Genomic DNA, 57,671 nt, shown 5'->3' with positions numbered 1-57,671 from the left:
CCCAGTGCCAAAGTTGCTGTGATCGATGGCATCAAACTATCCCCTAGCCAGCCACAACAACATGGCACAGGAAACGAGAAACTTGTTGTGAATACCTTATGGGGCGAACTCGCATGGCAATTGTTAGGTGAAGAAGGTTACGCCATGGTTGCGCAAAGCGATGCTGATGGCACATCTCCCGGTAAAGAGGTGTTGCGCCAGCTGATTGAAAAAGCCGCGCCTTGCGTTATTTTAATTGACGAGTTAGTTGCCTTCATTCGTCAGCTAGAATTGGGTAAACAATTTAAAGCCGGTACCTTTGATAGCAATATTTCATTTATTCAGGCGCTCACTGAAGCGATGAAAGCTGTTCCTAACGCCATTCTTTTGGCTTCTTTACCAGAATCCGAGTTGGAGGTAGGAGGTATAATGGGTCAGCGTGCGCTGGAATCTTTAGAAAAATACTTTGCACGTGTTGAGTCAATTTGGAAACCTGTTGCCAGCACTGAGGCCTTTGAGATTGTACGTAGACGGTTATTTGAATCAGCCGGTGAGAGAGCAGAAGTCGAAGGCATTAGCCGTCAGTTTTCAGATTTTTATCGCGCCCACAGTGATAAATTTCCCCTAGAAACTCAATCAAATGTTTACTTTGAACGTCTTTGTCAATCTTATCCGATTCATCCTGAGGTATTTGATCGTTTATATGAAGATTGGTCGACACTTGATAAATTCCAACGCACCCGTGGTGTCTTACAGTACATGGCGATTGTCATTCATCGCCTTTGGAATTCAGACAATAAAGATGCATTGATTATGCCTGGATCTATCCCTCTAGATGATAGCAATGTGCGTAACAAGAGCATTCACTACCTGCCTCAAGGATGGGAACCCGTGTTGGAAAAAGAAGTGGATGGGCCGCGATCCGAGCCTGCTGACATTGATGGCCATGATACGCGATTTGGTAGTGTGCAAGCGGCACGTCGTGCAATGCGAACCGTTTTTTTGGGTAGTGCTCCGTCAAATGCAGCACAAGGTGTTAAAGGAATTAACCAAGAACACATCTTATTGGGTTGTGTCCAGCCTCGGCAAACAATCGGCGTGTTTGAGGATGTGCTAAAACGCTTACGCGACCGATTGCACTATTTGTACTCAGAGCAAGAGCGTTACTACTTGGATACACGGCCAAACCTGCGTCGTGAGATGGAAAGTCGCAAACAAAATATAAATCAGCAACAAGAACTACACCCTTTATTAAAGGAGAGTGTCGCTCGTATATTTGGCCGGAATCACTGTTTTGGCGGGATTCATGTCTTCACGCCATCCATTGATATACCTGACGACTATGCCCTTGGCCCACGTTTAGTTGTGTTGCCACCCAGTGCAGCCTATAGCCGTGGTGATGCAAGACTGACTTACGAAGCCGCCGAAGAAATACTCCGCAATCGTGGTGATCAGCCTCGACAAAAACAAAACCGCCTTATTTTCTTTGCCGCAGATTATGATGTTGTCAGCCGTTTAAATGATGCGGGAAAAACTTACCTTGCTTGGAAAAGCATCGTATCAGATGTAACAGACGGAAAACTAGACTTAACGGTATCGTTGTCTAAACAAGCTATTCGCAATGCGGAAGTCGCTGAACAAAGCTTACAGCAAATTGTACGCGAAACATATAAGTGGATTATCTGCCCGGTTGAAGACTTCGCACGCGGTAAACCAGAATTAACATGGGAGGCAGTTTCTGTATCGCCTGCGACACAAAATCTGATCGCTGAGATTGAAAATACCCTACGCGAAGAAGAGTGGTTGACTTCAGAGTGGAGTCCTATTCACCTGCGTAACACTCTACAGAAATGGTATTTTAAAGATGGCGTCAAAGATGTGAGCGCATTAAAAGTATGGCAAGACAGCTGCCATTACCTTTACTTACCTCGCCTGGTCAATGATCAAGTATTCAAAAATGCCATCACCTCAGGCTTGGATAGTGAAGATTACTTTGGCTTTGCCTCAGGTAAAGATGGCGACCGTTATTTAGGTTTTGTTTTTGGTTGTGACTCCATGCCAACATTGGACGAATCTTCATTGCTGATTGAGCGTGAAGCCGCCGTTGAATATCGCGAGCATATTAAACCCACGCCTATATCTTCTACCGGCGGCGATCCGACGATACCTTTGATTCCATGTGCGTCCGGAACCACCAATGGTGTTCAGTCACAACCGATACCAGTTGGTTTTACACCCACTCCACCGACTATTCAAACTGCAATAAAAAAACAATTTTACGGCAATATAGAGCTAGACCCTGTGAAAGCAAAAATGGAATTCGCCACTATCGTTGACGAGGTGGTGCAGCAATTCACTGCCAAGCTTGGTGTTGAAGTTTCAATATCTGTAGAAATTCAAGCTAAGTCTAAAGATGGTTTCGATGAAGCACTTCAGCGCACGATAAAAGAAAATTGTAATGTACTGCGATTTAGTAGTTCTGAGTTTGATGAGGAATAGTGATGAATCAAGAGATTAAGCAATTCATAAAACAATACCTCAAGGAAATTGAGGAAGACAATGCAGCAATATTTGCAGGTGCCGGATTGTCAGCACCTGCAGGTTTTGTTAACTGGAAAGAGTTGCTGAGACCGTTAGTAGATGAGCTCGGATTAGATATTGATAAAGAACAAGATTTAGTGAGCCTTGCACAATTTCATAATAATGAACATGGTCGCCACCGGATCAATCAACAACTGATTAATGAACTATCCTCTAACAAAGAACCTTCTGATAGCCATCGCATCTTGGCCAAACTACCGATAAGCACATATTGGACAACCAACTACGACCGTTTGATTGAAGATGCCTTAAAAGAAAATGGAAAGATTGTAGACTCTAAATACACAAACAATCACCTAGCCACAACAAAGCCAAGACGAGATGTTGTAGTCTACAAAATGCATGGTGACATAGAACATCCAGATCAAACAGTACTAACGAAAGATGACTACGAAAAATACACCATTGATTATGAGCCTTTCGTAAATGCACTGTCAGGCGACTTGGTATCTAAAACATTTTTGTTTCTAGGTTTCAGTTTTACTGATCCAAACTTAGACTACATCCTCAGCCGGATTAGGATTTACTTTAAAAAAAATCAACGTCAGCACTATTGTATTTTTAAATCCTGCAATGCAAAAGAATACGATTCTGACGCCGAATTCCAGTATGCTAATACTAAACAGCAGTTAGTTATTAGTGACTTACGTCGATTCAATATAAGGGCTTTGCTTGTAGACGAATACTCAGAAATACCTAAGATACTCAACGCCATTGAGCGTGCATTTAGCAGAAAAACGGTCTTCATTTCTGGTAGTGCAAGTGACTTTGGTCAGTGGTCGCAAGTGGATACAGAATTAGCTCTAAGTTCATTGAGTGTTGCAATGATTGGTCAAGGCTATAAAATTGCAACTGGAGTCGGTCTTGGTATCGGCAATGCCATTATTTCAGGAGCAATTTCTAAAATATATCGTAATGGCATTGGGCACATTGAAGACTTTCTTATCATGCGCCCCTTTCCTCAGTTCATTGATGATAAAGATGAACGCGAAGCAACTTGGAAGCAATATCGCAAAGACCTCATTGGTCATGCAGGTATAGCATTGTTCATCATGGGAAATAAGATTATTAACGGGAAAGTAACAAATGCTGATGGTGTAAGAAAAGAATTTGAAATAGCAAAAAATTTAGGCTTAGTGCTTGTACCTGTTGGCGGAAGTGAATTCATGTCCCGAGAACTCTGGGAAGAGATAAATACTAGTTTCAACGACTATTTTCCAAATTCATCTGATGACATTAAGAAAGCATTCGAAGCTTTAGGTCAGCCCATAGAAAAACCAAACGAGCTGATATCTATCGTAATAGATTTTCTTAATTTATTAATCAAGGAGTAAATATGGCAAGGAAAGTATTTTTTAGCTTCCACTATGAAAATGATATTCGGCGTGTTGTCCAAGTCCGAAATTCTTGGCGCATTAGAAATGGAAACGACACTCAGCCTTTTATGGATAAAGCCGATTGGGAAACACTAAAAAGAAGCAATGATAAGGCGATCGAAAACTGGATTGAAAAGCAACTCAAAGGGACATCAGTTACTGTTGTGCTTATTGGCTCAGATACATTTAACCGACCATGGGTAAGGCATGAAATAAACAGAAGCCACTTACTTGGAAAAGGAATGATCGGTGTCTATATTCATAATGTGAAGGACCCTCAGAATGGTACCAGCTTAAAAGGCAAAAATCCTTTTGATTACTGGTATATAGAGGAAAGCAACAGACGAAAGTACTTTTCGGAAATATATCCAACTTATGACTGGGTCACCGATAGTGGATATAACAATATTGAGAACTGGATTGAAACTGCAGTAAGAAATGCTGGCCGCTAATTAAACTGGCAGCTTTCACTTTAGTATAAATATACTCATTCATACTACCTCAAAATTGACGATCAAATTACACTTTTGTTTTCATAGGGTTGATCATTAACATTTCAACCCTCTAATCAAACAAATCCCACAGCCAATAATCTGCGCTGAGTTTTCATTGGCGCCAACTCTTATATCAGCCCAATCATCGTTAAGAGCAATCAATTCATATTGTTGATCTTCTTTAGATGCAGATAGTTGCTTATACTTGCGAACAATCACTTCATGCTCACCCTCAATCATAGCCACAACGAAATCCCCAGGCTTTGGTCCTATATTTGGATCTATGATAAGGACATCATTTACTCGAAACTCTGGAGTCATACTGTCATCCTGTATCTTCAGAGCAAAAGCATTTTTTCCAATGCTATCACTAACAGCTGTGCTAACAGGAATAAACTCTACTTTGGTATCAACATCCTCTTTGATTTTCTGGATGAAAACAGCTGAGTCAATTGCCTGTTTGTAATCTAAGACAGGAATCAATGCCCCCATGCCAAGGGATTTTGTCATCTTACCTTCACGGCTATCAGTTAAGCACATCAAATAAGATGCTGATACTTCCAGCGCATCAGCAAGCAATTTAATTTCTGTCGGACCAGGGGTACGATCCCCTCTTTCATAATTATTAATACGTGAGATTTTCAACTCACTGGTCAATTCAGCCAATGCTTTTCTCGTCAATCCTTTGGCCTTGCGTTCATTCATGATTCTTTGGCCGATTTTCTCTTTGATGTTCATACCTATTCCACGGTTTTAGGTTAATAAATTAATCCATTTATATATTGACTATAACTCAATTTGTGTTATTTTGAGATTTAATAACTACTCGATTCGAGTAATTTGACTCATTAAGAGCTGTTTTTTGTCTTAAGTTCTCAAAATGTTATCACAAGTTTCATTGAGCGCTAAGACTTTTAGTTAAGGAATAACGGACTATTTATGTACTTTACAGTGAATGACAATGAATTGGATGCGCTCTGTGGACTTTCATATATCCAACAAATTACCTACTTAAGAGGTATTCGACCCTATATGGATCGCAATACTTTCGTAGTAGGGATAAAGCGACGGATTAGTTACCAATCGCTAGCTGAGGCACTTTATATTGAACCCCATCAAGGTATTACTGAGTCAGGAAGTCCTAGTCGTCAGCAAATTCGTCGAGTCATTAAAGGGCTAGAACGAGCAGGACTTATTGTCATTCAATCTTTCGATAAACATCTTATTTTAAAATGCCTTTTAGCGGATATCAGTTATTGCGTCCAAAATAAACCCGGCACAAACCCGACACAGCAAGCCGACACAAAGCCGCATGCTGTAATCCCTGTAAATACAATGAGTTCGGGAGCTACTGAAGTAAAAGCCGACATAGATAAATTACTAAAAGCCGACACACCTCAAATAAAAGAAAATAATTATATTTATTTATTACAACGCTTCGACCATTTCTGGCGTATGTACCCCGAGAAAAAGTCACGTGATCGTGCCTTTGAAATTTTTCAACAAATCAATCCAGATGAACCTTTGCTGCAATGCATGTTGCAAGCACTTTATCAACAAATCACAGCGCGTGAAGCAAAAGAAGCCCATGGTGAATGGGTTCCAGCATGGAAATTTCCAGCTAACTGGCTATCTCAAAAATGTTGGGAAGATGAAGTCAAAATCGAATTAACGCAGGAGAAAAGGAATGAGAAGCGCGGCACAAATACTAAGAGCGGAGCCATTGATCCATTCTGGAACCCAGAAACAGGAGAGACAGCAGGCACCGATGAAGACGAATACAAGCAGTCAAACGTCATCAACCTGCAATGCTACCGACAGTAGAAAAAAATGTATTGAAAACCTGTTTACTCGCTTTGCAGTTTACTACGGGCATTTGTGGCGCAGTCAGTTCAAGAATGATGGTTTTTTGGAATTTGCCAAGAAAGAGTGGTTGGAGGGGTTAAGTCAGTTCAGTGATGAGATTTTGGATCAGGTCATCATTGATTGCCGAGATCATTGCGAAATGCCTCCTACCCTGCCGCAAATGATTGGCTTTTGTCGTGATATCAAAAGGCGAAATTCTTTTGACATCGCACCAGAGAAACACCAACCAGCCAGCAAAGAAGTGGTTGAAGAGAATATCAGGCAGTGCAAAGCCTATTTATTTAAATAATAGAAGGAGAAGCAATATGTTGGTTTTAACAAGAAAAGTTGGGGAGTCTGTTGTTATCAGTGAGGAAGTTTACTGCACTGTAGTGGGTTATCGTGATGGTGAAGTTCGCCTTGCTTTCGATGCCCCTCAATCGATCCCTGTTCACCGTGATGAAATCCAAAGACGTATTTATCGAGAACGCCAAAAAGATCAATGGTTCAGCGACTCTCCTTCCAATAAGGAAAGCATTGTTGACAGTTTAATTAGCAAATTCAAACACGGCTTGAAGTCAGCTTAAAAACATCGAGGATTATTCGTATGAAAGCACAAGAAGAACAAGGGATAACGGTTAAAGACCGCGCCCGTGAAAAGCTAAGGCGTGATTTGGGTGGCATGATTGAACAGGCGCTAAGTGATCCTAAAACCGTTGAAATCATGCTCAATGCAGATGGCAAACTTTGGCAGGAACGTCTTGGTGAAACAATGCGTTGTATAGGTAGTATCAATGACGCTCGTGCTGAATCCATCATTAAAACTGTTGCAGGCTTTCATGGTAAGGAAATAACCCGTTTTAATCCGATACTGGAAGGTGAGCTGCCACTGGATGGATCACGTTTTGCAGGGCAGCTGCCACCAGTGGTCTCAAAGCCAATATTTGCAATTCGTAAAAAAGCCATTTCGGTTTTTACACTGAACGACTACGTAAAATCAGAAATTATGACAGAAGCACAATGTGCAGTGATTAAAAAAGCTGTTATTGCACATCGAAACATTCTAGTTATTGGTGGCACGGGTTCTGGGAAAACTACATTAGTGAACGCCATTATCAATGAAATGGTTCGTAGTTCACCATCCGAGCGCGTCTTCATAATTGAAGATACTGGTGAAATTCAATGCACTGCTGAGAACTGCGTTCAATATCACACCACTCTTGATGTCAATATGACCCAGCTTTTAAAAACCACTCTTAGGATGCGGCCAGACCGAATCCTTGTTGGTGAAGTTAGAGGAAGTGAAGCACTGGATTTACTCGATGCCTGGAATACTGGTCATGAGGGTGGTGCTGCCACTTTGCATGCCAATAACTGTCTTGCAGGACTTCATCGTTTGAAATCACTAATTACCCGTAACCCCTATGCCCCAACTGAAATTGAACCTTTAATTGGTGAAACGGTTCATTGTGTGGTGCATATCACAAGAACACCGCAAGGACGCAGAGTTGAAGAAATCATATCGGTTAAAGGGTATGAAAACGGTCATTACAACATCGAACAACTTATTTAAGGAGATTAGGTATGAACCAAGCAGTTAATATAAATTATCGAAGTCTATGGATGATGGGAGTGATTGTTTTATTGCTTCTGTTAATAACACACCCTGCATGTGCATCTAGCGCAGGTGGAGGATTACCTTTTGACTCGTATCTGACCAAAATACAAAAATCCATTACCGGCCCATTTGCCTTTACTGCTGCAATTATTGGTTTGGTTGGTGCGGGAGCTACTCTGATTTTTGGTGGTGAAATGAATGGTTTTTTGCGAACTCTTCTCTTTATCGTACTGGTGCTTTCATTTTTAGTTGCAGCACAAAATACCATGACAGCAATTACAGGCAAAGGAGCTGAAATTGCTAAACCTACAATAGCTATGGAGACACAACCATGAGTCTTCGTACCATTCCTATACGCAGATGTGGTAACCGCCCAAGTCTTTTTATGGGTGGTGACCGCGAGCTGGTGATGTTTTCAGGATTACTTTCAGCAATCTTAATATTCGCCGCACAGGATTGGCTTGCCGCCATTTTTGGCTTTGCCCTTTGGTTTTTATCTTTAAAAGGTCTAAGGCTTATGGCAAAGGCTGATCCTAAAATGCGCGCTGTTTATCTAAGGCAAAGAGACTATCAGGCCTATTATCCAGCACGTTCAACCCCTTTTCGTAATAATAAAGGGAGTTATTTATGATCCAGTTCATTACCTTTTTAATCAGTATTACGGGGCTATTGCTATTAGGTATTTTGTTTCACACCACTCAAATGAAAAGTCGTAATCACCATGTCAAAAAACATCGAAGTAATACTGCAGGATTGGTTGATTTACTGAATTATGCTGCAGTTGTCGATGATGGCGTGATTATCGGTAAAAATGGATCGTTTATGGCAGCTTGGCTTTATCAAGGTGAAGATATAGCCAATTCTACCGATGAAGCGCGTGAAATGATGGCTTTTCGAATCAATCAAGCAATGTCCTCTATGGGTAATGGCTGGATGATTCATGTAGATGCCATTAGACGTGCTGCTCCAAGTTACAGTGAGTGCAGTGCTTCATACTTTCCCGATCATGTGTCGAAAGCTGTTGATGAAGAAAGAAGACAATACTTTGAAAGTATTGGTGCTTTGTATGAAGGTTATTTTGTTATCACCCTAACCTGGTATCCACCTGTATTGGCCCAAAAGCGTTTTGTCGAATTGATGTTTGATGATTCAGGGGAGAAATTAAACCACAAAGAAAAAACCCATCAATTGATTGAAACATTCAAGCAATCATGCAGAAACTTTGAGTCTCGTATGAGTGCTGCACTTCACCTGGAAAGGCTAGGCTCAGAAATACTCATCAATGAAAACCATAAAGTTACTCAAGATAACTTTTTGAGACACATCCAATATTGTGTCACGGGAATTAACCATCCCGTTAATCTGCCTAAAAATCCAATTTATCTGGATGCACTCATAGGCGGTCAGGAATTAATTCCAGGTATAACACCCAAAATTGGCCGAAAGTTCATTCAGTGTGTTGCTATTGAAGGATTCCCCATGGAGTCTTACCCAGGTATTTTAACGCTGTTGACTCAATTACCCGTGGAATATCGCTGGAACTCTCGCTTCATATTCATGGATCCTCATGAAGCTGTAGCTCATTTCACGAAATTCCGTAAAAAGTGGAAACAAAAGGTCAGAGGATTTTTTGACCAAATGTTTAATACCAGCTCCGGTATCGTTGATGAAGATGCACTCAGCATGGTTAATGACGCGCAGGCAGCTATTGCCGAAACCAATTCAGGAATGGTGGGTCAGGGCTATTATACCTCGGTTGTGGTGTTAATGGACGAGGATAGAGCGAACGTTGAGAAAGCAGTCCTATTTATCGAAAAGAATATCAATGCCTTAGGCTTTAGCGCACGAACAGAAACCATTAATACCATGGATGCCTTTATGGGTAGCCTGCCTGGTCATGGTGTTGAAAATATCAGACGACCTCTGATGAATACCATGAATCTGGCTGATTTGTTGCCAACATCCAGCATTTGGACAGGTGAAAATAAAGCTCCTTGCCCACTGTTTCCTCCTCAATCACCGCCTTTGCTGCACTGTGTCACTAGCGGTAATGCTCCATTTCGCTTGAATCTTCATGTCAGAGATTTAGGTCACGGCATTATGTTTGGTCCAACACGCTCTGGTAAATCAACCCATTTGGGTTTATTGGCATTGTCCTGGCGTCGTTATAAAGATGCCCGTATTTATTCTTTTGATAAAGGCATGTCTATGTATCCAACCTGTAAAGCAACAGGTGGGGAGCATTTCACTATTGCAGGTAAAGATTCACATCTTGCCTTTGCGCCCTTGCAGTTTTTAGAAACTAAAGCAGATCGGGCTTGGGCTATGGAGTGGATTGATACCATTTTAGCTTTGAATGGTTTGAATACTACACCAGCTCAACGCAATGAAATCGGCCATGCCATTCTAAGCATGCACCAAAGTGGCTCTAAAACCATATCTGAATTTGTCATGACGATTCAGGATGAACCCATTAGAGAAACATTAAAGCAGTACACTATTGATGGTTTGATGGGGCATTTACTGGATGCAGAAAGTGATGGGCTTGGTTTGTCTTCCTTTATGACTTTTGAAATCGAGCATTTAATGGGCTTAGGTGAAAAATTTGCATTGCCTGTGTTGCTTTATCTCTTTAGGCGTATTGAAACATCATTAGATGGTCGCCCCACCTTAATTTTGCTTGATGAAGCATGGTTGATGCTGGCGCATCCTGTGTTTAAAAACAAGATTGCTGAATGGCTTGATTCCATGGCTAAGAAAAACTGTGTGGTGTTTATGGCAACCCAACATTTATCACACGCAGCCAACTCTGGAATCTTAGATATTATTGTTGAATCAACTGCCACCAAAATCTTTTTACCCAATCTTTATGCAAGAGATCCTGAAACCCGCCTCATTTATGAGCGCATGGGCTTAAATCCACGCCAGATAGACATCATAGCATCTGCTCAACCCAAACGTGATTACTACTACGTCAGTGAAAAAGGCCAAAGACTTTATCAATTGGCGTTAGGACCTTATGCCTTGGCGTTTGTTGGTGCAACAGATCCCGATTCGATTGCGCGTATGAAGCAATTAGAGTCGAAGTATGAAAGTGAGTGGGTCTCTCAATGGCTTTCAGAAAAAGGTATTCATTTGGCTCAGTACGGAGAAGCAGCATGAAAAAAAGTATAACGAATAACCCCTACCTCAACGCCAGACGCGCCTGGAATGTTCATACGGCAGGACTTATGAAATCACTACAAGTTTGGCAATTGGTGGGATTAGGTAGCCTGTTAATCGCATTGGCAGCAGTTGGTGGGCTCATTGCGATAGGTAGCCAATCCAAATTTATCCCTTTAGTGTTTCAACAAGATGCCAATGGCAATACCTTGTCAGTTACTCGTGCTGATAAGGTTGGTGACGCAAGCATTGACGATTATCGTGCTGCAGCTGCCCATTTTATTGAAAACGTTCGCATGGTAAGCCTTGATACGGAACTGCAAAAGAAAGCAGTTTTTCAAGTGTATTCCTATTTAAATGCCAATGATGCAGCTTTAGCCAAGATTCAAGAGTTCTACAGTGACAAGCTGCAATCCAATCCCTTTGAAAGAGCTGCCTTTGAGATTGTGAGCATAGACATTCGCTCAGTACTTCAAGAGTCGGATGAGACCTGGCAAGTTGACTGGATTGAAACGGTGAGAAATCGTGATGGATCGCTTAAGGAAAAGCCTCGCATGATGAAAGCAATGGTTACGATGTATCAGGAGAATGAAATCAATGATGTTACCAGCGAGTCCATTTTAAAAAATCCGCATCTGATTTATGTGCGTGATTTTAACTGGTCCTACGAATTAAAGCATGGAGAACAACAATGAAAAGAATAATGCAGCTATTTTGTTTATTAACACCGCTCACCAGTTTTGCATTGGATAACACTATTCTGGCCGAACATTATTTTTCCGAAACTGTACCCAAGCTATCGAGTCAGGAAAAACAAGGTTTAGATATCGCAGAACGCACACAAAAAGGAGAAAAAACAAGTAAACCCTTCGCATCAAGCGATGGTTCAGTCAGTTTTATTTATGGATCAGGACAAATCAGGGTGGTTTGTGCGCCTTTACAAGTGTGTGATATTGCCCTCCAACCAGGTGAGCAGTTTAACGACATGAATGTCGGTGACCCACGTTTTGTTGTTGAACCATCCATCACAGGATCTGGAGCTATGCAACAAATCCATCTGCTCATAAAACCTAAAGATGTAGGACTTGATTCTTCTTTGGTAGTCACCACAGACAGAAGAACCTATCACTTTAGATTAAAGTCAGATAGAACCGAATTTATGCCTTACATTTCATTTACTTATCCTGATGAGGCAAAAGCCAAATGGCAGTTACTACAACGTATCCAGGCTGAAAGACGAAAAGTAGATACCTTACCAGAAACCAATGAATATCTAGGCGACCTTAACTTCAATTATCGAATTCAAGGCAATGCCCGATTTAAGCCAGTGAGAGTTTATAACAATGGCGTCAAAACGATTATTGAGATGCCAAGAACCATGGCTCAAAGTGAAGCACCTGCACTTCTGATTTTAAGAGGTCGAGGGCTATTTAAAAAATCAGAGTCTGTCATGGTCAATTATCGCCTCCAGGGTTGTCGTTACATCGTGGATGGTGTTTTTGATAAAGCCATATTGGTTATCGGTAGCGGTTCCTCTCAAGAAAAAATTACGATTACAAGGTGCTGAAGATGAAAGAACTAAGTGTTTTATTGGCTGCCGTCTTGTTATCAAGCTGTGCCAGCATGCGTTATGGCAATTTCACCCAAATGCCTCAGGGTAAAGATGCTTATTTGGCGACAGATGCAGCCACTCAATTAACCCGAGTCTATCCCCCTGCTCAAAATACATTTTGTATTGGTCAGGCAGTCAACGATGGCTTTGGCTTAAGTCTTATTCAAAATTTGAGAAAAAAGGGCTATGGCATCAATGAAAATCAATGCCCTAAGAATAAAGCTAATTTTTTCTACGTGCTTGATGAGCTTAAACCTCAAAGTTATCGAGTAAGCCTTTTTGTAGGAATACAAACATTGAGCCGTCTGTATGCAAAAAACAATGAAAATATCATTCCTGTCAGCGCATGGACTCATAAGGAGTAAGAACAATGAATCGAAATAATGATTATTTGTCACCAGACAATTCACCGCAAAAGCTTGAAACCACAGGTGTAAAACGAGTAAATAATGTGCCACTCATGATTGCAATTGGTATTTTAACTCTTTTTGTGGTTCTCATCGCATTGGTTGCCAATAAACGGGCTAATGCGCAAAACCAGCCACAAGAAATAGCAAAGGTTAAGAACACTAAGAAAAATACCATGAGCCTTGCTAATGATGTGGTAGGAAATCATAAAACAGCAGTGATTCCTCCCCAGAGTGACACTATAGCTAATAATGAAGCAGGCCCTTTGCCCATTCCTGAACAACTTACACACAAAGAAGATGCTCTGACACAAGAGGTATCTGAAGCTGAAATCGAGCGTATTCGTCAGGAAAAAACTCAAGAATTTGAAGAGGCTGTCAAAGCTAAGTCATCCGTAATGGTAGATAACCCACGATTGAATAATCGCGACACTACTAAAACTTCCATGAATAGCAATGAGATGACATTAAACATCGACCCTTCATCAGCATTTAAAGAGCAGCTCGCATTATTACAAGGAAGACAGGCCAAACCTATGCCACAAACATTAGGTGGGGAAGAAAATGAAATGCGCTGGCATTTAAATTCAACGTTGCAAAATCCAAACAGTCGATACGAACTAAGAGCTGGCAGCGTGATTCCAGGGGTAATGATTAGCGGTATTTCATCAGAATTACCAGGTCAAATCATCGCTCAAGTATCACAAAACGTATATGACACCGCTACCGGAAAATATCTTTTAATACCCCAAGGCACCAAGATATTGGGGCTTTATTCCAGTGATGTCCCTTTTGGTCAGTCTTCCGTATTAGTGGCGTGGCAACGTCTGGTGTTTCCAGACAGTAAAGCTCTGGATATCGGCTCTATGCCCGGTGCTGATAGTGCTGGATATGGTGGTTTTCGCGATCAGGTAGATCACCATTATGCGCGAATTTATGGTTCAGCGCTTTTAATGTCAGGCATTATTGCGGGTATTACTTATAGCCAAAATACAAATCAATCTAACCAATTGGGTTACGCCCAGCCCACAGCTGGCAGTGTCATGAGTCAGGCTCTAGGACAACAGTTGGGCGAGGTTACTTCACAACTGGTTTCAAAAAACCTAAATGTGTCTCCGACTATCAATGTCCGTCCAGGTTATCGTTTCAATATCATCGTAGTGAAAGATTTAACGTTTAAACAACCATATAAGCAATTTGCTTATCAATGAAGGAGAGCATTATGAAATTTAAATCCATGATTATTTATTGCTTTGCTTTACCAATATTCGCGGGTGGTGCGCCTGTGTTTGACATTGCGAACTGGATTCAAAATGGAAAAATGATTGCAACTCAGCTTAGCGAGTATAAAACGCAAGTCGATCAATACAAAAATCAGATGGATCAATATCAAAACATGTTAGACAACACCAAATCACTGACTTCCTTTGAATGGGATAATGCCAACTCGGTTATTAATAATTTGCTTGAGTCGACTGATACCATTGATTACTACAAGCAGGAAGCTGGCAGCCTCCAAGGGTATCTTGACCGATTCCAAAGTCAGGAATACTACCAAAAGACCCCGTGTTTTAATGGCACGGGTCAATGTTCTGCTGAAGAACTTAGAAAAATCAAACAAAGCAGATTAGCGGCTTCTGTTGCTGAAAAACGCTCCAATGATGCCATGCTCAAAGGGATTGATAAACAACAACAGAGCTTAAAAAATGATTCTGCAAAGCTGCGTACGTTGCAATCTCAAGCACAAAGTGCTGCAGGCCAAAAACAGGCTCTTCAAGCCGCTTCTCAATTAGCAAGTAATCAATCCCATCAATTACTTCAAATCAGAGGCGTGTTATTGGCGCAACAGAATGCCCAGGCAGTCAAAGATGCGGCGAATGCCAACAAAGAAGCAATACAGACTGCAGGAGATGAGCATTTCAGATCAGGGGCATACCATAAAAGCTCAGGGAAAAAATGGTAATCCATCATAAAAAGGAGAGGAAAATGAAAGTTATATGTTTATCAATTTTGGTTCTTACTTGTGTGCTGTCAGGTTGCGACAGTGCTGAAACTACAGCTCAAAAAAAGGCTGAACATTTGGCTTCTCTAACATGCGGCAGTTCAAGAGAGGGTCGAACTAAAGAAGAACTCCAAGCGATTGGTGATGCGTGTTTCCGTGGTGGTAGCTATTCCAAAAGCTCTGGCAAGAAGTGGTGATGGTATGAATAAAAAAATAGCTCCTTACTTTATCCTTTTCTGTTTACTTGGGTTTTCTGCTTGTTGCCATGCTCAGGGGCATGGCATGGATAGTCGTGACTTACTGGATAATATTTTACAACGGTTTGCCAGCACATCCGCGCTATGGAGCAAAACCATGTTGAGTTACGCAAGATATTTGTTCTGGTCTTTGGCCTCAATCAGTATGGTGTGGACTTACGGCTTGATGGCATTGCGAAGAGCAGACATTCAAGAATTCTTGAGCGAAACAGTACGGTTTTTTGTGGTTGTCGGTTTTTTCTATTGGATTTTAGACAATGGACCTGCAATTGCAAAAGCGATAATAGACTCCATGCGGCAACTTGCAGCCAAAGCTTCTGGGATTAATGAGCATGTCTCTCCTTCTGATATTGTGGATGTTGGGTTTGATATTGTTTCAAAAGCCATAGACAGCTCATCCATCTGGTCTCCTGCAGCAACTACAGTAGGATTACTCGTTGCAGGGGTTATTCTGATTATATTGGCTTTAGTCAGTATCAATATGCTCATTATCTTAATCACCGCATGGATTTTAACTTATGGTGGCATTGTTTTATTGGGGTTTGGCGGTGGCCGTTGGACTCAGGATATTGCAATTAGCTACTACAAAACTGTCTTGGGGATTGCATTACAAGCTTTTGCCATGATTTTAATTATTGGTATTGGTAAATCCTTTGTAGATCAATATTACGCTGCAATGTCTGAAAACATCATGCTTAAAGAAATGTTTGTCATGCTGGTAGTTGCCGTACTGTTATTGGTTCTTATTGACAAAATTCCACCTGCTTTAGCTGGCATTGTGTCAGGAGGTGGTTCTGGTGGTGGCGGTGGACTCGGTCTTGGTGGAGCTATGGGAGCTGCAGGAATTGCAGGTGCTGCCATGGCAGGTGCAGCAGGCACCGCACTTGCCCAAAGTGGTGGAGGATTATCCGCGCTTAATGCCGCGTTTAAAGCAGCCAGCCAATCAACCAACTCTGGTGATACAAGTTCTCTGTCAGGAATGGATAAAGGCTCTAAAACTGGTGGTTTAGCTGAAGCCATGGGAACAGCTACCAAATTTGCAGGTTCTTTTAGTTCCCATTTAGCATCAGGTACTATGGATGTGGCTCGTGAAAAAGCAAACTCGGTTAAAGAGGCCATTGCAGACAAAATTGCTGACACAACAGGTGGGAAAATTGCTGAGGCAATTCAGAACAAGGTAGATTCATCTGCTTCTGAATCGCAAGAATCCAACGCACAAAATATTCTGTCTATGGGTACTCCTGGAGGTAGCTTTAGTTCAGGTACTGATACATCAGATGAGGTCAGTCAGTTTGTGAACCAAAAGGCATCGGGAGAGAGCCAATGAGCCAAAACAAACTGAATCAAGCCATAGGCCCCCAAGTCAGAGAAAAAAATCATAGCAAGACAAATAAAACGCATACCTGGTTAGTGATTTGTTCTTTTCTAATCAGCATGCAAATTGGCACGCAGTTTTTCGCGCATCAATTTCACTATGCTGATGTCCTAGGGGCTTCATTCGCCCATATTTATATGCCTTGGCAGATTTTTATCTGGGCTAGTAAATATCAATCCTATTACCCAGATTCTTTTAATGCTGCCTTTGGCCTCATTGTGATGATGGGTTGTCTGTTTTTAATGATGATCGTATTGGCTTCCAAATATTTTAAAAAGAACAATGTGAGTGATTACCTCCATGGTTCAGCCAGATGGGCTAATTGGGAAGACTTAAACAGTGCGAGCCTCATTGGACATGATGAAGGAGTTTATGTTGGGGCATTCGAAGATGACAAAGGAGAGATTCATTATTTGCGCCACAATGGGCCTGAGCATGTTTTAACCTATGCACCAACACGCTCAGGGAAAGGAGTTGGTCTAGTGATCCCTTCCCTTCTATCCTGGAAACAATCTTGCGTCATTACCGATTTAAAAGGTGAACTTTGGGCAATGACTGCTGGATGGCGTCAGAAACATGCTAACAACAAAGTCATTCGATTTGAACCGGCAACGTTAAAAGGAAGTGCACGCTGGAACCCACTAAATGAAATCAGAGTCGGTACGGAATCAGAGGTCGGTGACGTGCAAAATTTGGCAACACTTGTAGTTGATCCCGATGGTAAAGGATTGGAAACGCATTGGCAGAAGACCTCTCAAGCCCTTTTGGTTGGTTTTATTCTGCATGCGATTTATAAACTGAAAAACCAGGGAGAACCAGCTACATTTCCCAATATTGACCGTATGCTGGTTGATCCCAATATTAATATTGCCGACCTGCTCATTGAAATGACGCAATACCCGCATATTGAAGGCAAAACCCATCCTGTTATTTCAGCCTCTGCGCGTGACATGATAGACCGCCCCGAAGAAGAAGCAGGTTCTGTATTATCTACTTTAAAATCTTATTTGGCGTTATACCGAGATCCGGTGGTAGCACATAACGTCTCGTCTTCCGATTTTTGTATTCGAGATTTGATGAACCATGAAAATCCTGTGAGTCTCTATATTGTTACTCAACCTAATGACAAGGCCAGGCTTCAACCTCTGGTTAGAGTAATGATTAATATGATAGTAAGACTATTGGCAGACAAAATGGAATTTGAGCGTATATCCAATGACAAAGGATTATCTTATGTGAGCGCTAAAAAAACGTATAAACATCGACTGCTTTGCATGATTGATGAATTTCCTAGCCTTGGAAAACTCGATATTCTACAAGAGTCATTAGCTTTTGTTGCAGGTTATGGTTTAAAGTTTTACTTAATTTGCCAGGACATTAATCAGCTTAAAAGCCGTGAACGTGGTTATGGGCCTGATGAGACCATCACTTCTAATTGCCACATCCAAAATGCTTATCCACCCAACAGGGTTGAAACAGCAGAACATCTTTCCAAGCTGACAGGTCAAACAACTATTGTTAAAGAACACATCACTACCAGTGGGAAACGCTTTTCTACGTTCTTAAATCAAATATCAAAAACCATTCAAGAAATATCGAGACCTCTTTTAACTGTTGATGAGTGCCTGCGTATGCCAGGCCCCAAAAAAGATTCTAATGGCCTGATTATTGAAGCTGGGGATATGGTTGTTTATGCAGCGGGCTTCCCTGCCATTTATGGTAAACAACCGCTTTATTTTAAAGATCCAGTCTTCATGGCTAGGGCATCTGTAGAGGCTCCTGCTCAATCAGATATGTTACGTGTTCGTTTAAGTGAAGATGAGATGATCCGATTATGAAAAAACTATCCGTCATAATCGCTATTTTTCTGATAAGCACTATTGCTGCAGGTATGTTATTCCATTCTATGGGCTTTAAGATAAATCTTACTGAGTCCATTCCTATAGGCTTATATCGCATCACCGGCACAGAGCCACTAAAAAATGCTTATGTGATTTTTTGCCCAGATGATAGGAAAACTTTCAGATTAGCCAAGAACAGAGGTTATATAGACCCTGGTCTTTATTGCAATGGATATGGCTATTTAATGAAAAAAATAGTGGCTGTATCTGGCGATGTCCTCTCTACGACAAATGAAGGAGTTTATGTGAATCAAATGCTAACTCCTTATTCAAAACCAAAATTACAGGATGGAATGAACCGCACTTTACCTCAATGGCAGGTAATGAATTATCAACTTCAAGAAGATGAAATCATGACGATGACCAGTCAAAGCGAATGGTCATTCGATGGTCGATATTATGGTCTTGTTCACACAAGACAAATCAAGGGAATGATCACACCCATATGGGTAATTAATAAACGGGAGAAAACCACATGAATCATGAAACCGAGCTAATGGATGTGATTTCAGAAAAGTTCGAGGATTTAGTAATCCCTGGCTTTCTTGTCGAGGTCAGTCCGATAGAAGCAGACATCATGGGCGCATTTTTTGAAGATGCACTCAATGAAGAAGACGCGATGGAGGCTATTTATGACTAAAATGCCTTACCATCAAGTCGTTGCCAATCAAATTATTGAGAGCCTGAAAGCAGGAACAGCACCTTGGCTAAAACCATGGGAGCCAGGCACAGGTAATGGTCAAGTTCCTTATAATCCGATAACAGGAAAACGTTATCGCGGGATTAATGCATTGTATTTAATGCTGAACCAAAGTGATGACAATCGCTGGTTAACTTACAAACAAGCACAAAGCATGGATGCGCAAGTGCGCAAGGGAGAAAAAGGCACGACGATTCAGTATTGGAAATTTCATGAAGAACAAATCAAACAAGATGATGCTGGTAAACCTGTGCTTGATGAGCACGGTAATCCATTAAAAGTGCAGGTGAATCTTGAACGACCCAAGGTGTTTTATTCAACAGTATTTCATGCCTCACAGATTGATAATATGCCCGAACTCATTACAAAAGAGCCGGACTGGTCCTTAATTGAAAGAGCAGAAAAACTACTGCATAACTCTGGCGCCACCATTATTCATTCTGAAGCGGACAGAGCATTTTACAGATTATCGACTGATAGCATTCATCTTCCGCCAAAAGAGCAATTTAAATCTGCAGCAAACTATTATGCCACTGCCCTGCATGAGCTTGGGCATTGGAGCGGTCATCCTTCAAGACTGGATAGAGATTTAGGCTACCCCTTTGGTTCAGATGCTTATGCTAAAGAAGAATTGAGAGCAGAAATTGCAAGCATGCTTTTAGGTTCTGAGCTTGGTATAGGTCATGACCCTTCTCAACACACTGCATATATCAAATCGTGGATTCAAGTTCTGGAAGATGAGCCGTTAGAAATATTCAGAGCATCTGCAGATGCAGAAAAAATAGTTAATCACCTGTGTGCTTTAGAGCAAACCCAAGACATTCAACTAACAGAACTTATTGAAATCAAGGATGAGAAACTTAAAGAGGTAGCCTTTATGACGCCTGAAAACATCACTTCTGAAAAGGTCTGGTTAAGCATCCCCTTCAAACAAAAAGAGAGTGCTAAATCCACAATAGGAAAACTCACTGATGGAACACCAGGTATTGCTTGGGATAAAGTTCAAAAATGTTGGTATGCAAATCCTGGTGTTCCTGTTGAGAAAATCAAAGCCTGGCTTCCTGAAAATCAAATACTAACCCAGGATAAAGCGCTTATACCAGAAGATGAATTTAAGGCGGCATTGGTGAGCCTTGGTGCTATTGTTTCAGGTGGGCATCCAATTATGGATGGTAAACCTCATCGCATAGCTACAGAGGGTGATAAAAACGGTGAAAAGGCAGGATTTTATGTGGCCCATTTAGATGGTATTCCGGCTGGATATATTAAAAATAATCGAACTGGTGACGAACTTAATTGGAAATGTAAGGGTTACATTTTAACTGATGAACAGAAGACAACGCTTAAGGCAGAAGCACTCGAGCAACAACAAACTCGCCAACGTGAGCTTGAAGCTAAGCAAAAAAGTACTGCATTAAGACTCAAAGAAAAATTATCGATGATGACAGAGATTTTGGAACCCACGCCTTATATGCAGGCCAAAGGTATTCAGGTTCATTCTGGCGCCTATACGGATGAAGAAAGAAAACTAACCTGTATTCCAGCAACAGATTGCCAAGGTACACTTTGGACTGTTCAATACATTGCCGAAGATGGAACCAAACGCTTTGCAAAAGATTCAAGAAAGGAAGGCAGTTTTCATGTATTGGGTGGCCTAGAAAAACTTTCAGGAACGCCTGTCATTGTTATTGCTGAAGGTTATGCTACAGCTGCAACTATAAAAGAGGCAACCGGGCTACCTATTGTTGTCTCTGCCTTTGACTCCGGTAATCTCAAACCAGTCGCTAAAGCGCTACATGATAAATATCCCAATACTCCAATTATTGTGGCTGCAGATGATGACAAACACCTTGAGTTAACAAAAGGTATTAACCCTGGGAAAGAAAAAGGAAAAGAAGCAGCTGATTCAGTTAATGGCTTCATCATTCTACCGACCTTTGCTCCGGGAGAGCAGTTATCAAACCCCCGACAATTTAGCGATTTTAATGATCTGGCTAACAACAGTAAGTTAGGGCTCGAGGGAGTGAAACGACAATTAAAATCAAAAATTTATAGATATGCTAAGTTAAATAGCCGTTTGCTATTATCGCAAAAGACCAATGTGGCTCATATTGCATAAATTCATTTCAAATGGCAACAGCTGATCAGTTCAGTTGTTGCCAAAACTACCCATATCCTCATAATGACGCATCTAGGTAAGTACTATTCTTAGTTATGAGCGACTAAAATACTCTCTAAAAGCAGCTTAATCCTTAAAGATGGTGTTTAACGTCAATGATGGCTTGTTAAGTCTGGTAATTTAATATCCTGATAAGTCATCAGAGTCATCATCCCAGTCTCTTGATGATAAAGCATATGACAATGCATCATCCAGTTGCCCGGATTATCGGAATCAAATTGAACCTTAACAGTTGATTTCGGCAACACCAAAACCGTGTCGTGCAACAGACCATCACTTATCTTTTTCCCATCAATCTCAGTCACTTCAAAGACATGACCATGCAAATGCATGGGATGAGCCATCATCGTTTTATTATTGAAGACAAGTTCAACCCGTTTGTTTTTCTGAACCGTTAATGGTTTTATTTCAGGCCATTTTTGATTGTTAATTGTCCACACATAGGACATCATATCGCCTTCTAAATTGACTGTAAGCGTTTGTCCAGGAGTTTTAGCTGACATTGGCTGTAAGGCCTTAAATTTAAATTCCTGATCATAGTTTAAAGCGCCAGCTTTATTTGACGTTTTTTCATTTAGTTTAGGGATATTCGCTTTAGGCGTTGTAAGTATTAAACCTGTTTGCATCGCAGTCCCTTCTCCTTGCGCAAGAATAGGATATGCGTTTTCACCTTGGGGAATGGTCACCAAAACATCAATCCGCTGTCCCACAGCCAGTTGAAATTGATTGGATTCTACTGGTTTAATCGCTTGCCCATCAATAGCAATCGCCTTTCCTTTTAAAATGCCTGTATTGATAAAAAAATTAGACATTGCAGAGCCTGCGATAAACCTTAACCGAACAGTATCTCCTTGATGAACGGGAACAATTTCTGGATTCTTTAACGTTTTATAGTTGGTTAGGAATGCATCATAATTGACATCATTTAAATCGGCTTCGGGTTGGCTCATAGGCATAGAAGACATGCCATTTCCATGATGCATGTGGGTCATTTGTCCCTTCTTTAACTCACTTAAAATCACTTCTGGTTTTTTATAGCTAAAATCGCCAATGAATAAAGTAACCTCTTTCTCACTTGCCTTATCTTTTGCATCGGAGATAATCAAAGGTGCTGATAAAAATTGTTGTACCTGCAAATCATGGTGCGAATGCATCCAATAAGTCCCAGATTGTTTGAGCAAGAAATGATAATGAAACTCACCGCCTGGGGGAATAGGTGCTTGCGTCACATAGGGCACTCCATCTTGGTCATTTGGTACAATGAGGCCGTGCCAATGTAACACTGTGGGCTTATCAGTCTGATTTTTTACAATGGCATCAAACATGTCGCCTTTAACCCCATGATATCCCCAAGTACCATCAGGCTGCTCGATTCGAAATAATTCAGTAGGTTTACCATCCACTTCGGTTTGATATTTTTTAATCAACAACACGGTGGGTTTAGTCACTGTATGTGAGGTCGGATTTTGAACTGCAAGGGCTTGCCCAACATACAGGGCATTTAATGCAAGTATTGCTTGAACGCAAAAAGATAATTTCATAAAAATACTCTTAATTAGATGATGAGATTTGATAAAGGGCACGTAATTGGCTTAATATTTTTTCCAATTTATCCCAATTGGCTTGAGTTCCCTCTTTATCGTTTGCATCCCCTGTTTTATCAAGACGAGTGGCCAATTGCCCTACATAACTTAAATTTGTTTGTAATATTTTTTTCTGCTCTTCAGATAAATCCTTGCTTAAAGCAGGCAGTGCATTGACTAAATCGCGAATAGCAAAAGCATGCTCATGAATGGAGGTGAGTTGATTGTCTTTTAATGCCTGATTAATCGACACCGCTTGCTCATCAATGGCTTTCCAAATGGCTGGGATAGTTGATGGAATGGTTACTTTGGACGCTTCGCTTGTATCGGCAAAGAGTTCTATAGGTATTGTCCAAATAAAAAAGCTCATTATCAAACTAAACCACTTTAACTTACGGTTGCATTGTTTTTGGTTCATGGTGTTTCTCCTTATTGGTTTCATCTAAAGATTGATGTCTTTCCCGCCATTGTTCAATGGCGTTATAGACCGTGGGAACAACAAACATATTGAGCACGGTTGAAGTCAATAGCCCTCCCAATAGTACTTGTGCCAAAGGACGCTCTAACTCTTTACCGGCGGGTGAACCCCAAAGGAGCGGGAAAAGACCAAGGGCTGCGGTAGCCGCTGTCATAAGTACCGGCACTAATCTATCGAGTGTCCCATCAATGACCACTTGCTCTCGAGTTTTTCCCTGCAACCGCAATTGATTGTAGTGGCTCACTAAAATAATCCCATTGCGTGCCGCAATCCCAAATAAGGTAATAAAACCAATCATGGCTGCCACACTCATCTCACCACTGGCGATAAAAAGTGATATCACCCCACCGATTAACGCCAAAGGTAAATTAAACATCACCAATAAAGCTTCTCTTAAGGTACCAAAGGCTTTATGCAGTAAGACCAGCATAATGAAAATAACTAAAGCACCAAAGGTAATAATCACTTTAGAAGCTTGTTGCTGGCTTTCAAATTGCCCGCCGTATTGGATAAAATAGCCTGCGGGTAGTTTTATTTTTTCCTGTACCTCTTGTTCTACATCAGCAATGACACTGCCTAAATCTCGTCCTTGTACGTTAAAGCCAATGACCAATAACCGCTGCACATTCTCCCGATTAATGGCAAAGGGTTGGGGCTCTACTTTAATATCAGCCACAGCCCGCAAAGGCACTTGACCAGAAGTTCCCTCGGCTTGGCCATGTGCGTCAATCAACATGTCTTGAATGGCTTTAATGCTATCTCGTCCAGGTTTATCCATACGAAGGTACAAATCAAAGGTACGCTGTCCTTCCAAAACATTCGAAACACTGACTCCATTTAAAAGTACTTGTACGTCTTCAGAAATTTGCCCTACATTGACCCCATAACGTGCCGCCTTTTCTCGGTCAATTTTAATGATGAGTTGCGGTACATTAATCTGCTGCTCTTTATTGACATCAACAACACCCGGAACAGATTTTAAAACAGTCTCTAAAGATTGACCTAATTCATTGAGCGTCGTTAAATTATCACCAAATAACTTCACCGCCACTTGGGCACGAACCCCTGAAAGCACTTCATCCATACGATGGGCAATGAACTGACCCACATTAAACATCGCACCTGGAATATTGGCTAAATCAGCACGAATTCGTCGTAATAGCTCATCAGGTGGCATCGATTTGTCTCTAGTAAAATCAAGTCGGACATCAAATTCGCTGACATTAGGGGGTAGCGCATCTTCATCCAACTCACTGCGACCTGCGCGTTGGGAAATCGAGATGACTTGTGGGTAGCGCATTAAGGATTTTTGCACCTGTTGTCCCAAACGCATCGACTCTTCTAATGAAGTTCCTGGCAATGTGCTCATAGCAATAATGAAATTTCCCTCATGAAACTCCGGTAAAAAGGACTTACCAAAAAAGGGAAGTAGGGTTAATGCAAACAAAAAAGCAGCCAGTGCCATCACAACCACAGCTTTAACATGCGATAAAGACCAGTGCAGTGCTGTTAGAAAATGCCTTTTAAGAAACAGGACAAACCGGGTTTCAGACTCTTTCTCATGCTCCGTTTTTTGCTCTACCCCATAATGACGCTCACGCTGAGATAAGCCATGTAGACTCACTTCAGAGTCTTCTGCTTTTTCTTTGCCACGAACCAATAAAAGGTAACAAAGCGCCGGAACCATGGTAATCGATACCACCAAAGAACCCAAGACAGAGGCAATATAGGCAATGGCCAAGGGGCTAAAAATACGCTCAGCAATCCCTGATAAAAAGAAAATAGGCAAAAAGACAAGGCTAATAATAATGGTGGCATAAACAACCGAACTTCGTATCTCAAGTACCGCATCAAACACCACTTCAATGGCAGGTAAAGGATGGAGTTCTTGACGGTTTACTCTTAAACGGTGCACCACATTCTCAACCGTGATGATGCCATCATCTACGACCTCGCCAATCGCAATGGCCATCCCACCAAGTGTCATTGAGTTAATCCCAATGCCAAAATAGTGAAGCACCAATAAACCAATGACAAAGGATACAGGCATGGACAGAAAGGTAATAAATGAGGCACGCCAATTCATTAAAAACACAAAAAGCACCGCAATGACAATGATTGCCCCTTCAAGAAGAGCGCGAGATAGATTATGAATCGCTGATTCAATAAAATTGGCTTGACGAAAGACTTCCGTTTCTAACGCCACCCCTGCGGGGAGAGTGAGTTTGATGTTTTTTAGCGCTTGCTCCACTTTAGCCGTGGTTGTCACCGTATCGGCACCATAGGCTTTGGAAATGGTGCCAATCACCGCGAGCTTTCCATTGTAAGCACCATCACCGCGCTTTATTTCACCACCAAAAGCAACGGTAGCTACATTATTAATCGTGATAGGAATTCCTTTTCGTACCACAATGGCGGTTTTTTTAATGTCTTCTAAGGACTGGATTCGCCCCATAGTTCCGACCACAAGCTCGCTACCGGCTTGGTGAATAAAAGCGCCAGGTACGTTTTGATTCGCAGTGGTTAACGCCTGGCGTACTTCTTCGATGGTAATCCCATAAGAAAGCATGCGCTCAGGAATTAAACGCACTTGGTATTGCTTGACCTCCCCACCAAGTGACACGACGGCCGCAACCCCACCTAATGCTAGAATTCGGGGTCTGATGGTCCAATCTGAAATGGTGCGTAATGTTTCAGGACTTACCGTATCACTGATTAAGGCATATTTGACAAGCCAACCCACTGCAGAGGTTACCGGTAACATCACTGGAGGATTAACCCCGGGTGGGAGTCGATTACTGACTTGTTGAATACGTTCATTTACCAGTTGTCGATTACGGTAAATATCCGTTCGGTCATCAAAAACCACGGTAATGGTGGATAAACCTACCGATGTTTTAGAGCGAACACTGGCTACACCTGGTGTGCCATTAATCGCACTTTCCAATGGATAAGTAATTAGCGTTTCCACATCTTGGGTGGCCATGCCCGGCGCTTCGGTTTGCACCACCACCTGTGGAGGGGCAAATTCCGGGAATACATCTACTGGCATTTGTTTTAAGGTGTAACCACCTAAAAGACACAGCACGAGCGTTAAAGCTAAAATCAAAAGGCGATTATGAAGCGACCAGGCAATTAAGCGTGTAAACATTAGTGAGGCTCCTTATCACCAGATTTTTTAGTGCCGCCACCACTTAGAGATAATGTGTACAATTCTCGATTACCCTGCGTGACCACCTCATCGCCAGGAACTAAACCTTCTTTAATTTCAGTATACTTATCATCACGAGCCCCAAGGCTAACCACCGTCCTCTCATAGGCTGTGCCATTCTTCACAAACACAAAGGTGGCATTATCAATTTCCAGTATGGCGTTATTAGGTACCGTAAGTGCTGCCTGAGTAAATCGTAATACCACGTTGGCACGTACAAACATGCCGGGTTTTAATAATCCCTCTTTATTATCAAGACTAATTTGGACGTTCACGGTGCGCGTTAAGGGATCTAAATTTGGTTCAACAAGCGTTATTTTTCCAGGAAAAATACGCTTGGAATAACTTAAAACATGCACATTCACATCCAACCCTACTTTAATCTTGCCCAAATCCTCTTCATACACTTGAACAATAGCGAGCACTTGCTCACGATTACTGATGTGAAATAAAACGGTGTTGGGTTCTACCGCTTGCCCCAAATTCACATTGCGTGCATCAATAACACCTGAAATAGGCGCTTTTACCGCGACACTAGGTGGAGGATCACCAACTAGGCGAGATTGTACCGTGGCCAATGTTTGGCCTTTGGTGACACTGTCCCCAAGATTGCTCACAATATCAGTCACGGCACCACTAATACGCACACTGACATCGGCCTGTGCATTGGGCAGTAATTGGATTTGACCATTTAATGCTAACAAGTCAGCCATGGGGCGCGGCGTGGCTTCGGAGACCTGAATATCCAGCATTTTGGTTTGTTCAGGAGTTAATGTAACCGACTGGGCTGGGCCTGACGTGCTGACTTCAATTTCGTCTCCATGCGCCATTAGCAATGACGAATGAAAGAAAATACCCAGTAAAACAATAAACCACACTCTTTGGCGGATGGAGTTAAATGTATGAATCATTTGGTCACGTCCTTTGTTAAGGATAAATACGAGCAGAATCCGTTTGTATGGGGTGCTCCAATAGCCGTACATAAGGCAACATAAGATTGAAAATATTGGCCAATGGTCGTTAAGTAGGCCATTTGTACATCATTTTGTTGCCTTTGCACCTGCAAGACATTCAAAAAAGAAACTTGTCCATTTTGATAGGCTTCACGAGCAAGTTTCACGTTTTCAAGCCCTAAACGAAGGGAGGTGCCTTGCGTTTGCGCGACACTAGTTTTAAGAGCATTAAGCTGGCCATAATTGCTCGTAACCTCTGTTTCAATCGTGAGATTTAAAGCATCTACTGAGATCATGGCTTGAGTTCCAGTTGCGGAGGCCTCCATAATTCGCCCTTGATTGCGATTGAGTAAAGGCAGAGGAATGGATAAGGAAACCCCTAATGTGCGATCAGCTGGTTGCGGTAACCCGCCTTCCACAACGATTTTATCTTGTTGCACTCCAGCACCAAGAGTCCAATCAGCAAAGCGCTCAGCTTGGGCTAAACGTCTATCGGCCATGGCGCGTTGTCCAGCAAGTAGCAAAGCCCTCCTGTCAGGACGATTACTGAGGGCGTGATTGATTAAGTTTCCTAATGGAGGAATGCCTTTTGCTATCCTAATCGTTTTTTTAACGTTCAGTGGCGAATTGGGTGTTTGACCAATGAGTTGATTTAAAAGGGCATATTGGCTAATTAGCTGACTTTTTAACAGTTGTTTTTCTTGAGTAATACGTGCGTATTCAATGCGAGCCGAATTATCATCCAATTTAGAAATTTCAGCGGCATGGTAGCGATTATGAATAACACGCACCAACTCTTGATTTATCTTTTGTAAATAATTTAATTGTTGCATGCGGTTCTCTGCGATGACCACCGCATAATATGCATTAGCAACTTTGGCACTTAACTGCCGGGTCGCCTCAAAAACCTCAGCCTGGGCGCGAAGAATATCAATGCGTGCCACTGTTTTTTGCTTGGCAATACGACCTGATATGGGAAAGGCCTGGTTAAAGCTGATACTTCGCGAATATTCACCCTCGTTATTAAATAATCGGTCGTCGTTGTTATTTAAATTAATATTGGGATTTGACCATAATCCTGCTTGTACCAAGCGTGCCTCGGCAATAGAGATGGCAAAACGCGCTGCTTTTAAATCCTTGTTCTGTTGAATTGCCAGTTGTGTCAGCTCTTTGAGATTCAACGGGGATTTTGCATGTGCTAATACAGGCATTAACAGTGTCAGCCCTATCACAAAATACTTAAAACCCCTTTTCTGATTCATCATGTACATTCTGTCCCTAATATTAATTAAATTAATTTAATTATTTTTCCTATCATGTCAGCTTCTTGCGCAAACGCAAAGCATTGGCAATCACCGACACAGAACTTAATGCCATGGCAGCACCAGCTATCATAGGATTTAGTAATAAGCCTGTAAATGGGAAAAGAACACCTGCCGCGATGGGCACGCCCAGCGCATTGTAAATAAAAGCAAAAAAAAGATTTTGATGGATGTTCTTTACTGTATGCACCGATAATTCATAAGCCTCTACCAGTTTATTTAAATCACCTGCTAATAAGGTAATGCCGGCACTTTCAATTGCTACATCACTTCCGGTTCCCATCGCAATACCAATATTGGCTTTTGCCAAGGCAATGGCATCATTCACCCCATCACCAACCATGGCAACCACATGCCCTTCCTGTTGCAATTGAGCAATCATATTGCTTTTTTCATCGGGCAAGACTTCGGCAATAACCCTTTGAATACCTACTTGTCGAGCTACTGCTTTGGCATTAATGGCATTATCACCGGTGAGCATAATGACTTGTATACCTTTTTTGATAAGCGTGGCGACAGCATCGTGGCTTGACTCTTTAATGCGGTCAGCGACCACAAAAACACCTGCGAACTGCTTATTAACTGTCAAATAAATCAAAGTAGCCCCTTCTTCTTGGGCCTTCAACGCCGCATCAGGAATTTGCTCGGCAGGAACCAAAAGCCACTGTGCATTACCAATGGCAACGCTTTTTCCATCGATTTTTGCTTGAGCGCCTTTTCCTCTAACTGCAATAAAATCCGTAGCTTCTCTTAAAGTAATTTGACGTGTTTGCGCTTCATCACGTAGTGCTTTGGCTAGTGGGTGCTCACTGTGACGCTCAAGAGATGCCGCGAGACTCAAAAGCTCCTGTTCTTGCCAACTAGCAATTGGAATAACTTGGGTTAACGCCGGATGACCTTGGGTCAATGTTCCTGTTTTATCGACAACCAGGGTGTTGATTGTTCTTAATTGCTCCAAAGAAGCAGCGTTTTTAATTAAAATACCGCGTCGTGCGCCTTCTCCTATCCCAACCATAATGGACATGGGGGTTGCAAGACCCAAAGCACAAGGGCATGCAATGATTAATACGGAGATGGCAGCGATTAAGCCATAACTTAAGGAAGGCGAGGGGCCTACTAAAAACCAAACAAGAAACGCAATCAATGCGATTGCTAAAACAATAGGCACAAACCAAGCAGAAACAGCATCTGCCAAGCGTTGAATAGGGGCCTGGCTGCGTTGGGCCTCACTGACTTGGGAGATAATGCGGGCAAGTAACGTGTCTTTGCCTATGTGTGCTGCTTTGATAACAAGGCTTCCTTGTTGATTCAGTGTCCCACCAATCACCGTATTGCCAACTTCTTTGGCGACAGGCATAGGTTCACCTGTGAGCATGGATTCATCCACATCACTTTGACCTTGAATTACTTCTCCATCAACCGGGATTTTTTCACCAGGGCGTACCAGCAATCTATTACCTACCGTTACTTCATCAAGAGAGATGTCCTCCTCATTTTCGCCGTCATTTAATCGATGAGCAATTGTTGGACTTAAATGAAGCAATGCACGAATGGCATCTCCGGTGCGCTCACGCGCTTTTAATTCCAACACTTGGCCTAAAAGCACCAAAGTCGTAATCACTGCTGCAGCTTCAAAATAGACTGGCATCATGCCATCGCCTTGCATATGCAGGGGAAGTAGTTGTGGAAAAAGAACGACTGCCAAGCTATACCCCCAGGCAACACCAGTGCCCAAAGCAATCAGGGTAAACATATTCAGATGATGGGTGCGAAGAGACTGCCATCCTCTTAAAAAGAAAGGCCAACCACAGCCCCAAACCACCAGCGTTGCAAGTATAGCTTGAGTCCATAACGATAGAGACATTGGAATTAATGGGCTTAACCAACGCTCACCCATGCTCAAGAAAATGACTGGAATACTTGCTATAGATGCAATGATAAAACGCCAGAACATATTGTGATACTCGGGATTTCTTTGTTCTGTTATGCTCACCTGCTCTGGCTCCAGCGCCATACCACATAGTGGGCAAGTTCCTGGTTTGTCTTGGCGGATTTGTGGATGCATAGGGCAGGTGTAAATTACATGATCTGATGTTATCTCAAATTGGGACATAGGTGCATGATGATGCTGATGAGCACAACAACTATGCCCTTCTTTGTGGTGTTTAGCATCCTGGTTTTGTGTATTCATCATCCACCTCAGTCGTATTTTTTTAGTAATGCCATAATCTCATCCATTTTTTCCTGACGCGACTCAGAAGTTCCATGGCAGGCGACCTCATTAAGGCAGTTTAAAACATGGCGCTCAAGCACACCCAATTCAATAGTTTTTACTGCATTACGAACAGCGCGTAACTGAGAAAGGATATCCACGCAGTAGCGTTGTTCTTCAATCATCCGCTTAATGCCTTCGAGTTGTCCGGTTACTCTATTAAGTCGAGACAACTCTTCATGATGCTTAGGGTGTTTTGACATATAATTCTCCAATATACCCCTATAGGTATATACCCTTGGTGGGTATATTGTCAAGAAAAATGCACCATTTTTAGTCTGAGGAATAATTATTGACTTCAAACTTTCAATAGGAAATTGGTTTAATTTGGTTCTTGTAATGCTTTCTATTTGTCTTTAATCGAGAAACTTCCCGTCGCACATGGTTATCAAATTTGAATCCTTGCCGCTCCAGGTGATCATGTGCATTATCCGGCAATAACACTTGACCTCTTCCGGTGAGCTGAACCAGATCGCATTTGGACAGGTTTCGCAAGCTGTTGTGATCTTTGGCTGGCGAGCCTTGTCTAATGCTGAAAGAGTTGGGCTTTGTGCTACCCCTTCTCTTTCCAGTGGCTGTTCCAGCAGCCTCATGGCCTCCTGAAGTTCTTCCTCGATGGCTTTGTCGGTTTGCTCTTGATTGATCATGGGATTTCTCCTGTTCAAAATTTAGTTTTTGACGTTGATTTTCCAAATCCAAATCAGCAAAAGTGATTGGCATTTGATATTGAATAACAATCTGCAAGATAATCTTTTTAAATAATGGAGACCCATTCACACAAATACAGTCACCATAGCGCTGCCTTGCCATTTCCAAGGCTCGTTTAAGCGCAGGAATAGACCCGCCTTTAGAAATGATAATTTCCTTTCCATTGTCCCTAATAATACTGTTATCTTTTTTATAAATCTCCGTACCTTCTTTAGTAACCAAGTCGATTTGTCCAAAATTTAAAGAGGAAGAAAAAGAAGGGCCTGATCCTGATATGGTGTAATCATGTTTATTTTTACGATTACGATACCGCATTGCCATTAAAGCATTTTGGTCACCGCCTTGTGCTTTTTGTTTCAGCCAGTCAGCCCAGGTTTTGTTTTGATAAGAATCTAATAACTGACTACGTTCTTTTGCATAATTTTTTCTTATGTTCTCAATCTCATTAAGCAGCGTTTTGTTTATATGTTGATAGAGGTACTTTTTCTGTACTTCAGAAAGGTTCATTAACTTCAAAGCCGCTCGTTTAATTCGTCCTCGCTTTTTCGCCTTTTCAATAAGTTTTGTTTTGGCCTCACGCAACTTTTTAAGCTTGTCTGAAACGAAACTTTTATTGTGTGATTTTTCATGCTGATATTTAGCATAGAGATTGGTGCCAAGTACCTTTTTATTTAATGGTTCATAATGATAAACATTTGATGCAGTTCCATCGTCTTCTGGGTGCGATGGTACGAATGAACCTAGCTTGGATTCGAGATTTTTTTTAGCAAAAATTCTGGAAATTGAACTTGCTTTAACAGTAAGCCCTTGGACATTGCAGAACACAAAACCATTGGCTTTAATTCGAATTATCAACCCATGTTCTGTCAAAATACTATGAATCTCCTTCCAACTACTGGCAGCCTCGATTTTTTCCTTACAATAGCGTTTCATCCAATTAATTAAGCTTTCAATACCTGAATGATGCTCCATATCGTCAGCAAGATTTTCTGAATGGTTTTTACGGGTTTGATGATTGGTTATTTGAAGACCTAATTCAATTTCTAGCTTGGATGCGACTTCAGCAAAAATCTTATATGCCCTGAAAGGTTCAATCATATTAAAGGTTTGAGGATGAATTTTATTAATCGCAACATGAATGTGAAGATTGTCTGTGTCATGATGAACAACTGAGATTCTTTGGTGTTCTTTAAATCCAATCGATGATGCCACTGTATCTTCAATTTCCTGTAAAATTTGAGCCGAAGGGTTTTCTCCTGGAGCAAAAGAAATAAGCATGTGATACGTTTTATCTCCAGTCGCTCTTTGGTTTTTAGCTTGCGTAGCCAAAACCTCTTGAACAGCCCAAATGGGATCGATACTGTTACAGTTTGATAACCTGACCTTGCCCACTCGCTCCTGTTTATTTTGTTGATTACATAGGTATTTAACAAGACCTGAAAAACTACTAAGCCTTGTTTTCTTCATGGGAATATGGCGAATAATCATAATTTTTTCACCACTTCCAACATTGCATCCTGGGTAGCTTGAATACGATTTAATAATGTTTTAACTGTTTGGAGGTCAAAATGTGCAACGCGTTTATCCTGAGTCAGCCATAGTTTTAACAGTCCACCGAGCCGTCCTAAGTCTCCATTTATCTTGGCTAGTTGCAGCACATAATCCTTATCAACACTACTTTGAATTTGATAACCGAGACTAATCCTTCTTAAATACTCGGCAATTGAAAGCCCAGCTGTGGCTGCATTCGATTTAATCTGAGTTTCTTCGGAAGGCAAAACAGGTACGCGAAGATGGCGACCATTTTTTCTGGTGGGTGTTTTAAGCTTCTCGTCCATAAGGATGCCGACCTCTTAATTAAGTGGTTATGCAATCCTTTGGGTATTGATTTGACCTTAAAACATAGGGTTTTCGTTGAGTACCGAAGGTGCGAATAAGACTTGTGAGGTTTGGTAGCCAGCTTGCTGGTTAGCTAACTTCACCTATCTTGCCCTGCGTTTTAAGTTCATCTAATAGCATACTATCAGGTAATTTTATGTAATTACAAGGCTATTTGTTTTGAAACCAAATTAATTTCTAATAATTACCAATAATTACGATAAATTACATATTGATGCGTTTTAGAGAAGGTTTAATTACGCCAAAAGGAAATAAAATAACTCGATTTATTGCACAGCAACAAAATAGTTTGTACTATCAGAAAGAGAACAATAATAAGTTGATGGTATGACATGGGAAACTCCCTCAGCGAACGAATCGCAGCAAAGCAAATGTTAAGAAAAGCCTCTGCTAAATCTGTAAATAAAGCCGCATTTCTTGCATTAAAAAATGATATCGCTTCAGCACTAGCTGATGGCTGGTCTATAAAGCTTGTCTGGGAAACCTTAGTTGAAGAAGGCAAAATCTCATTTTCATATAAAACTTTTTGTGGCTATGTAGCACGTTTGATTGCTGCAGAAACAAAGCCATCTATGCAGGAAAAAACCAAGGATGATGAAAAGGCTAAAAGTAAGGCAAAAACCGAAATTCGCGGCTTTACTTTTAATCCCAAACCCAACTTGGAGGAACTCTTGTAATGGCAAAAATACATATCACACTGCAGGGAAAAGGTGGTGTCGGCAAATCATTTATTTCAGCAACCACAGCTCAATACAAACAGCACAAAGGCCACACACCGCTTTGCATTGACACTGACCCTATCAACTCCACCTTTCATGGTTTTAAAGCTCTAAACGTTGATCATATTCAAGTTATGAGTGGTGATGAAATTAACCCCCGTCTTTTTGATACGCTCATTGAAAAAATTGCCTCCACAACTAATGATGTAGTCATTGACAACGGTGCCAGTTCTTTTGTACCGCTATCTCACTACCTCATCAGCAATCAAGTTCCGGCTTTGTTAAAGGAATTAGGCCATGAAATGGTGATTCATACTGTCATAACCGGAGGCCAAGCCTTATTCGATACCATTAATGGCTTCGCACAGCTGATTAACCAGTTTGCAAATGAAGCTCAGTTTGTTGTCTGGCTCAATCCCTATTGGGGAGCCATTGAACATGGAGGTAAAGCATTTGAACAACTGAAAGCCTATCTAGATAATAAGGACAGAATATCAGCCTTAATTCAAATCCCCGATCTGAAAAAAGAAACCTATGGCCGAGATTTAACCGAAATGCTGCAACAAAAGCTGACCTTCGATGAAGTGTTGGGTACGCCAGAGAAAAGCATTATGACGCGCCAACGCTTAAAAATCGTTCGAGATCAACTGTTTGGACAGCTGGATAGCGCCAGGGTGATCTAATGTCAGAAAAACTGGATAAAATCATTCAAGACATCACTGTCAAACATGGTGTACTTTTGGGTAAAGACGATCCAATCCTCATGCTTCAGACTATGAATGTGCAACTGATTGAGGAAAATCGGAAAGCTCATCAGGATTTGCTGGCACAGTTCCGAGAGGAAATGGAAAGCATTTCCTCTCAATGGAAAGATGATGCCAAAGAAAAAGCTGAAAAGGTTCTCAATACAGCATTAGCTAGTAGTAAAGAAGCTATAACCAGATTGCTGCACGAATCTACTAAAGAATCGGTTCAAGTTATGAAGAAACTGATCTCGGATTCATTGATTGAGGCCCACTACTTCACACAAAAGACACAGAAATTCAGTCGATTTGCATTGGTATATTCAGCCACATTGTTTGCTGCCTCTTGTGTGTTTCTCTTGCTATTTTGTAAATAGGTTTCATCGCAAAAGAATTCATAAATCTATCTATTGCCCCAGATTGGGGCTTCTTATTTTTATCAACTAAACTTAATAACATGAATATTTAAACCAATACTGATAGAGACAGGGATGGCAAAGCTCCTAACTAAATCAAAGTTCAAAATGGCTTTAGAATGCCCAACTAAGCTCTGGTATTATGATCGACCTGATGAATATGCAAATATACAAGATGATGACTCTTTTCTAAAAGCATTGGCTGAAGGTGGTGCTCAAGTAGAAGCATTGGCAAGATGTTATTTTCCAGATGGCATATTAATTGAGAGCTCAAGTACAACGGAGGCACTAAACAAAACTCAATTGTTAATTCAAAGGGATTCAATAACTGTATTCGAGGCCTCCTTTCAATATCAAAACTATTTTCTGCGTGCTGATATCCTGCAAAAAACACCAGAGCATATCAAAATAATTGAAGTTAAAGCAAAATCAATTAGTAAAAAAGATGAATCTAAGATGGCAACTAAAAAATGGCAGCCATATATTGCTGATATCGCTTTTCAAAAATGGGTTATGCAGCAACTCTACCCATCCTTCACCATAAGTAGTTATTTAATGCTTGTCGATAAAGATGCTATCTGTCCAACTGATGGCTTAAATCAAAAGTTTTTGGTACAAAAAGATAGCAACAGTAAAGCTATTGTTACATTAACATCACCAGTGACGGAAGAAGATTTATCGATAAAAATCCTAAGAGAAGTAAATGTTGACCATCATATCGAATTATTTTGGCAAGAAAAAAATGACGAACAACAAACGGTAAAAGAGCAGTTTCACAATTTCAGCAAAATGTATTTTAGTGAGCAGAAATTCACTCCTAAAGCAAAAAGCGAATGTGGTGATTGCCAGTTTAATACAAAAGAATCAGACAAATTCCTATCTGGTTTTAAAGAATGTTGGCGTGAATCATTAGGGTACAAAGAAACAGATTTTAATGACCCTACAATTCTCGATTTATGGGATTGCCGAGATAAACAGAAATACTTTCAGCAAGGGCTAATCAAGCTAAAGGATATTAACGAAACAGAATTCAAAATAAACGAATCGGATAAGTCAGGTATTTCGAGAACAGAAAGGCAATGGCTGCAGATAGAAAAAATTAAAACTCAAGACAATAGTGTATGGATTGATCAAGAAAACCTAAAAACTGAAATTAGTTCATGGCGATATCCCCTTCACTTTATAGACTTTGAAACAGCTATGCTGCCAATTCCTTTTAATAAGGGTTCTCGTCCTTATCAAGGTATCGCCTTTCAATTCTCACATCATACACTCAATGAAAACGGTCAAGTTTCCCATGTTGGCCAGTATCTGAATTCTGAACCTGGAGTTGATCCAAGCATCGAATTTGTTCGCCATCTAAAAAAGGAATTAGAAAATGATGATGGGACAATATTTCGATATAGTAACCATGAAAACACCTATCTCAACTCTATTCTTGAACGACTAGAACAAATGATTGAACCTCCTAATGATAAAGAAGATTTATGCTCTTTTATACGCTCCATCACAAAATCACCATCTGATAGAAAGGTAAAATGGGAAGGACCGCGTTGTATGGTTGATATTTTGGAATTAGTTAAACGTTTTTATTATGATCCTCTAACCAATGGTTCTAATTCAATTAAACAAGTATTTCCTGCTATTTTAAATCGTTCAGATTTCTTACAAGAAAAATATAGCCAACCAATCTATGGAGCCTTAAAAGGAATTCAAAGTCATAACTTTATAAATCAATGCTGGATAGTTAAAGAAAATAATCGAATAAAAGACCCCTATCATTTGTTACCACCAATTAATAAAGATATCTCTGATGAAGATGCTCAATTTCTATTTGATAATGAGGACTTAAAAGAAGGTGGCGCTGCAACAATAGCCTATGCAAAGTTACAGTTCACCAATATGAGTAATTCTGAACGAGAAGAACTTAGAAGTGCTTTATTGAGATACTGCGAATTAGATACATTAGCCATGGTTATGATCATTGAGGCATGGCAACATATGCTTCAAACTTAAATACTTATTATTAAGCCACATATTTGGGACTCGTATTTTTTATCAACAGTTTAATTCTACAGCTCATGTCTCCTTTAAGTTGATTGGAGGACAGATGTTGTTTTTTTCATAGATAATTTCTCCAGTTTCGGGAAAAAAGGCCGCACCTTGCTGATGAAATCATAAGCCATGAAGAGTGCGCCCAAAGCAAAAACCACATCGCCTGGCAACCGTAACCATTGCCATAACAAAGTAGTATTATAAAACTCAAGACTTCTGGCATGAGCAAAACCATGCTCATAAACATCCATTAATTGAGACCATCCAATAGGAAAGAAATTAAGTACAATCCATAACAAAAGACCAAGGTTATAAAGCCAAAATGCCCAAGTTCCTAAACACTCGCTCCACGGTAGGCGATCTCCTGCGGCATAACGCAAACAAAAATAAATAAGCCCAAGTCCAAGTAAACCAAACGCGCCAAATAAAGCAGTATGGGCGTGATTGAGCGTTAAAAAAGTACCGTGTTCATAATAGTTCACTAATGGCGCATTAAGTGTTCCGCCGCCAAATACTCCTGCACCAACAAAGTTCCAAAATGATGCGCCTAAAACATAGAGATAAGCCAAATTATAAGTGAAATCACCTTGACGTTTAATCAACTGTCGATGTTCAATCGCATCAATAATAAGAAGTACTAAAGGCAAAACCTCAAGAAAAGAAAACATCGAACCAAGCGGCACCCAGATATCAGGCGTACCTGTCCAGTACCAATGATGTCCTGTGCCAATCACCCCGCCTAAAAAAATAAGAATGGTTTCAAAAAACATGGTTCGCTCTGCAAGAACACGAGACACTAATCCGGTTCCCATTAAAAGATAAGCGGTTGAGCACGCCGCAAAAAACTCAAACGATTGCTCGACCCAAAGATGAACGACCCACCAACGCCAAAAATCAGTAATAGTAAATGATTTTTCAATACCAGTTAACGGTATCATACCAAAGCAATATAATACTGCCACATTCGCGGTACTTGCCCAAAAAAGATGTTCCAATTGAATTCGACCAGTCCAAAACTGTATTGTTGCCTCTTTAACAGTTTTCCACTCAGGCCACATGCCTCGAAAAACAATAAAACTCCAAAGAAACAGTCCAAGACAAAACCCTATTTGCCATAAGCGACCAAGTTGCAAATAAGAAAGTCCTTGATTACCAATCCAAAACCAGTATTGGTTGACATACCCCATAATCCCTAAATAATCACCAATTAGAGCGCCGCCAACAACAAACAGAGTGACCCAAAATAAAACACTGACTAAAAAGCCTTGGCCTTTTGCCTCCTTTTTACTAATTATGGGCGCCATAAACACTGCTGCACTAATCCAGGAAAGCGCAATCCAGACAATTGGTGTTTGTATGTGAACATCTCGCAGGAAGTTAAAAGGTAAATAGTCATTAATCGCAATACCATAAAAACCTTCACGCTCAGAATAGTAATGAGCCATAAGAGCGCCTACACTAATTTGAATAAGCAAAATAACTGCGACAACCAGGAAATACTGACCCACTTTGCGCTGGCTTGATGTAAGCGGTTTAAAACTCATGAATAGAGGTGTCCTGGGAGAGTCGTCTGACACGCTCAGATAATGATGATAAATGTATAAAATAGCACCAAATCCTAAGAACACAAAACAGAATGACACCCAAGTCCAATAAAAGGTAGCGGGTGTTGGGCTGTTTCCCATGCTGGGTTCATAAGGCCAGTTGTTGGTATAGGAGCTATTTTGTCCGGGTCGATGAGCAATGGTAGTCAATGAGGAGTAAATAAGAAAATCAGCCGTTTGCAACGCACTTTGCTCATCTAAGCTATAGGCTTTTGTCCAACCTTTTTTTGCATCATGATTCAATAATGTAAATGCAATTTCTTGTTTTAATTGTACTATTGAACCGGCAACTGATGTTGATAAAACACAGATGGGCGCACTTAAATCTGTGCTCTGTAATTCACGCTGCATCATTTTTCGGGCTAAATATTGCTCCTCTTCCGCCAAATCAGCAAACGATTTTCCGTAACGTGCTTGTGCTATTTTTTCTTCAACAAGCCGCCCTAACCGGAGCAAATATTTTGCAGTGTAATCTTCACCAAAATAAGAGCCCATGCCATACAGACTTCCATAATCCATCAAATCAGCGCGTTGAAACCCTGCTTTGCCCGCAACAATATCCTCTTCAGTCATGACCACTCGACCAGATTGAGTTTGAAATTGCTGTGGTAAAGGTGGAGCAAGTTGGTAGGTTTTATAAGTACCCCATATCAGCACCATAAAACAAATCAGCGCTGTGAACAATAAAATCCATTTTAAAACCAACGCAACAGGATCCCTTGTTGCCTTGGCATATTCGGTTATTGCTTTTGCATTTTGAGGCATTGTTTCACTCCATGAATCATCGTGTCACTTACCGAAGAATAATGCTCATAAAAATACATCACTTAAGATGGTCTGAGAAGGCACACCAGCAAGAAAAATCTGTTTTTTCAATTTATCAGTAGTTTCTTTAGGGCCGCAGACATAAACCCGTGTTTCTTTCGGGTGATTTAAATGCATTAATGTTCGTTTTTCTATAGAAGCTTCAGGAAATAACCCCTGACTTTGAAGCACGCAAGGGTCGTAAACAAAAGATGGGAACAGCATTGATAACATTTCCAGCTCTTCTTTATAGTAAATATCTTCATCAGAAAGACCGCCATGAACTAAAGTAATAGTGCCTTGATGATTTTGACTTAGCGCGCTTTTAATAATGGCAATAAGTGGAGCAAGCCCTGTGCCTGTTCCCGCCAGTAACATATTAAAAGCCAATTGCTCTGGGTTAAAATAAAAACAACGACCAAAGGGACCTCTTAGTTTCACTTCAATATTTTTTGTTGCTTTGCTCGCCAACCATTGTCCCATGCTCCCACCTTGATAAATTTTTATATGTAATTCAATAAACCCTTCTTGTATGGGTATGTTGGCGATTGAATAACTACGTATCGTGCCTTCAGGATTAATTAGGCTAAGGTATTGACCAGGAATCCAATGTGCTAAATTATCCACTCTAAGCTTCACTTGCATTACATTGTAATTAAGTGATTTTATATCGATTATTTTCGCGTTTACTTCACATTCAGCACTTTCAGGAGATGAAACTTGAAGCGCTGCCTCTGGCTTTGCAAGACAGGCTAGAAAATAACCTTGCGCTTTAAGCGTTTCGGGCAATCCTTCTTGCCAGGCAGGGTTAACAACCCCGTCTTTGATTTTAATTAAGCAAGATTGGCAGATACCCACCTGACACGAGTTAGGATAATCAACCTCATGACGTAGCAGGCACTGCAATACGCTTTCCTGATACTCTAAGGTATAAAATTGGTTTTTAAATGATATGGTACTCATGCGCGCCCCAATACGTCATTTCGAACGCTATTAGCAATTGCGGCCACTTGAGTAATATCCTCCGCTGTTGCTCCCAACTTAGCAAGCGTTGCGCCGAGATGCTCAATAACAATGTCCACATGCGTATCATCTAACCCACGTTTCAGTAAATGGTTATGTCCTTCGCGCATATTTTTTCCGGTGTACTTATTAGGCCCACCAAATACCATGGTTAAAAATCCTTTTTGCTTTAAGATTTGTTGCTCCATATCAACATCATCAAAAAAATGACTTACTCGTTCATCCGTTAACATTTTACGATAGAAAATATCAACCGCAGCATTGACTGCGTTTTGACCGCCCAGACGCTCAAATAATGACCCTGACATAATGATCCTCATAAAGATGTATTTGCAATGCATCTTATAAAAAGAAATAATCACAGTCAACAACCAATTAGGAATTAATGATGCAACTCACACAATTTACGGATTATTCATTACGCGCCTTGATTTATATCACGCTTAGAAAAGAATCCTGTACCATTAAAGACATTACTGAAGCCTATGGCATATCAAACAATCATATGGTTAAAATCGTTCATAATTTAGCCAAACTTGGATTGATTAAAACGATTCGAGGTAAAAATGGCGGTATTATCATGGCCTCTCAACCTGAAACCATTAATTTAGGTCAATTAATAACTCAATTGGAGCCTCATTTTGATTTAGTACCTTGCTTTAATAAGGCAAAGGCGAATTGCTGTATTGCTCCTGTATGCAAGTTAAAAGGTGTGTTGCATGAGGCTCAAGCTGCTTTTATGGATGTTTTGGAGCGTTATACTCTAGCTGATGTTTTGCATAACAAAAATGAGCTGTCTGTTCTATTGAACATCAACCCATTAGAGAAGTAATTCTTTATCGGGTTTTTGGGGCCAGGAATACAAAACCGCTTGCAGAATGAGTGCATGATTATGTTTTAGGTCTTTTGCAGCATAAAACAAAGTAATAGAGGTGCGATCTTCTTGTTCCAAAATGTGTTTTATTAAATCGATGCATCATCCGATTTTTTGTGCAAGCAAAATACCAAACAAACCAGAAATTTGTCTTCCTAATGAATCTTGTTTATGCAAATGACCTACTGATTCTTTATATTCAAGTATAGACCAGCCATTATCTTGATATCGATGATAAATTTCCTCTTTTTGTGGTAGATACGTGAAAAAATCAGGTAATGGATAAAGCTCTGATTGAATAGGAAAGACTAAAAAATGATATCCACCTGTTTTAGTCAACTCTTGAAGTTCAGTAAGCAGGTCTGGAATACGCATTGGGTTTAAAAATTGCAACGTCACTGTTGAGAGCACAAAATCAAAACGTTCTGCGTCAAGACTTAAAGGTTGATTTAAATCATGCAATTGGGCGACCGCCTCAGGCAGAGCTTCTTTTTGAGCAATATCCTGAATCGTATCTACTGCCGATTGACTGAAATCAAGTCCTTTTACACGATGCCCCATTTTTGCTAAATACAGTAAATTTCTACCCGAACCGCAGCCTACATCAAGGATGGATGCGTTTTGCAAATGAGACAAATAAGTCTGGTAAACATACATCAAATCACTATGTACTGGACTTAAACCGTGTTTTTTATTGAAGTAACGCTGGGGTATGCAATAAAACTCAATGGTTGCTTTAAATGATTCACTGACGGGAATAATTTTATGCCACGCAGCAGGAGGAATCAAGATTTGGGAATGCTCTTCATTAATCCTATCACGTGATAGTTCTTTTCCCTGACCGTTTAAAAATACAAAATCAATAGCTCCTTCATGCAGAAAAAGCTTACCCCAGGTTCCTTCTTTAGTGCTGTGTTTTTCCAGGAAAAATTTCAGTTTTCCATGGCTGTCAATCTCGGTTTTTTTGTAGCACAGTAACTTTTTAGGTTCCAATCTCATAACGTATCCTTTTTCTGTTATCAAAAACTCTTTGACTCCTTGTTATTTGCACTATCGGTAGATCCCAATTCTAATTGGGTCAATAAAGTACGCTCGTTTGTCAGCTTGTCCGCTAATTGATGATTTACATCCCGATGCTCTACCTCATCGTCACGCACGACCAAAAGTACGTCACGTAATCGTGCATCTGGAGCAAGCCTCCAATACTGTTTAGCAATTTCAGGAGCTGGGACATTTTCAATGCGACCATCATCTAACTCCTGTAAATAATGGGTGTAGCTGACCACGGCTTCTTCCTCAAGATAACCGACAAAGCGATGCGCTGTTTTTGAAGAAATAACATACATCAACAGGTACAACACCACAAAAATAGCTTGCGCGGTAAAAATAATAAAGCGCTCAAACCAATTAGGTTTGGCAATGTACATAAACGTAATCAAATGCATTCGTTCATTATCTGCTTCATCCAATAAAATTTTAATCCAACCCTCATCATTTTTAATCTTTCTTAAGCAGCGTAAATGCAGTAAAGCAGCGCCCACCATGCCAGGCACGGCAGCTACTGTTTCCAATACAATAGCTCTATTGCCATAGCGCTTTTGAAAAAAAGTATCTGCAAAAAAGCGGAAAAATTTCACTAGGCCAAAAGCAATTTTATCACTAATGGTTTTGGCAGGCTTATGAGTTACTGGCATGATATATTCCTATGCGATACGTAATATAGAATATATTATATTAAAGATGTATTTTAAATACAATTTTAATGTCTTGATTTAAGATATGGTTAAGATCATAGAGGCCTGACACACCATATACTTCAAACTTATTTACTCAATTATTACTAGATTTAAATATATTAAACATACTTAAACTTCCAGTTTAATTAACATAAAATATAAACCACCGCGATGTTGCTCATGTACTATGCCATTGCTCCATCGTTTTTTGAAGTAAGTTGACTGAATCAATGTGTCTTTGTTTAAGCATCTTGCGAATTCAGATTAGGTTTATCCAGCAATCCCTTATTGTTTAGTTTTTGCAGTAATAAATGAAAATAAATAAATCCTGCATAGGGATACCATTTTTTCGTAATTTTTGAAATTTGTTCGTAATCCAATTTTGTTTTAATACCTAACAACAGCTGTAAATTTTTTGCGGCACCTACATCATCTCCCGGGAACATTTCAATTTTACCCAATCCACGTAATAAGACATATTCTGCAGACCATCGTCCAATCCCCTTAAATTGGCATAGAAATGTTACAATTTCATTGTTGGTTCTATCCTCTAAATTATCAAACAAGGTTTCATCAGCGATTATTCTTAACGATAACTCAATAAGTGTTCTGCATTTATTGGTGCTAAAGCCCAACTTTTTTAATTCAGGAATAGAGCAGCTTGCTACATCTTTTGGAAGGGGAAATAAATAAAATGTTCCAAAAGCATCATTCATACTTTTTCCAACATATTGAACAAAACGGTTTTGAATTTGTAATCCTGCATCAAGTGATAATTGTTGACAGGAAATAGCGTTAACAAGTGCCTCAAATATACTAGGAAATCGAGGAGGCTTAAGTCCTTTAAATTGCCTCACCATAGAAGTTAAATAAGGATCTTCTTCTGCAATACGATAAAAATTGTGTAAGTTATGATTAAGCCCAAACATCATTTCTAATAATCGGATTAATTCTATCTTTATTTGTGAGCTAATTTTTATATTGGTAGATACCAAAATGTCTTTTTCATTTTTTTGTTCTACATCTACTTTAATTAATTGATTTTCAATAAAAAATAAACGTGTATAACGTTCATGACTCCATAAATCAACAATGTTCTTACCCCTTCTACGTAGAGCCCAAATGGTGTAATCGAGCCTAAATGGGTATATTGGTTGTAAAAGAAATGAAGTATGCATAATCTCTCAGTCCTATTAAATTAAATATGCTCTTTCCATTGATTCAATAGTTCTATAAAATTGAGTTCCATATCATATTGAAGGACAATTTAACCTGTTCCTCCAATAACAGGTAGGTGTTTTAACCAACGTCGATCATCACGTTAGGATAATCATTACGACTATATGTGCCTATACTTTTCCTATGTATTAAAAACCCCTGTCTTTAGAGATAATAAGCAGATAATGATGATTTTTTATTCATATCCAGAAAATACGAACAATGATATACAAAATTGTCATTCCAACTACAGGGATAACTATAAACCCAAGAAAATTATAAAATCCTATTCGGTTCTCTGCTGATTTATTATAGAATTTTTTAAATATTTTCCATTCTCGTTGAAAAAAGCTTTTTTTGGTCATAATAATCATCCATTTTATTGGTTTTTATCTACTTTCATTATTAATAAGTATAGCTTTACTATTTAATGATTGTATTAATTTGTTAGCACCTAACCTTCTTTGCTTGCATACAAACTTCCACAAGTTTATTTTGAGGGCCTTAGATATCATCTATAGTTTAAACAATTTGTTTTAAATTATTCATAAAATAATTAACTATAATATATATCTAACTCCTAATTCTGTCATACAAACTGTTCCGATAAGGATATCGTAATGCTACAAATAAAAAATTGGCTAAATTGGCTCTTTGGTGCAAAACCCCAGAATAATCAGGCTATAATAAATGAGTCTTCTGAGGATTCATTTCCAGCAAGCGATCCTCCCTCCTGGGCAGGGGGAATACAGGAAATCAAACAGCATACCATTGCATCAGACCTTGTTCTTACCAGTGAATTCCATAAAAGTACACAACAAATTCTTTCGATAAATGGTATCGATTATCATTACAATAGTTTACTAGCTGCTGAACAGGGAGGACTTAAAGACTTATCAAAACTACCCTACACTTTAAAAATTCTTTTGGAGAATTTACTTCGTCATCTAGACGGACAATCTGTTACAGTTGATGATCTCAAAGCAATAATTGAGTGGTTAAAACTAAAAACTTCCAATCGTGAAATAGTGTACCGTCCTGCACGTGTCTTAATGCAGGATTTTACTGGCGTACCTGCTATTGTAGATCTTGCTGCAATGCGTGCTGCGATTGAAAAGCTTGGTGGAAATCCGGAACAAATTAATCCCCTTTCAGCTGTTGACCTGATAATTGATCATTCCATACAAATTGATCAGTTTCTTATACCCGATGCTTTTACAATCAATGCCACAATGGAAATGGAAAGGAATTATGAACGCTATGAGTTTTTACGATGGGGACAAAAAGCATTTAGAAATTTTCGTGTTGTACCACCTGATACGGGAATATGTCACCAGGTGAACCTGGAATACCTGGCCAAAACTGTTTGGACTCAAGAAATCAATGGGAAAATATATGCCTACCCTGATACTTTAGTGGGTACGGACAGCCATACGACTATGATTAACGGTCTTGGGGTACTTGGCTGGGGAGTCGGTGGTATTGAAGCAGAAGCTGCTATGTTAGGACAACCAATTTCTTTACTAATTCCTGAAGTGATTGGTGTAAAACTGACAGGACAATTACAAGAAGGCATTACAGCAACTGATCTGGTTCTTTCTGTAACACATCTTTTACGTGAAAAAGGGGTCGTAGGGAAATTTGTTGAATTCTTTGGAGATGGGTTACGTCATTTATCTCTTGCAGACAGAGCAACAATTAGCAATATGTCACCTGAATATGGCGCCACATGCGGTTTCTTTCCTATTGATGAAGCCACCCTCGATTATTTGCGTTTAAGTGGAAGAGAGGAGCAAAGCGTTGCTCTTGTTGAAGCTTATGCGAAAATTCAGGGATTATGGCATGATCCTCAAGCTGAACTTGTTTATACAGATTTGGTTACACTGGATTTATCAACTATCCGAGCGTGTATTGCTGGCCCAAAACGCCCGCAAGATCAAGTTGAATTGTCAGATCTGGCTAATACTTTTGATAAATTCTTAGCAGAAAACAAACGTAGCGAAGAGAAAGAACAATCGTTTGGTACCGATGTGAATTATGAATTACATCATGGGGACGTTGTTATTGCAGCCATCACCAGTTGTACCAACACCTCGAACCCAAATGTACTGATTGCAGCTGGATTATTAGCAAAAAAAGCAGTTGAAAAAGGAATGACACGAAAACCTTGGGTGAAAACCTCATTTGCACCAGGTTCTCAAGTGGTCACTCTCTATCTGGAAAAAACTAACTTACAAAAATATCTTAATGAGCTGGGTTTCACATTAGCAGGCTATGGATGTACAACGTGTATCGGAAATTCTGGCCCTCTTCCCGAACCTGTAGAAAAAACAGTGATTGAAAATGATTTAATTGTTTCAGCTGTACTTTCAGGTAATCGTAATTTTGAAGGACGAATCCATCCACTTGTTAAAGCAAATTGGCTCGCGTCACCACCGCTTGTTGTTGCCTTTGCCATTGCTGGGACTGTATTGATTGATTTGACAAAAGATCCTCTTGGAGAAGATAAGGCAGGAAATCCTGTTTATCTAAAAGATTTATGGCCAAATAATGATGAAATTGCCCGGGAGGTAGCTACTATTACTAGCAAGATGTTTCATGACACCTATGCAAATATATTCACAGGAACAGATGAATGGCGCTCTATGAAAATTTCTGAATCAGATACTTATGCATGGCCGCTGGAATCAACATATATTCAACATCCACCATTTTTTGATGGTATGGGTGTGACCCCAGAAAAAATTAAGAATATTAAAGGTGCGAGAATTTTGGCACTGTTTGGAGATAGCATTACTACTGACCATATTTCACCCGCCGGTTCCATTAAACCAGAGAGTCCCGCTGGGGAATATCTGCTATCCAAAGGTGTAACAATTAAAGACTTTAATTCTTATGGATCACGGCGTGGGAACCATGAAGTCATGGTGCGAGGAACATTTGCTAACATCCGTATTAGAAATGAGATGACTCCAGAGCTTGAAGGAGGTTTTACAAAATATATTCCCACTGGTGAAATAATGCCGATATATGATGCTGCAATGCGTTATAAAAATGGAGGTACAGCATTGGTTGTAATTGCTGGTAGGGAGTATGGAACAGGCTCTTCTCGAGATTGGGCGGCAAAAGGACCGAAGCTTCAAGGTGTTGTGGCAGTCATGGCAGAAAGCTTTGAACGAATCCATCGCTCAAATTTAATTGGTATGGGAATTTTGCCTCTAGAGTTTCCTGAAGGAATCACACGTAAAACGCTGCAAATTTCAGGCTCTGAACTCATTGATATTATAGGACTTACTCATCAGATGAAACCACGCATGCCAGTAAAAGTTGTTATCCATAGAGAGGATGGAAATCAAAGCGAAGTTACTCTTATTTCGCGAATTGATACATTAAATGAATTAGATTACTACAAAAATGGTGGAATTTTACACTATGTATTAAGAGGAATGTTAAAAAAATAAGCTGAGCCATGCGGAGTAATTTAAATTAATATTAGTAAGCTATGTATTTTCGACGGGAGCCATTTACAATGAATATACAGGTCAAACGAATTTATGAGGAATCAAACGAATCGGATGGCTTTCGAATCCTTGTTGATAGACTTTGGCCTCGCGGAATAAAAAAAACTGAAGCAAATATTGATCTGTGGTTAAAAGACATTGCACCCAGTGATTCATTACGCAAGTGGTTCAATCATGATCCCAAGAAATGGACTGAATTTCAAAAACGTTACGCGCAAGAAATAACAGATAAACAAGAAGATATTGATATTATTCTAGATGAAGGGAAGAAAAAAAAAGTGACTTTATTATTTGGTTCTAAAGAAACTGAACACAATAATGCTGTGGCTTTATTAAATATTTTATTAACTAAAATTTGATTGTTCTTGTATATCGAGGTTAAAAAGGAGTTGTAATTATGGCTATTTACCAAATTAAACTGTTAGAACGTCAAATTGTTGCTGAAGGAACAATGGCATTTATTTTTGAAAAACCAAAGGATTTCACCTTTAAAGCAGGTCAATTTGGTGACTTCACTTTACTTAATCCTGAAGAGACAGATGAGGAAGGTAATACTCGTGCTTTCTCGCTCACTAATCCCCCTTATGCGAACGATTTAATGGTGGCTACTCGTATGCGCGATACAGCCTTTAAACGAGTATTAAAAACACTTCCTATAGGTACTGAACTCAAATTAGATGCGCCATATGGATCTTTTACGCTACATAATAATAAAGCGATACCGGCTGTATTTCTTACAGGCGGAATTGGTATTACACCGGTGAGAAGCATTGTTACACAAGCCACAGAAGATAAGCTACCGCACCAAATTTATTTATTTTATTTTAATAACAGACCAGAAGATACCGCCTTTCTGGAAGAACTAAAATCTCTCGAAAAAGGAAATTCGTATTATAAATTTATCTCAACTATGACGGTTATGGAAAAATCAAAGCAGCCTTGGACTGGTGAAAAAGGTTTTATTAATCGAGAAATGCTAGAAAAATACATCAAAGATTTAACTACACCTATTTATTATATCTCAGGTCCAGCAACAATGGTTGCTGCCATGCGCAAGATGTTAAATGAAGCGGATATTAATGATGATAATATTCGTACAGAGGAATTTTCTGGATACTAAATCATATTTATATAATTGGAGATATGTATGGGTAATCACTTAGCTTCTATTCGCTGGCAACGTAATGGGCCAGATTTTAATTATGAAACCTATGATCGTACTTACACAATCAAATTTAGCGGAGGAGAAAACATTCAGGCATCAAATCCAAAGGTCTACTTCGGTAAATCAGAATTGCCTAATCCTGAGGAATTGCTCGTGTCAGCCCTATCGGGTTGTTATATGCAAACTTTTTTAGCGGTAGCTTGCAAAAATGGTTATGTCATTGATAGTTATATTGATGAGGCTATTGGTATAACGAATAAAAATGAGCATGGAAAAATTAGCGTGACAGAAATTACATTGCATCCCAAAATTAAATTTGGTGGTTCGAAACTTCCTGACGATGAGGCCATAAATAAGATGCGGGAAAAAGCTCATGAAAATTGTTTTATTTCGAATTCCATCAATAGTCAGGTAAACATAGAGATAACAGCCAGCTAAACTCTAAAATTGCGAGAATAATAGTGTAAAATTATGACTAAACTTTATACCATTGGACATTCGACACGTACTCTGCAGGAATTTCTTGATATAGTACATGCGTATCAAATTACACACGTCGTGGATGTGCGTACCATACCCAAATCTCGCCATGTGCCATGGTTTAATGAAAATGAACTAAAAAAATCACTTCGAAAAGAAAAAATTGCCTATACTCATTTATCAAAATTGGGTGGTTTACGTCGAACGACTCATAATTCCATCAATATGGGATGGAGCAATAAAAGCTTCCGTGGCTTTGCAGATTATATGCAAACATCTGAGTTTTACGAAGGGCTAAAGGAATTAAACGGCTTAATAAAAAAGAACCAAAAAGTCGTTATAATGTGTGCTGAAGCTGTACCTTGGCATTGTCATCGCTCTCTTATTGCAGATGCAGAAGTGGCTCGGCATCTTGTGGTTTTGGAAATTATGAGCAAAAACTCGGCTCATCTTCATAAATTAACCGACTTTGCGGTAATTAATAGAAAGAAAAGACCCATTCAAATTTATTATCCAAAGCTAAATGACAAATGAAAAGGACTAAAATCCCTCTTCCCCACTCCCAGTGAGCATAACCTGTCACGAACAAAAAACTTCACTTTTAACCCGCTTAGGAATAAATAATCCAGAATAGTTAAAGTACCATACTCATTATCTCAACTGAAACGCATTAATGAATCTTTTTCTCGCCTCGGCTTTCAACGTTCCTTGGCGAGAAGTAGAAGATTCAAATTTTAAATTAATTTATCTGGCGAATAATAAGAAAGTCGGGGAATTATTTATCGACTAGAGTTTGTTTATGACATCTGTAAATGATTTTATCAGTAGCGAGATCTATGAGTTCTCCTCTAGCTCCAGAAGATTCCAAATCACATAATAGAATCAAACGTACCTGCTCAAAGAACAGCACCATACAATCGTTCTTGCTGATAAGGGATATGATTCACAAGAGCTTATTGATACCTTACACCATCAAGACTGCTCATCAGTCATTCCATCAAGAAAAAATGCTAAAAAGCCCAGAGAAATAGATAAAGAACTTTATAAGGAACGCTTTCTAATCGAGGCCTTTTTCTCTAAATTAAAGCATTTTCGAAGAATTCTTTCTCGGTTTGATAAAACCACTTCCGCTTTTTCTGGATTTTTACATTTGGCCGGTGCGCTCATTTGGATGCGATAGAAATTTCGTTCACAGAACCTAGTACGACCGTCCCATAATTGTCCCAAATTGATATATTAATAAAAATAAATCCAATTAAATAAAGGATATAAAACAAAAAATCATCGGATTATAATTCCGTTGGTCCTAGGTTCAAGTCCTAGTGGGCCCACCAATGAAATCAATTAGTTAGTCTAGACTAACTTGATTAAAGTGCCCCCTTAATTGGTGTAGAGCCCAAATACTCCTTATAAATTCCATATAATGAGCAGCTTTAATAGATACAGTGAGTATAGACCCACTTCCCTTTAAAGGTTATGGTGAACACAACAAAAACTATATTAATTGCATATCAGGCTTTAAATTACTTATTGTTTAAATAAACCATAAAATTCCTTTATTAAAACGCTCTATATAGGTATAAAATCTATTATTTCTAATAACATTAGTGCGCCCTATTATGATACCAACAAACAGAGCCCCAGCACACCCAGGGGAAGTGTTACTAAATGAGTTCCTTGAGCCGCTCAATTTATCACAAAAGCAATTTGCCGAACATTTAGGCTGGACCTATGCTCGCCTTAATGAAATCGTTAATATGCGCCGAGGAGTCACTGCGGACTCTGCCTTGTCATTTGCCGAGTCATTAGGAACAGAACCCGAATTTTGGCTCAATATCCAACAAAGCTGGGATTTATGGCGAGCCAGACAAACCCATACAGCCGTTTCTCCGTTACCCCATATTGAAGGTTAGCCCCATCAAACACCCAAGGTAGGCTATAAATCTCACAGAAAGTGATTAAATCGTATATCGGTATATGATATAATTTCTATTATCTATTTCACCAAAACCTCTACTTGTAAATAAGTTGTGCTAAGCATTGAATCCTTCAATGATTTATTTTAAAGCGCTGTAGAGGTACTTTGCACCCTAAAGGAATATCATGTTTTCAGTATTGGCTCGCTCTGATAGAAATGAAAAAGATTTTTTTGGCGATCCCATTATTTATCGCACCAGAGACAGTTGGGGTGAGATATTAGTCATTGATAGGAAAATGAAGCGTGTACTTGCTTTTGACCCCATTTATGAACAAAGCTGCTTGAATTTAAATGAGCCACATATTCCTGCGCACGAATACACGCGAATCATGCTCTTAGTCTTAGCTTTTGTTCACCCCAAACACGTGACCCTTTTAGGCTTGGGAGGTGGCTGTCTTCTTCATTCACTTCATTACCTCATGCCTCAATGCACAATTAGCGCTATTGAGCTTCGAAAGAAAGTGCATGAAGTGGCTCTTAATTTCTTTTTAATGCCAACTCATCCCAATATTCATGTCGTTATTTCTGACGCACAAAAAGCTTTAGTACAATGCGATGCACAAAACACCCAGATTATTTTTGCAGACATGTATCAAGCTCATGGCATGAATCCCTTTCAAATACAAAAAAAATTCATTCTCCAATGCGCTCGCATTTTGGATGACAATGGATGGCTGGTAGTAAACTATCATCAACTACCAGAGCATAATTCACGCTTCATTCAATGTTTACAACGTTATTTTTCCGAACTATTTGCAGCTCTTTCCTACAGTGGAAATTATATTTTATTTGCTCGAAAAAAACAGGGAAGCCCTCTGAGTAAGTATCAAACGAACGTACTCGATTTAGAAAACCAGCTTAACATTAAGTTACTCATGTTGTTTAAACGAATTACTCGCGTGTACTCAAATCCGTACTGATAAAAGCTTAAATGCTATTTTTCTGAATTCAAGTAATAAACAACGCTTAAGCTTTTTTCACAAACTCTGATTTAAGCTTCATTGGCCCAATCCCTTCGATTTTACAATCAATATTATGATCTTCATGGGGTACCAAGCGAATGTTTCTTACCTTGGTCCCTACTTTGACGACCTGTGACGATCCTTTGATTTTCAAATCCTTAATCACACTAATCGTATCCCCGTCATGGAGTCCTGTACCATGCGCGTCTTTAACCATAGCTGCATCATGGTCTTTTGGCTTTTCCTCAGTGTGTTGCAGCCATTCGAAGGAGCACTGCGAGCACACAAAAACAGTACCGCTGGGATAGCTGTACTCTGAATGGCATTCTGGGCATGGGGGAAATTGATTCATCGAATTGATCCTATTTTGTTGGAATGGGAGTAGAATTTAAGTCTTTGATTAAATCAGCAAGAGTTTCAAACACAGTTCCTCGTTCAATCAAGTGGTACATGTTCAGTTTATCCAGCTTCTTACGAACGGTTTTATTCGCCTCACAAAGATAAACACGCACTCCACGGTGATGAAACGCCTTGATAATTTCTTGAAATGTTTGTAATCCTGTCATATCCATAAATGGAATATTCTTTAAACGAAACACAATGATTTCAGGATCGGAATGGGTTATCGCCAGGGCTTGTTCAATTTTTTCGGCTGCACCAAAAAAGAAGGGTCCCTGGATGGAATAAACCAGAACGCCTTCTGGAAGTACTAAATCAGAATCATCCAACTCCCTAGATATCTCGGTATGGCACTCTTCTTCAATGGTTACCGCCTGACTCATTCTACGAATAAAGAGCAATACCGCGACAATAACGCCTATATTGACTGCAATCATTAAATTAGTCAGTACCGTTAACAAAAATGTGGTGACTAATACAATGACATCATGGCGTGGTGCGTGAGTCAGCATGTATTTAAAATGAGGTACATCACTCATGTTGTACGCCACTACAAACAAGATAGCAGCTAAAGAGGATAAAGGAATGTATTCTGCACAAGGAGCAAGAATCATAATGACGAGCAGTAAAAACACAGAGTGAACAATGGCCGCAATCGGACTGTTACCCCCGTGTCGCACATTGGTTGCTGTGCGAGCAATAGCACCCGTGGCCGCAAACCCTCCAAATAAAGGAGTCACGATGTTAGCCAGTCCCTGCCCTATTAATTCCTGGTTGGAATGATGCCGCGTTTTAGCAAGTCCATCCGCAGCTGTTGCCGACAATAAGGACTCAATAGCACCCAGTAAGGCAATGGTAAAGGCAGGACCAATTAAATTAGTAATCTGATTTAATTCCAGTGAAGGAACATGAAACGTGGGAAGCACCGAAGGGATTCCACCAAAAGCACTACCAATAGTCGCGACCGTTTTAAACTGGAAATACATCTGCAAAAGGGTGGCCACTACCATCGCCACTAAAGGGCCAGGGATTTGTTTGATGCATTTAGGCGTAAGCCACATAAGCAGTAAACATAGGGTAGCAAGTGCCGTGGTGGTGACATCGAGATGCGGTAGCGCATGCATTAAAGCTACAAGTTTCGTATGAAATGGAGCATCAAGCGGTACATGCACAGACAGGCCAAAAAAATCATTCCATTCACTAACGAAGATAATCACCCCTATACCACTGGTAAACCCGACAATCACCGGATCGGGAATAAACTTAATGACACTTCCCAACTTAATCAGTCCCATGAACAATAGAATGAATCCCGCAAGTAAGGTAGCGATTTGCAACCCCTCTATACCATAATGCGCCGTAATGCCGGCAAGGATGACCACAAAAGCCCCGGTTGGCCCTGCTATTTGTACCCGACTGCCACCAAAAACACCAACCACAAGCCCTGAAACAATCGCGGTATATAGCCCTTGTGCCGGAGGAACTCCTGATGCAATCGCAAAAGCCATTGCTAAGGGTAAAGCCACAATCCCGACAATAAGTCCCGCGATTAAATTCGTCATCCAATTTTTAGGTTTAAGTAATCCAGCCTGGTAGGCTTCATATAAGGCAAGCATCATCAGTCACTCGGTTAGTATGATTTTTTTAATTTATGAAAATGCGTTGTTAGCGGGGTGCTTGCCCGCCAGATAGCGCATAATCTAGGAAACATAAATTATATCATATATCGATATAAGATTCAGGTATCATCTGCATGTAGGTCGTAAATTTTTGATGCTAAGAGGGCCCTCAGCTTTAATTCATTCGGGCATTAAACATGAAGGCTCAAGAAGAATTTTTTGAATCGTATCAGTCAAAGGTAGCACGACCAATTTTTGTTTACTGCATGTTCCAGCCTTTAAACTAATGCTGCTTTTAGGAACCGCAAATAGTTTAGATAAAAAGGATATTAACTCTTTATTAGCAGCACCTTGGTGCGGTTTAGCATGTAAGGCAAGATGCAGCCCCTGCTCCGTAATAGCGACAAGAGCCGTTTTTTTCGCATGGGGTTTCGCGATAATCTGTAGGGTAACCTCACGCGCGTGTATTTTAAACCACATAACCATACCTTAACGAATAGTCGAAGAGAGCTTAAATTTGAATTGAAACCAAACTTGAAATTCAAGGCACGACAATCTTTTTTTCTAAAATGCTGTCAAATTAATGATAACCAATTATTGAGTTCATCAATGATTGATACTACCCCTTCTGGCAAACCAAGCGCCTGAACTCTATGAGCCCCTAAAACACGTAAATGCCCAGACCAAAGAAGCTGCATCCGCTCCAACTCATGGGACTGAAATTGCACTGGAAGAGAAAATACTGTTCCACGATTTTGAAATGTTTCGATGATATTATCTTTTAATCGGATTTTATCAATGAGCTTACTCTCTCGACATAATAATAGTAGATCATGGTAGTCTTTCATACGGCTGTTGGCTGCCCCACGAGAAATGAGGGTTTCCAGTTTTTCGGCAAAAATAGTTTCAACTGGATATACTTCCAGCGAGATAAGATCTTCAAACAATGGCTTTTCTTTGTAATTAAAGGATGGCCACTCTAGTAATACTGGCTCAACAACATCACCCACACCAATGTCCACAAAAAATTTATCGCTCATCACTCCAAATTGAACGGCAATCCCTATTTGAAACCCAGGGTAATTCATATGTTGGTGATCTAAATCATCAAGATTGATGAATTGCATCTGAAACCCATCATCCAGATTGATTAAACAGATTTCTTGCATGATTAATTCTACATTAGATTTTTCTGCATTTAGCCGTCTAGCTAATAGATCAATATCAACGGTTTCTCTGCCAATAGTCAGGTAATAGGATAAGAGCAACCCACCTTTGAATATGAATTTATCAGAATATACAGATCGAGAAAGTCTGGCTAAAAATCGCTCTAAAACTAATAGCTTCCAAACTTCATTAAAACTCTTATCCTTTTCTTTGCCAATATGTTTTAAACGTGCTTTTAAAGCTTGTTCATTCATGTTGTCACCGTCAAAATATAAGGCTCAAGATTAAGTCCAAATTGCCTCGCATACTGCTGAAGCTTCTTAATATCCAATTTTTTTGTTGCTCTACTATTCACAGCTGCTTTAAGCGCTTTAATGGCAATTTCTTTACTGAGATAGCGAAAGGCGTCGATTATCGTTCTTTCTCTGTCAAAAATGACCACTGTTTCCCGCCCTATTGGGTACAGTATTTTACCTGTTTCTATATCACGCATTCTAACAATACGAGTATGATCTCGTTTTGGTGCCGTAGTAGAATGAGGAACGGCTATCCAATGCTCTCGTGGCATTTCATCCGTCAACTCATACAGAGCCAAAGCGGAGACCAGACAGACCACACCTTGTGGGATACTTTTGGCAATGATAATCAGATCTTCCCATTGAAAATCCGCATCAATAGAGGATTCTACACCTCGATAAACACCGTGACCAATACGTTCAATCCTATTAGTTTTTACATAATAGCTGAGCCGGCTGGGATGGATACCTGCTTCACGTGCCTCTGCAGCGTAAAAGACTGGTTTTGCAAACAGATCTTGCAATGTCATTTCATTATTTAGTTTCATACTTATAATTTTAATATTAAAACCCAATAACGTCAAATGGGTTTCAATATTAAAATTACCACGTAAAAACCCATTGTGGGGAATTTGCGTATTTGGGTACGACGCTGTTATACTTTGTACGACAATTGTAGTGGTTTCCTGCGATTAAAATTATAATAGAATCAATTACTTAATTTTGCATTGACGGGCTCATAATCCGTTGGTCCTAGGTTCAAGTCCTAGTGGGCCCACCAATAAAATCAAGCAGTTACAGTGCTTTCCAAAATACTCGAAAATCTCGGGGCTTTCCCAATAACGGGGGCAGCTTTAATCATCCGCAAAGGACTCTAACACGTAGTCTATAGTTTTCAAAATTCCTAAATCCATATGCTCTTCGCTGGATAAGTTTCATTTTTCGATGAAAGCCTTCA

The 57,671-nt window shown here is 40.0% G+C and carries 55 protein-coding genes and 1 pseudogene (1 of these 56 running past the window's edge); 34 read left to right on the top strand and 22 right to left on the bottom strand.

All coding sequences use genetic code 11. The features are described 5' to 3' along the window. The 3 genes in view from B1207_RS12955 to B1207_RS12945 are tightly spaced (at most 2 nt apart) and all read left to right on the top strand, a layout consistent with a single transcriptional unit that may run on beyond the window. Window positions 1-2,478 carry the 3' portion of an ATP-binding protein gene (locus tag B1207_RS12955; RefSeq protein WP_112220365.1) on the top strand. 369 nt of this gene lie to the left of the window's left edge, so 2,478 of the gene's 2,847 nt are visible here — the last part of the coding sequence; the start codon falls outside the window, past its left edge; the stop codon is at window positions 2,476-2,478. A 2-nt stretch (window positions 2,479-2,480) separates the two neighbouring features. Next, complete coding sequence (locus B1207_RS12950; RefSeq protein WP_112220364.1) at window positions 2,481-3,914, top strand: SIR2 family protein; 1,434 nt, start codon at window positions 2,481-2,483, stop codon at window positions 3,912-3,914. A gap of 2 nt (window positions 3,915-3,916) precedes the next feature. After that, on the top strand, window positions 3,917-4,408 hold the full coding sequence (locus tag B1207_RS12945) for a TIR domain-containing protein (protein ID WP_112220363.1): 492 nt from the start codon (window positions 3,917-3,919) through the stop codon (window positions 4,406-4,408). Between the two features lie 96 nt (window positions 4,409-4,504). On the opposite strand, the gene B1207_RS12940 is transcribed toward B1207_RS12945, so the two are convergent. Next, window positions 4,505-5,188, bottom strand: a complete 684-nt coding sequence (locus tag B1207_RS12940) for a helix-turn-helix domain-containing protein (RefSeq protein ID WP_112220362.1) — start codon at window positions 5,186-5,188, stop codon at window positions 4,505-4,507. A gap of 201 nt (window positions 5,189-5,389) precedes the next feature. Between B1207_RS12940 and B1207_RS12935 the strand changes: the two genes are divergently transcribed. Genes B1207_RS12935 through B1207_RS12855 form a run of 18 tightly spaced genes read left to right on the top strand, consistent with a single transcriptional unit; the run spans window position 5,390 to window position 21,448 of the window. Beyond that, window positions 5,390-6,274, top strand: a complete 885-nt coding sequence (locus tag B1207_RS12935) for a hypothetical protein (protein ID WP_112220361.1) — start codon at window positions 5,390-5,392, stop codon at window positions 6,272-6,274. Window positions 6,275-6,293: 19 nt separating this feature from the next. Beyond that, complete coding sequence (locus tag B1207_RS12930; protein ID WP_112220435.1) at window positions 6,294-6,605, top strand: Vir protein; 312 nt, start codon at window positions 6,294-6,296, stop codon at window positions 6,603-6,605. Between the two features lie 16 nt (window positions 6,606-6,621). Continuing rightward, window positions 6,622-6,882, top strand: coding sequence for a carbon storage regulator CsrA (gene csrA, locus B1207_RS12925; protein ID WP_112220360.1), 261 nt, complete (start codon window positions 6,622-6,624; stop codon window positions 6,880-6,882). Between the two features lie 20 nt (window positions 6,883-6,902). Next, window positions 6,903-7,868, top strand: a complete 966-nt coding sequence (gene trbB, locus B1207_RS12920; RefSeq protein ID WP_112220359.1) for a P-type conjugative transfer ATPase TrbB — start codon at window positions 6,903-6,905, stop codon at window positions 7,866-7,868. Between the two features lie 11 nt (window positions 7,869-7,879). Beyond that, on the top strand, window positions 7,880-8,248 hold the full coding sequence (locus B1207_RS12915; protein ID WP_112220358.1) for a TrbC/VirB2 family protein: 369 nt from the start codon (window positions 7,880-7,882) through the stop codon (window positions 8,246-8,248). Next, window positions 8,245-8,544: a conjugal transfer protein TrbD gene (locus B1207_RS12910; protein WP_112220357.1), complete on the top strand. Its 300-nt coding sequence runs from the start codon at window positions 8,245-8,247 to the stop codon at window positions 8,542-8,544. Before B1207_RS12915 ends, B1207_RS12910 begins: the two co-directional genes overlap by 4 nt. Further along, window positions 8,541-11,075: a conjugal transfer protein TrbE gene (locus tag B1207_RS12905; protein ID WP_112220356.1), complete on the top strand. Its 2,535-nt coding sequence runs from the start codon at window positions 8,541-8,543 to the stop codon at window positions 11,073-11,075. Before B1207_RS12910 ends, B1207_RS12905 begins: the two co-directional genes overlap by 4 nt. Further along, window positions 11,072-11,770, top strand: coding sequence for a conjugal transfer protein TrbF (locus B1207_RS12900; RefSeq protein ID WP_112220355.1), 699 nt, complete (start codon window positions 11,072-11,074; stop codon window positions 11,768-11,770). The genes B1207_RS12905 and B1207_RS12900 overlap by 4 nt, the downstream gene beginning before the upstream one ends. Then, window positions 11,767-12,642: a P-type conjugative transfer protein TrbG gene (gene trbG / locus B1207_RS12895; RefSeq protein WP_112220354.1), complete on the top strand. Its 876-nt coding sequence runs from the start codon at window positions 11,767-11,769 to the stop codon at window positions 12,640-12,642. Before B1207_RS12900 ends, trbG begins: the two co-directional genes overlap by 4 nt. A gap of 2 nt (window positions 12,643-12,644) precedes the next feature. Further along, window positions 12,645-13,052, top strand: coding sequence for a conjugal transfer protein TrbH (locus B1207_RS12890; protein ID WP_112220353.1), 408 nt, complete (start codon window positions 12,645-12,647; stop codon window positions 13,050-13,052). A gap of 5 nt (window positions 13,053-13,057) precedes the next feature. Further along, entirely contained in the window at window positions 13,058-14,305 is a 1,248-nt protein-coding gene (locus B1207_RS12885) for a TrbI/VirB10 family protein (RefSeq protein WP_112220352.1), read from the top strand. Between the two features lie 11 nt (window positions 14,306-14,316). Further along, a complete protein-coding gene (gene trbJ / locus B1207_RS12880; protein WP_112220351.1) occupies window positions 14,317-15,057 on the top strand; it encodes a P-type conjugative transfer protein TrbJ in 741 nt (246 codons plus the stop codon). A gap of 23 nt (window positions 15,058-15,080) precedes the next feature. Beyond that, window positions 15,081-15,293, top strand: a complete 213-nt coding sequence (locus B1207_RS12875) for a hypothetical protein (RefSeq protein ID WP_112220434.1) — start codon at window positions 15,081-15,083, stop codon at window positions 15,291-15,293. A gap of 4 nt (window positions 15,294-15,297) precedes the next feature. Continuing rightward, complete coding sequence (gene trbL, locus B1207_RS12870; RefSeq protein ID WP_112220350.1) at window positions 15,298-16,680, top strand: P-type conjugative transfer protein TrbL; 1,383 nt, start codon at window positions 15,298-15,300, stop codon at window positions 16,678-16,680. Next, the gene (locus B1207_RS12865) at window positions 16,677-18,566 is read left to right on the top strand and encodes a type IV secretory system conjugative DNA transfer family protein (protein ID WP_018576432.1); all 1,890 of its coding nucleotides are present in this window, start codon (window positions 16,677-16,679) and stop codon (window positions 18,564-18,566) included. The genes trbL and B1207_RS12865 overlap by 4 nt, the downstream gene beginning before the upstream one ends. Next, the gene (gene traF, locus B1207_RS12860) at window positions 18,563-19,108 is read left to right on the top strand and encodes a conjugative transfer signal peptidase TraF (protein WP_018576431.1); all 546 of its coding nucleotides are present in this window, start codon (window positions 18,563-18,565) and stop codon (window positions 19,106-19,108) included. Before B1207_RS12865 ends, traF begins: the two co-directional genes overlap by 4 nt. After that, a complete protein-coding gene (locus B1207_RS16000; protein ID WP_014842343.1) occupies window positions 19,105-19,269 on the top strand; it encodes a hypothetical protein in 165 nt (54 codons plus the stop codon). Before traF ends, B1207_RS16000 begins: the two co-directional genes overlap by 4 nt. After that, window positions 19,262-21,448, top strand: a complete 2,187-nt coding sequence (locus B1207_RS12855) for a zincin-like metallopeptidase domain-containing protein (protein WP_112220349.1) — start codon at window positions 19,262-19,264, stop codon at window positions 21,446-21,448. The genes B1207_RS16000 and B1207_RS12855 overlap by 8 nt, the downstream gene beginning before the upstream one ends. A 152-nt stretch (window positions 21,449-21,600) precedes the next feature. On the opposite strand, the gene B1207_RS12850 is transcribed toward B1207_RS12855, so the two are convergent. The 9 genes from B1207_RS12850 to traJ all read right to left on the bottom strand — a co-directional run bounded on the left by B1207_RS12850 (window position 21,601) and on the right by traJ (window position 33,873). After that, a complete protein-coding gene (locus B1207_RS12850) occupies window positions 21,601-23,049 on the bottom strand; it encodes a multicopper oxidase family protein (RefSeq protein ID WP_112220348.1) in 1,449 nt (482 codons plus the stop codon). Between the two features lie 10 nt (window positions 23,050-23,059). Continuing rightward, the gene (locus tag B1207_RS12845) at window positions 23,060-23,509 is read right to left on the bottom strand and encodes a hypothetical protein (protein ID WP_018576428.1); all 450 of its coding nucleotides are present in this window, start codon (window positions 23,507-23,509) and stop codon (window positions 23,060-23,062) included. Continuing rightward, entirely contained in the window at window positions 23,484-26,720 is a 3,237-nt protein-coding gene (locus B1207_RS12840; protein WP_018576427.1) for an efflux RND transporter permease subunit, read from the bottom strand. The genes B1207_RS12845 and B1207_RS12840 overlap by 26 nt, the downstream gene beginning before the upstream one ends. Then, window positions 26,720-27,691, bottom strand: coding sequence for an efflux RND transporter periplasmic adaptor subunit (locus B1207_RS12835; protein WP_018576426.1), 972 nt, complete (start codon window positions 27,689-27,691; stop codon window positions 26,720-26,722). Before B1207_RS12835 ends, B1207_RS12840 begins: the two co-directional genes overlap by 1 nt. Beyond that, window positions 27,688-29,004 carry a TolC family protein gene (locus B1207_RS12830; protein ID WP_018576425.1) on the bottom strand — a complete coding sequence of 439 codons (1,317 nt, stop codon included), beginning with the start codon at window positions 29,002-29,004 and terminating at the stop codon, window positions 27,688-27,690. The genes B1207_RS12835 and B1207_RS12830 overlap by 4 nt, the downstream gene beginning before the upstream one ends. 43 nt (window positions 29,005-29,047) lie before the next feature. Further along, window positions 29,048-31,246 (bottom strand): copper-transporting P-type ATPase, encoded by a 2,199-nt coding sequence (locus B1207_RS12825; protein WP_018576424.1) that lies wholly within the window; start codon window positions 31,244-31,246, stop codon window positions 29,048-29,050. An 8-nt stretch (window positions 31,247-31,254) separates the two neighbouring features. Then, window positions 31,255-31,530, bottom strand: coding sequence for a metal-sensitive transcriptional regulator (locus B1207_RS12820; RefSeq protein ID WP_018576423.1), 276 nt, complete (start codon window positions 31,528-31,530; stop codon window positions 31,255-31,257). Window positions 31,531-31,633: 103 nt separating this feature from the next. Continuing rightward, window positions 31,634-33,523, bottom strand: coding sequence for a TraI/MobA(P) family conjugative relaxase (traI, locus tag B1207_RS12815; protein ID WP_112220346.1), 1,890 nt, complete (start codon window positions 33,521-33,523; stop codon window positions 31,634-31,636). Further along, complete coding sequence (gene traJ, locus B1207_RS12810; RefSeq protein WP_018576421.1) at window positions 33,520-33,873, bottom strand: conjugal transfer transcriptional regulator TraJ; 354 nt, start codon at window positions 33,871-33,873, stop codon at window positions 33,520-33,522. Before traJ ends, traI begins: the two co-directional genes overlap by 4 nt. Before the next feature lie 393 nt (window positions 33,874-34,266). Between traJ and B1207_RS12805 the strand changes: the two genes are divergently transcribed. From B1207_RS12805 to B1207_RS12790, 4 genes are all read left to right on the top strand, one after another. After that, entirely contained in the window at window positions 34,267-34,611 is a 345-nt protein-coding gene (locus B1207_RS12805) for a TraK family protein (protein ID WP_061639008.1), read from the top strand. Next, window positions 34,611-35,336, top strand: coding sequence for an ArsA-related P-loop ATPase (locus B1207_RS12800; protein WP_112220345.1), 726 nt, complete (start codon window positions 34,611-34,613; stop codon window positions 35,334-35,336). Before B1207_RS12805 ends, B1207_RS12800 begins: the two co-directional genes overlap by 1 nt. Continuing rightward, complete coding sequence (locus B1207_RS12795; protein WP_112220344.1) at window positions 35,336-35,773, top strand: conjugal transfer protein TraM; 438 nt, start codon at window positions 35,336-35,338, stop codon at window positions 35,771-35,773. Before B1207_RS12800 ends, B1207_RS12795 begins: the two co-directional genes overlap by 1 nt. A gap of 114 nt (window positions 35,774-35,887) precedes the next feature. Continuing rightward, a complete protein-coding gene (locus B1207_RS12790; RefSeq protein WP_112220343.1) occupies window positions 35,888-37,828 on the top strand; it encodes a DUF2779 domain-containing protein in 1,941 nt (646 codons plus the stop codon). Between the two features lie 74 nt (window positions 37,829-37,902). Here B1207_RS12790 and B1207_RS12785 read toward each other — a convergent pair whose 3' ends face one another. From B1207_RS12785 to B1207_RS12775, 3 genes are read right to left on the bottom strand one after another with little or no spacing between them, the layout of a single operon-like run. After that, complete coding sequence (locus B1207_RS12785; protein ID WP_112220342.1) at window positions 37,903-40,236, bottom strand: nitric-oxide reductase large subunit; 2,334 nt, start codon at window positions 40,234-40,236, stop codon at window positions 37,903-37,905. A 45-nt stretch (window positions 40,237-40,281) separates the two neighbouring features. After that, on the bottom strand, window positions 40,282-41,238 hold the full coding sequence (locus B1207_RS12780) for an FAD-binding oxidoreductase (protein WP_112220341.1): 957 nt from the start codon (window positions 41,236-41,238) through the stop codon (window positions 40,282-40,284). After that, window positions 41,235-41,606 carry a group I truncated hemoglobin gene (locus B1207_RS12775; protein WP_172458303.1) on the bottom strand — a complete coding sequence of 124 codons (372 nt, stop codon included), beginning with the start codon at window positions 41,604-41,606 and terminating at the stop codon, window positions 41,235-41,237. Before B1207_RS12775 ends, B1207_RS12780 begins: the two co-directional genes overlap by 4 nt. An 80-nt stretch (window positions 41,607-41,686) precedes the next feature. On the opposite strand from B1207_RS12775, the gene B1207_RS12770 reads away from it, so the two are divergent. Next, on the top strand, window positions 41,687-42,130 hold the full coding sequence (locus tag B1207_RS12770) for an Rrf2 family transcriptional regulator (RefSeq protein WP_112220340.1): 444 nt from the start codon (window positions 41,687-41,689) through the stop codon (window positions 42,128-42,130). Window positions 42,131-42,274: 144 nt separating this feature from the next. Here B1207_RS12770 and tehB read toward each other — a convergent pair whose 3' ends face one another. The 3 genes from tehB to B1207_RS12755 all read right to left on the bottom strand — a co-directional run bounded on the left by tehB (window position 42,275) and on the right by B1207_RS12755 (window position 45,086). Continuing rightward, window positions 42,275-43,171 (bottom strand): SAM-dependent methyltransferase TehB, encoded by an 897-nt coding sequence (tehB, locus tag B1207_RS12765; protein ID WP_112220339.1) that lies wholly within the window; start codon window positions 43,169-43,171, stop codon window positions 42,275-42,277. Window positions 43,172-43,191: 20 nt separating this feature from the next. Continuing rightward, a complete protein-coding gene (locus tag B1207_RS12760; RefSeq protein ID WP_112220338.1) occupies window positions 43,192-43,866 on the bottom strand; it encodes an alternative oxidase in 675 nt (224 codons plus the stop codon). A 284-nt stretch (window positions 43,867-44,150) separates the two neighbouring features. Beyond that, window positions 44,151-45,086, bottom strand: coding sequence for a DNA-3-methyladenine glycosylase family protein (locus tag B1207_RS12755; RefSeq protein ID WP_112220337.1), 936 nt, complete (start codon window positions 45,084-45,086; stop codon window positions 44,151-44,153). 660 nt (window positions 45,087-45,746) lie between these two features. Here B1207_RS12755 and acnA point away from each other — a divergent pair. The 8 genes and pseudogenes from acnA to B1207_RS12715 all read left to right on the top strand — a co-directional run bounded on the left by acnA (window position 45,747) and on the right by B1207_RS12715 (window position 53,190). Then, window positions 45,747-48,587 (top strand): aconitate hydratase AcnA, encoded by a 2,841-nt coding sequence (acnA, locus tag B1207_RS12750; RefSeq protein WP_112220336.1) that lies wholly within the window; start codon window positions 45,747-45,749, stop codon window positions 48,585-48,587. Window positions 48,588-48,655: 68 nt separating this feature from the next. Beyond that, the gene (locus B1207_RS12745) at window positions 48,656-49,006 is read left to right on the top strand and encodes a DUF488 domain-containing protein (protein ID WP_058517918.1); all 351 of its coding nucleotides are present in this window, start codon (window positions 48,656-48,658) and stop codon (window positions 49,004-49,006) included. Window positions 49,007-49,044: 38 nt separating this feature from the next. Further along, the gene (locus B1207_RS12740; RefSeq protein WP_112220335.1) at window positions 49,045-49,767 is read left to right on the top strand and encodes an FAD-dependent oxidoreductase; all 723 of its coding nucleotides are present in this window, start codon (window positions 49,045-49,047) and stop codon (window positions 49,765-49,767) included. A 27-nt stretch (window positions 49,768-49,794) separates the two neighbouring features. Further along, the gene (locus B1207_RS12735) at window positions 49,795-50,250 is read left to right on the top strand and encodes an OsmC family protein (RefSeq protein WP_058517916.1); all 456 of its coding nucleotides are present in this window, start codon (window positions 49,795-49,797) and stop codon (window positions 50,248-50,250) included. A 33-nt stretch (window positions 50,251-50,283) separates the two neighbouring features. Continuing rightward, on the top strand, window positions 50,284-50,826 hold the full coding sequence (locus B1207_RS12730; RefSeq protein ID WP_058517915.1) for a DUF488 domain-containing protein: 543 nt from the start codon (window positions 50,284-50,286) through the stop codon (window positions 50,824-50,826). A 358-nt stretch (window positions 50,827-51,184) separates the two neighbouring features. Continuing rightward, window positions 51,185-51,472: pseudogene (locus B1207_RS12725) on the top strand (transposase); the annotation flags it as partial. Between the two features lie 439 nt (window positions 51,473-51,911). Then, window positions 51,912-52,205: a HigA family addiction module antitoxin gene (locus B1207_RS12720; RefSeq protein ID WP_112220334.1), complete on the top strand. Its 294-nt coding sequence runs from the start codon at window positions 51,912-51,914 to the stop codon at window positions 52,203-52,205. Window positions 52,206-52,395: 190 nt separating this feature from the next. Next, window positions 52,396-53,190 carry a spermidine synthase gene (locus tag B1207_RS12715; protein WP_112220333.1) on the top strand — a complete coding sequence of 265 codons (795 nt, stop codon included), beginning with the start codon at window positions 52,396-52,398 and terminating at the stop codon, window positions 53,188-53,190. A gap of 46 nt (window positions 53,191-53,236) precedes the next feature. On the opposite strand, the gene B1207_RS12710 is transcribed toward B1207_RS12715, so the two are convergent. From B1207_RS12710 to B1207_RS12680, 6 genes are all read right to left on the bottom strand, one after another. Then, window positions 53,237-53,584, bottom strand: coding sequence for a zinc ribbon domain-containing protein YjdM (locus tag B1207_RS12710; protein ID WP_112220332.1), 348 nt, complete (start codon window positions 53,582-53,584; stop codon window positions 53,237-53,239). A gap of 10 nt (window positions 53,585-53,594) precedes the next feature. After that, window positions 53,595-55,247, bottom strand: coding sequence for a SulP family inorganic anion transporter (locus tag B1207_RS12705; protein WP_112220331.1), 1,653 nt, complete (start codon window positions 55,245-55,247; stop codon window positions 53,595-53,597). A 183-nt stretch (window positions 55,248-55,430) separates the two neighbouring features. Then, window positions 55,431-55,730, bottom strand: coding sequence for a DUF167 domain-containing protein (locus B1207_RS12700; protein ID WP_112220330.1), 300 nt, complete (start codon window positions 55,728-55,730; stop codon window positions 55,431-55,433). Between the two features lie 95 nt (window positions 55,731-55,825). Further along, window positions 55,826-56,671: a nucleotidyl transferase AbiEii/AbiGii toxin family protein gene (locus tag B1207_RS12695; RefSeq protein WP_112220329.1), complete on the bottom strand. Its 846-nt coding sequence runs from the start codon at window positions 56,669-56,671 to the stop codon at window positions 55,826-55,828. Next, a complete protein-coding gene (locus tag B1207_RS12690; protein ID WP_172458302.1) occupies window positions 56,668-57,261 on the bottom strand; it encodes a type IV toxin-antitoxin system AbiEi family antitoxin domain-containing protein in 594 nt (197 codons plus the stop codon). Before B1207_RS12690 ends, B1207_RS12695 begins: the two co-directional genes overlap by 4 nt. A gap of 310 nt (window positions 57,262-57,571) precedes the next feature. Next, window positions 57,572-57,671 (bottom strand): transposase (locus B1207_RS12680; RefSeq protein ID WP_146740063.1); only part of this gene is annotated, 100 nt, incomplete at its 5' end.

Source organism: Legionella quinlivanii (genome assembly GCF_003265995.1).
GTDB lineage: Bacteria > Pseudomonadota > Gammaproteobacteria > Legionellales > Legionellaceae > Legionella_C > Legionella_C quinlivanii_A.
This window is presented reverse-complemented; position numbering and strand designations above follow the sequence as displayed.

Coding starts and splice junctions, on each gene's coding strand:
- csrA (WP_112220360.1), top strand. CDS start 6,622: ATGTTGGTTTTAACAAGAAAAGTTGGGGAGTCTGTTGTTATCAGTGAG.
- B1207_RS12770 (WP_112220340.1), top strand. CDS start 41,687: ATGCAACTCACACAATTTACGGATTATTCATTACGCGCCTTGATTTAT.
- B1207_RS12780 (WP_112220341.1), bottom strand. CDS start 41,238: ATGAGTACCATATCATTTAAAAACCAATTTTATACCTTAGAGTATCAG.
- B1207_RS12795 (WP_112220344.1), top strand. CDS start 35,336: ATGTCAGAAAAACTGGATAAAATCATTCAAGACATCACTGTCAAACAT.
- B1207_RS12945 (WP_112220363.1), top strand. CDS start 3,917: ATGGCAAGGAAAGTATTTTTTAGCTTCCACTATGAAAATGATATTCGG.
- B1207_RS12790 (WP_112220343.1), top strand. CDS start 35,888: ATGGCAAAGCTCCTAACTAAATCAAAGTTCAAAATGGCTTTAGAATGC.
- B1207_RS12735 (WP_058517916.1), top strand. CDS start 49,795: ATGGGTAATCACTTAGCTTCTATTCGCTGGCAACGTAATGGGCCAGAT.
- B1207_RS12855 (WP_112220349.1), top strand. CDS start 19,262: ATGACTAAAATGCCTTACCATCAAGTCGTTGCCAATCAAATTATTGAG.
- B1207_RS12915 (WP_112220358.1), top strand. CDS start 7,880: ATGAACCAAGCAGTTAATATAAATTATCGAAGTCTATGGATGATGGGA.
- B1207_RS12715 (WP_112220333.1), top strand. CDS start 52,396: ATGTTTTCAGTATTGGCTCGCTCTGATAGAAATGAAAAAGATTTTTTT.
- B1207_RS12690 (WP_172458302.1), bottom strand. CDS start 57,261: ATGAAACTAAATAATGAAATGACATTGCAAGATCTGTTTGCAAAACCA.
- tehB (WP_112220339.1), bottom strand. CDS start 43,171: ATGAGATTGGAACCTAAAAAGTTACTGTGCTACAAAAAAACCGAGATT.
- B1207_RS12910 (WP_112220357.1), top strand. CDS start 8,245: ATGAGTCTTCGTACCATTCCTATACGCAGATGTGGTAACCGCCCAAGT.
- acnA (WP_112220336.1), top strand. CDS start 45,747: ATGCTACAAATAAAAAATTGGCTAAATTGGCTCTTTGGTGCAAAACCC.
- B1207_RS12940 (WP_112220362.1), bottom strand. CDS start 5,188: ATGAACATCAAAGAGAAAATCGGCCAAAGAATCATGAATGAACGCAAG.
- B1207_RS12905 (WP_112220356.1), top strand. CDS start 8,541: ATGATCCAGTTCATTACCTTTTTAATCAGTATTACGGGGCTATTGCTA.
- trbL (WP_112220350.1), top strand. CDS start 15,298: ATGAATAAAAAAATAGCTCCTTACTTTATCCTTTTCTGTTTACTTGGG.
- B1207_RS12755 (WP_112220337.1), bottom strand. CDS start 45,086: ATGCATACTTCATTTCTTTTACAACCAATATACCCATTTAGGCTCGAT.
- B1207_RS12740 (WP_112220335.1), top strand. CDS start 49,045: ATGGCTATTTACCAAATTAAACTGTTAGAACGTCAAATTGTTGCTGAA.
- B1207_RS12820 (WP_018576423.1), bottom strand. CDS start 31,530: ATGTCAAAACACCCTAAGCATCATGAAGAGTTGTCTCGACTTAATAGA.
- B1207_RS12900 (WP_112220355.1), top strand. CDS start 11,072: ATGAAAAAAAGTATAACGAATAACCCCTACCTCAACGCCAGACGCGCC.
- B1207_RS12865 (WP_018576432.1), top strand. CDS start 16,677: ATGAGCCAAAACAAACTGAATCAAGCCATAGGCCCCCAAGTCAGAGAA.
- B1207_RS12710 (WP_112220332.1), bottom strand. CDS start 53,584: ATGAATCAATTTCCCCCATGCCCAGAATGCCATTCAGAGTACAGCTAT.
- B1207_RS12805 (WP_061639008.1), top strand. CDS start 34,267: ATGGGAAACTCCCTCAGCGAACGAATCGCAGCAAAGCAAATGTTAAGA.
- B1207_RS12890 (WP_112220353.1), top strand. CDS start 12,645: ATGAAAGAACTAAGTGTTTTATTGGCTGCCGTCTTGTTATCAAGCTGT.
- B1207_RS12720 (WP_112220334.1), top strand. CDS start 51,912: ATGATACCAACAAACAGAGCCCCAGCACACCCAGGGGAAGTGTTACTA.
- B1207_RS12785 (WP_112220342.1), bottom strand. CDS start 40,236: ATGCCTCAAAATGCAAAAGCAATAACCGAATATGCCAAGGCAACAAGG.
- B1207_RS16000 (WP_014842343.1), top strand. CDS start 19,105: ATGAATCATGAAACCGAGCTAATGGATGTGATTTCAGAAAAGTTCGAG.
- B1207_RS12875 (WP_112220434.1), top strand. CDS start 15,081: ATGAAAGTTATATGTTTATCAATTTTGGTTCTTACTTGTGTGCTGTCA.
- B1207_RS12835 (WP_018576426.1), bottom strand. CDS start 27,691: ATGATTCATACATTTAACTCCATCCGCCAAAGAGTGTGGTTTATTGTT.
- traI (WP_112220346.1), bottom strand. CDS start 33,523: ATGATTATTCGCCATATTCCCATGAAGAAAACAAGGCTTAGTAGTTTT.
- traJ (WP_018576421.1), bottom strand. CDS start 33,873: ATGGACGAGAAGCTTAAAACACCCACCAGAAAAAATGGTCGCCATCTT.
- B1207_RS12705 (WP_112220331.1), bottom strand. CDS start 55,247: ATGCTTGCCTTATATGAAGCCTACCAGGCTGGATTACTTAAACCTAAA.
- B1207_RS12830 (WP_018576425.1), bottom strand. CDS start 29,004: ATGTACATGATGAATCAGAAAAGGGGTTTTAAGTATTTTGTGATAGGG.
- B1207_RS12845 (WP_018576428.1), bottom strand. CDS start 23,509: ATGAACCAAAAACAATGCAACCGTAAGTTAAAGTGGTTTAGTTTGATA.
- B1207_RS12760 (WP_112220338.1), bottom strand. CDS start 43,866: ATGCCAGTAACTCATAAGCCTGCCAAAACCATTAGTGATAAAATTGCT.
- B1207_RS12745 (WP_058517918.1), top strand. CDS start 48,656: ATGAATATACAGGTCAAACGAATTTATGAGGAATCAAACGAATCGGAT.
- traF (WP_018576431.1), top strand. CDS start 18,563: ATGAAAAAACTATCCGTCATAATCGCTATTTTTCTGATAAGCACTATT.
- B1207_RS12885 (WP_112220352.1), top strand. CDS start 13,058: ATGAATCGAAATAATGATTATTTGTCACCAGACAATTCACCGCAAAAG.
- B1207_RS12950 (WP_112220364.1), top strand. CDS start 2,481: ATGAATCAAGAGATTAAGCAATTCATAAAACAATACCTCAAGGAAATT.
- B1207_RS12775 (WP_172458303.1), bottom strand. CDS start 41,606: ATGTCAGGGTCATTATTTGAGCGTCTGGGCGGTCAAAACGCAGTCAAT.
- B1207_RS12825 (WP_018576424.1), bottom strand. CDS start 31,246: ATGAATACACAAAACCAGGATGCTAAACACCACAAAGAAGGGCATAGT.
- B1207_RS12695 (WP_112220329.1), bottom strand. CDS start 56,671: ATGAATGAACAAGCTTTAAAAGCACGTTTAAAACATATTGGCAAAGAA.
- trbB (WP_112220359.1), top strand. CDS start 6,903: ATGAAAGCACAAGAAGAACAAGGGATAACGGTTAAAGACCGCGCCCGT.
- trbJ (WP_112220351.1), top strand. CDS start 14,317: ATGAAATTTAAATCCATGATTATTTATTGCTTTGCTTTACCAATATTC.
- B1207_RS12935 (WP_112220361.1), top strand. CDS start 5,390: ATGTACTTTACAGTGAATGACAATGAATTGGATGCGCTCTGTGGACTT.
- B1207_RS12800 (WP_112220345.1), top strand. CDS start 34,611: ATGGCAAAAATACATATCACACTGCAGGGAAAAGGTGGTGTCGGCAAA.
- B1207_RS12840 (WP_018576427.1), bottom strand. CDS start 26,720: ATGTTTACACGCTTAATTGCCTGGTCGCTTCATAATCGCCTTTTGATT.
- B1207_RS12730 (WP_058517915.1), top strand. CDS start 50,284: ATGACTAAACTTTATACCATTGGACATTCGACACGTACTCTGCAGGAA.
- trbG (WP_112220354.1), top strand. CDS start 11,767: ATGAAAAGAATAATGCAGCTATTTTGTTTATTAACACCGCTCACCAGT.
- B1207_RS12700 (WP_112220330.1), bottom strand. CDS start 55,730: ATGTGGTTTAAAATACACGCGCGTGAGGTTACCCTACAGATTATCGCG.
- B1207_RS12850 (WP_112220348.1), bottom strand. CDS start 23,049: ATGAAATTATCTTTTTGCGTTCAAGCAATACTTGCATTAAATGCCCTG.